This window comes from Bacillus thuringiensis (assembly GCF_022095615.2).
GTDB lineage: Bacteria > Bacillota > Bacilli > Bacillales > Bacillaceae_G > Bacillus_A > Bacillus_A cereus_AG.
Window position 1 is genome coordinate 32501 of sequence record NZ_CP155559.1, and the last position, 50000, is coordinate 82500.

The window sequence follows — 50000 nt, forward strand, 5'->3', positions numbered from 1 at the left end:
GTGAATAGGCCCAAGCGACTGTTTAGCAAAAACACAGGTCTCTGCGAAGCCGTAAGGCGAAGTATAGGGGCTGACACCTGCCCGGTGCTGGAAGGTTAAGGAGAGGGGTTAGCGTAAGCGAAGCTCTGAACTGAAGCCCCAGTAAACGGCGGCCGTAACTATAACGGTCCTAAGGTAGCGAAATTCCTTGTCGGGTAAGTTCCGACCCGCACGAAAGGTGTAACGATTTGGGCACTGTCTCAACCAGAGACTCGGTGAAATTATAGTACCTGTGAAGATGCAGGTTACCCGCGACAGGACGGAAAGACCCCGTGGAGCTTTACTGTAGCCTGATATTGAATTTTGGTACAGTTTGTACAGGATAGGCGGGAGCCATTGAAACCGGAGCGCTAGCTTCGGTGGAGGCGCTGGTGGGATACCGCCCTGACTGTATTGAAATTCTAACCTACGGGTCTTATCGACCCGGGAGACAGTGTCAGGTGGGCAGTTTGACTGGGGCGGTCGCCTCCTAAAGTGTAACGGAGGCGCCCAAAGGTTCCCTCAGAATGGTTGGAAATCATTCGTAGAGTGCAAAGGCATAAGGGAGCTTGACTGCGAGACCTACAAGTCGAGCAGGGACGAAAGTCGGGCTTAGTGATCCGGTGGTTCCGCATGGAAGGGCCATCGCTCAACGGATAAAAGCTACCCCGGGGATAACAGGCTTATCTCCCCCAAGAGTCCACATCGACGGGGAGGTTTGGCACCTCGATGTCGGCTCATCGCATCCTGGGGCTGTAGTCGGTCCCAAGGGTTGGGCTGTTCGCCCATTAAAGCGGTACGCGAGCTGGGTTCAGAACGTCGTGAGACAGTTCGGTCCCTATCCGTCGTGGGCGTAGGAAATTTGAGAGGAGCTGTCCTTAGTACGAGAGGACCGGGATGGACGCACCGCTGGTGTACCAGTTGTTCTGCCAAGGGCATAGCTGGGTAGCTATGTGCGGAAGGGATAAGTGCTGAAAGCATCTAAGCATGAAGCCCCCCTCAAGATGAGATTTCCCATAGCGTAAGCTAGTAAGATCCCTGAAAGATGATCAGGTTGATAGGTTCGAGGTGGAAGCATGGTGACATGTGGAGCTGACGAATACTAATAGATCGAGGACTTAACCATATAATATGTAGCAATGTTATCTAGTTTTGAAGGAATATGCCTTCATAGTTTGGTGATGATGGCAGAGAGGTCACACCCGTTCCCATACCGAACACGGAAGTTAAGCTCTCTAGCGCCGATGGTAGTTGGGACCTTGTCCCTGTGAGAGTAGGACGTCGCCAAGCAATTAAAAACACAAGTCTTTTGACTTGTGTTTTTTTGTGTTTTCAAACAGTACGTAAAAAGAAGTAATGGTAATACAAACACGTTGCCCAAGGGTTAATCATATTATATAAGAGATGGATGTATATTTTTCTGTAAATTGTTAAGGAATAGAAGTATAAAATATGTCCATTTAAATAGGGAGGGAAGGTTATGAAAGCACAAAATGAAGTTTGTATTGTTTGTGAGACAGAAAGAAAAGAAGGGATATATGTTTATAATAATTTGATATGTTATGAATGTGAAAAAGATATGGTGAATACTGAGACAGATGATCCAAAATATATACATTATTTAAAACAGCTCCGAAAGTTAGAAGTATCATATTTATAAATAGGCATTTGCCTATTATTTTTTTTGTCTTAATATCTGTATAATAGATACAGAATGAATAATAAGGAAGAGATATATATGAATCAAAAGCGTATGCCTTTATATGAGGCGTTAATAGAGTTTAAAGAAAGAGAACCACTGTCCTTTCATGTTCCAGGTCATAAGAATGGTGTAAACTTCCCTCAGGAAGCCACTGGGGAGTTTAAAGATATACTATCCATTGATGTAACCGAACTAACAGGATTAGACGATTTACATAGTCCATTTGAGTGTATAGATGAAGCACAAAAATTATTAGCTGATGTATATGGAGTGAAAAAAAGTTATTTTTTAATTAATGGTTCAACAGTGGGGAACTTAGCAATGATTTTGTCTTGTTGCGGGGAACATGATATTGTTCTTGTACAAAGAAATTGTCATAAATCAATTATTAATGGTTTAAAGTTAGCGGGAGCAAATCCAATCTTTTTAGATCCATGGATTGATGAAGCTTATAATGTACCAGTGGGAATTCATGATGAAATTATTAAGGAAGCAATTGAAAAATACCCAAATGCTAAAGCACTCATTTTAACGCATCCTAATTATTATGGTATGGGGATGAATCTAGAGGCGAGCATCGCTTATGCACATGCACATAAAATCCCCGTTTTAGTAGATGAGGCACATGGAGCTCATTTTTGTTTAGGCGGGGTATTTCCAAAGTCAGCATTAGCATATGGTGCAGATATTGTAGTTCATTCTGCACATAAAACATTACCCGCGATGACAATGGGGTCCTATTTACATATAAATAGTTGCTTAGTGAAAGAAGAAAAAGTTTCTACTTATCTAAGTATGCTACAGTCTAGTAGTCCATCGTATCCAATTATGACTTCTCTTGATATTGCACGCTTTACAATAGCGCGTATAAAAGAAAAGGGCCATGATGAAATTGCCGAGTTTTTACGGGAATTTAAAGAAGAATTGTGTTCTATTCCACAAATAGCTATTTTACAATATCCATTACAAGACGAGTTAAAAGTAACCGTACAGACACGTTGTCAGTTATCAGGATACGAATTACAGTCTGTATTTGAAAAGGTCGGAATATATACAGAAATGGCGGATCCATATAATGTCCTATTTATTTTGCCCTTGCAAGTAAATAAGGAGTATATGAAGGCTATAGAGATGATCCGAGTGGCATTGAAATATTATGAGGTGAAAGACAAGAAGGAATCTATTCGTTATACTTATAAAGGGGAAATTTCTCCTTTACCGTATACATATAAACAACTGGAAGGATATGAAACAAAAGTAGTATCTGTAGAGGAAGCAGTTGGGATGATAGCGGCAGAAATGGTGATTCCGTATCCACCTGGAATTCCATTGATTATGTATGGGGAAAGAATTACTTCAGAACATAAAGAGCAAATTATGTATTTAGAGAAAGCAGGCGCTCGTTTTCAAGGCAGTACGAGATATATGAAAGTGTATGATATAGAAAGTGGGTTTTAGGATGAAGGGATTATTTGTAACAATTGAAGGTCCAGAAGGTTCAGGTAAAACAACGTTAATTAAAAGTTTATTGCCGTACTTTGAACAAAAAGAACAAAAGGTAATGGCGACGAGAGAACCAGGTGGTATTGCAATTTCTGAGGATATTAGAACAATTTTACATAAACAAGAATATACGATGATGGAAGCACGTACAGAGGCGCTTCTATATGCTGCTGCACGTAGGCAACATTTGGTAGAAAAGGTTATGCCGGCACTTAATGAGGACTACCTTGTATTATGTGATCGTTTTATAGATAGCTCTTTAGCGTATCAAGGATATGCAAGAGGATTAGGTATGGATAAAGTATTCGAAATCAATCGTTTCGCAACAGAGGACTGTATGCCTAGTTTAACGATTTACTTAGACATTGAACCAGAGGTTGGTTTAGCTCGAATTGAAAAAGATGCAGGGCGTGAAGTGAATCGATTAGATATGGAAGATATCTCTTTCCATAAACGTGTGCGTGAAGGATATTTACAAGTTGTAGAACGTTTCTCAGATCGTATTGTATTAGTAAATGCTGATCAACCAATGGAAAAACTTATAGAAGAAGTTGTTCAGATTATAGAAGATAAATTGTTATAATAGAAGGAAAGAATGAAATAAGTGAGGTATGCATTATGACGAAGACGTGGGAGCAGCTTTCTGCTATACAACCCATCGGTGTAAAAATGTTGATGAATAGCATTGCAAAAGAGCGTATATCCCACGCTTACTTGTTAGAGGGAGGGAAAGGGACAGGAAAGTTTGCGACGGCAATTCAAATGGCAAAGAGTTTCCTCTGTTCTCAGCGGAATGGGGTAGAGCCTTGTCATGTATGTACAAATTGTAAGCGAATTGATTCAGGTAACCACCCGAACTTGCATATTGTAAAACCAGACGGATTATCCATTAAGAAGCAACAAATTCATGATTTACAAGAAGAGTTTTCAAAAACAGGATTAGAAGCAAATAAAAAAGTATATATTATTGAGCACGCAGACCGTATGACAGCGAATGCAGCGAATACACTATTGAAATTTTTAGAAGAACCAAGTAGTGATACAACAGCTATTTTACTTACTGAACAAAGTCATCAAATTTTAAATACGATTTTATCTCGCTGTCAAGTTGTTACATTTAGACCATTACCTACGGAATCTTTAATTAGAAGATTACAGAATGAAGGTATTACAGCGTCTTTATCGACACTTGCTGCGCAGCTCACGAATAGTTTTGATGAAGCTTTAGCTTTATGTAGTGATGAATGGTTTGCACAAGCACGAGCTTTAGTGATAAAATTATGTGAAGCGCTCGAAAAGGATAAAGCCTCTATTTTTTTTGTACAAGAAAAATGGGGAAAACACTTTGGAGAGAAAGAACAATTACAGCAAGGTTTAGATATGTTACTCCTTATTTATAAGGATTTATTATATGTTCAACTTGGAGAAGAAGATCGTCTTGTTTTTCATGAGCAGAAAGAGATGTTTGAATCTTTCTCCCATGCTCAGAAGCGCATTGTATCAGCTCTCTTTAATATATTAGAGGCAAAAAATAGAATCAACGCTAATGTAAATGCGCAGCTTGTGTTCGAACAGTTAGTGTTGCGGTTGCAGGAGGGATGACCGTTTTGTATGATGTAGTAGGTGTTCGCTTTAAGAAGGCCGGAAAGGTGTACTATTTTGATCCGAACCAGTTCGATATCTCTGAAAATGAGTTTGTAATTGTAGAAACGGTAAGAGGTATTGAATACGGAAAAGTAGTTATTACCAAAAAGCAAGTTGATGAGAACGACGTTGTATTACCGCTAAAAAAGGTTATTCGTATTGCAAATGAAAATGATCGTACCATTGTTGAAGAGAACAAGCATGCTGCGAAAGAAGCATACCAAGTTTGTCAGCAAAAGGTGGTAGAGCATAATCTTGATATGAAACTTGTAGATGTAGAGTATACGTTCGATCGCAATAAGATTATTTTTTACTTTACTGCGGATGGTCGGATTGATTTCCGCGAACTGGTGAAGGACTTAGCAGCAATTTTTAGGACAAGAATTGAACTAAGACAAATTGGTGTTCGTGATGAAGCGAAGATGCTTGGCGGTATTGGTCCGTGTGGTCGTATGCTTTGTTGTTCTACTTTTTTAGGTGATTTTGAACCTGTATCTATTAAGATGGCAAAGGATCAAAATTTATCATTAAATCCTGCAAAAATCTCTGGTTTATGTGGTCGTTTAATGTGTTGCTTAAAATATGAGAATGATGAATATGAGGCAGCAAAGGAACAACTTCCTGATTTAGATCAACGTATACAAACCCCGCATGGTACTGGCCGTGTTATCGGATTAAATATTTTAGAAAGATTAATTCAAGTGGAACTAGTAGACAAGGAACGGATAGTAGAATATACGTTAGATGAGTTAGTGAATAAAGGGGTCGTTTCGAGTCAAACCACAGATTAATGAGGTGGGTGCTTGTGGAGAAAAAAGATATTTTTGCATCGGTTTCTAGTATGGAAGAGCAAATTGGACATTTATACAAACAGTTGGGAGAATTAAAACAACACCTTGCAGAGTTGTTGGAAGAAAATCAACATATAAAAATGGAAAATGAAAATTTGCGACACCGTTTTGAAGAAGTGCAGATTAAGGAAAAACAAAAAACTCAAAAACGTAAAGAAGTGAAGCCAAAGACAACTGATATTGGTGAAGGTTACGATAACTTAGCTAGACTATATCAAGAAGGTTTTCATATTTGTAATTTGCATTATGGAAGTGTACGTAAAGAGGGAGATTGTTTATTCTGCCTGTCATTTTTAAATAAAAAGTGAAATTACCTTTCCAATGATAATTGGAAAGGTAATTTTTTATACATGAGAGTAGAATGAAATATGTTTTTTATTGGTAGAAGATGAAATAGGGTAGGTTAAGTGTAAGAAAAGGAGTAGTATATGAATTTATATGAAGATGAACGTTTAGATTACTTATTAGCACAAGATATGAAAATCGTACAAAGCCCATCAGTATTTAATTTTTCTTTAGATGCTGTTTTACTTGCAGACTTTGCTTGGGTGCCAATTCAAAAAGGTAATGTACTTGATCTGTGTACAGGTAACGCAGTTGTCCCCCTTTTATTAAGTACAAGAACGAAAGGGAAGATTACAGGTGTGGAAATTCAAGAACGTTTATATGATATGGGAATAAGAAGCGTTCAATACAATAAGTTAGAAGAAAGAATTCATTTAATACATGGGGATTTGAAAGATATGCCAGAGAAACTTGGGCGTCATCAATATGATGTTGTCACGTGTAATCCGCCTTATTTTCAAACACCTGCAACGTCTGAGAAAAATATGAATGAACATTTAGCGATAGCTCGTCATGAAATTATGTGTACATTAGAGGATGTTGTATCTGCAAGTAGTCAGCTAGTAAAGCAAGGCGGGAAAGTAGCATTTGTACATCGTCCAGGTCGTTTACTAGATATTGTTACATTAATGCGTAAATACAAAATTGAACCAAAACGTGTACGATTTGTTTATCCAAAGGCAGGGAAAGAAGCGAATACGTTGTTAATTGAAGGAATTAAGGACGGAAACGCAGATTTGAAAATATTGCCACCTCTTTTTGTATATGAAGATAATAATGAATATACAAAGGAGATTCGTTCAATTTTATATGGAGAAGAATAAGCATTGTTTTTATGTAGTAGAGTGCTCTGACGGGAGTTATTATGCTGGATATACAAATCATATAGAGAAGCGGATTCAGACACATAATAGTGGAAAAGGAGCTAGGTATACGCGTGCTAGACTTCCTGTTGTTTTAAAATATGTAGAGTTTCATGAAGATAAGCGTACAGCTATGCAAGCAGAGTATCATTTTAAGCAATTAAATAGAAAACAAAAAGAAGAATATATGCAAAAAGGAGAACGCTATGTGGCAACAAAAAAGCTTTCAACAAAATGAAAAGGGAGTTTTATATTTAGTACCAACTCCTATTGGAAATTTAGAAGATATGACATTTCGTGCAATCCGAATTTTAAAAGAAGCTGATTTAATTGCTGCTGAAGATACGAGACAAACGAAAAAACTTTGTAATTATTTCGAAATTGAAACACCTGTTATGAGTTACCATGAGCACAATAAGGGAGTAAGTGGGAAGAAAATATTAGGGAAGTTAGACGAAGGAAAGACGGTAGCACTTGTTAGTGATGCTGGTATGCCTTGTATTTCCGATCCAGGTTACGATATTGTTGTAGAGGCTGTAGCAGAACAGTATCATGTTATTCCGCTTCCTGGGGCAAATGCGGCCCTTACAGCATTAATTGCATCAGGCCTTGAAACAAGACAGTTTTATTTCTATGGATTTTTACAAAGAAATAAAAAAGAAAGAAAAATGGAGTTAGAGAAGCTTCGTTATGTACAAACTACAATGATGTTTTATGAGGCACCTCATCGTTTAGATGATACTTTAATCTCGATGCAAGAAGTGTTGGGAAATAGAGAAATTGTATTATGTCGAGAGTTAACGAAAAAATTTGAGGAATTTATTCGTGGAACAGTCGAGGAAGCAATTGAGTGGACGAAACAAAATGAAGTTCGTGGCGAGTTTTGTATTTTAGTAGCTGGTTCAATGGAAGAACCTGCACCAGAAGAACAATGGTGGGAAGCTATTTCGGTATATGATCATATTGAACATTATATAAACGAAAAAGGTATGAATTCAAAAGAGGCGATAAAAACGGTCGCTAAAGATCGAGATTTGTCGAAACGCGATGTATATCAAATCTATCATGTCGATAAAAAATAAGCTTCTCATAATTGAGAAGCTTATTTTGCTGTTTCGATATAATCTTGAAGTTCGTTTAAGATTTGCTCAGCGCCTTCTTTGCTTAAGATAATTTTACCTTCAGCTAAAGATAGGTTACCATCAGATACTTCACCAGTTACTTGGCAAGTCATGTTTGGCTTATATTTTTTTAAGATGATTTTCTCGTCATCAACGTAGATTTCAAGAGCATCCTTTTCTGCAATACCTAAAGTACGGCGTAATTCGATTGGAATTACTACACGACCTAATTCATCAACTTTACGAACGATACCAGTAGATTTCATAATTCTTTTCCTCCTAAAGAAATAGTTTATAAGTTTCGAGTCTATTTTCTAGATTCGTCATTTTTCGACAAAATACCCTATGGACATATGATACCAATCATTTACATTTCCGTCAATTCTTTAATTCTATATTTTTTAAAAAGATTTATAGATTTCTTACTTCTTATATATAATAGAATGTGAGTAATTTCTACTATTATTTCACTTTATTTTCAGAAAAATTATAGATTGTAAGTAAGGACTGTATATTTTCTTGAAATATGAGTAATAGATGATAAAGATACTAAGTATTAACTCGTTTTTATCCCGCATTAACAAGCGGTAAGATTTTAAATTTAAAATTTGGCTGGAGCAAAGAAGTTAAGGTGGAGTCGGATTGCTCGTAAAAGCCCGATTGGTGCGGGCTAATAATCCGCGGGAGTGAACACCCCCCCACAGATTAAAGTTTCACTTTATATATAAGTTTTTGATATACTATTTATAAATACATATGAGGTTATCCGGGAGGTCCAAAACAATGACAGAGGAAAACAAATCCTTTTATATTACTACCCCAATTTATTATCCAAGTGGAAAATTACACATTGGACACGCTTATACAACAGTAGCAGGAGATGCGATGGCACGATATAAGCGTATGCAAGGATATAATGTTCATTATTTAACAGGAACTGATGAGCATGGACAGAAAATCCAAAAGAAAGCAGAAGAATTAAACGTTACACCACAAGCATATGTGGATAACATTGTTGCAGGAATTAAAGAACTTTGGGAGAAGATGGATATCTCTTATGATGATTTTATTCGTACAACTGAAGATCGTCATAAAGATGTTGTTGAAAAAATCTTCAAGCAACTAGTAGATCAAGGGGATATTTATCTTGATGAATATGAAGGATGGTATTCTGTACAAGATGAGACATTCTATACAGAGCATCAATTAGTAGATCCAATTATGGAAGGTGACAAAGTAGTTGGAGGAAAAAGCCCAGATAGTGGTCATGATGTAGAACTTGTTCGTGAAGAATCGTATTTCTTTAGAATGGGTAAATATGTCGACAGACTATTAAAATTCTATGAAGATAATCCACATTTCATTCAGCCGGAGTCTCGCAAGAATGAAATGATTAATAACTTCATTAAACCAGGCTTAGAAGATTTAGCTGTTTCGCGTACTTCATTTGACTGGGGAGTTCGTGTTCCAGGTAACCCAAAACACGTTATTTACGTATGGGTTGACGCATTATCTAACTACATTACAGCATTAGGTTATGGAACAGAAAATGAAGAGATGTATAAAAAGTTCTGGCCGGCTGATGTGCATTTAGTTGGAAAAGAAATCGTTCGTTTCCACACAATTTATTGGCCAATCATTTTAATGGCATTAGATTTACCTCTTCCGAAAAAAATCTTTGCTCATGGTTGGATTTTAATGAAGGATGGAAAGATGAGTAAGTCAAAAGGAAACGTAGTAGATCCAGTTACATTAATCGATCGTTACGGATTAGATGCATTACGTTATTACTTACTTCGTGAAGTTCCATTCGGATCTGATGGCGTATTCACACCAGAAGGGTTTGTGGAGCGTATCAATTTCGATTTAGCAAATGACTTAGGTAACTTATTAAATCGTACAGTAGCTATGATTGATAAGTACTTTAACGGAGAAATCCCTGCATTTAAAGCAAATGTAACGGAATTTGATGAAACGTTAGTAACGTTTGGAAAAGATACATTGAAAAAAGTAGAAGAGGCAATGGAGAATATGGAATTCTCTGTAGCGCTAAGCTCAATTTGGCAATTGGTTAGCCGTGCAAATAAATATATTGATGAAACACAACCGTGGGTATTAGCGAAAGATGAGAATGATCGTGAAAAGTTAGCTTCTGTAATGGCTCACTTAGCAGAAGTACTTCGTCAAACAGGTATTATGCTTATGCCGTTCTTAACGGTAGCACCAAGTAAGATGTTTGCTCAACTTGGACTTACTGAAGAGGCACATAAATCTTGGGAAAGCCTATCTACAATTGGCTGTATTCCAGCTGGAACAAAAGTAGAAAAAGGAAACCCGATTTTCCCTCGTTTAGAAATGGAAGTAGAAGTAGGGTACATTAAAGAACAAATGAAAAGCTCTGCTCCTAAAGTAGAAGAGAAAAAAGAAGAAGAACCGAAAGCAGAAGAAATTACAATTGATGATTTCTTTAAAGTAGAATTACGCGTAGCTGAAGTACTATCAGCTGAACCTGTGAAAAAAGCAGATAAGTTGTTAAAAATTCAGCTGGATTTAGGTACAGAAAAGCGTCAAGTTGTTTCAGGGATTGCAAAGTTCTATTCGCCGGAAGACCTAAAAGGTAAAAAGGTTATTTGTGTAACAAACTTAAAACCTGTAAAATTACGTGGTGAATTATCACAAGGTATGATTTTAGCGGGTGAAGAGAATGGCGTATTGTCATTAGCATCAATTGACCAAAATCTACCAAATGGTACAAAAATCAAGTAATTAAGACAAGAAAAGAGATGTTTCACGTGTAACATGTGTGAAGCGTCTTTTTTCTTTTTACACTCTCTATTTTTGCATTAAAATTATAGTATTGTTATCGTTAAGTTATTAAAGGGCTTATTTTTAGAATAAACTTGATTTCAATATAAAAGGAGTTATGTATTATGTTGTTTGATACACATTCGCATTTGAATGCAGAGCAATTTGAAGAAGATTTGCAAGAAGTTATTGCACGAATGAAAGAAGCGGGAGTTACCTATACAGTTGTTGTTGGTTTTGATGAAGTAACGATAAAAAAGGCGATTGAATTAGCTGAAACTTATGATTTTATTTACGCTGCGGTTGGATGGCATCCAGTTGATGCAATCGATATGACGGAAGAACATTTAGCTTGGTTAGAAGAACTTGCTTCCCATCCTAAAGTCGTTGCACTTGGAGAGATGGGCTTAGATTATCACTGGGATAAGTCTCCAAAAGAAATACAGAAGGAAGTATTCCGTAAACAAATTACATTAGCCAAAAAGGTGAAATTGCCGATTATTATACATAATCGCGATGCAACTCAAGACATTGTTGATATTCTAGAAGAAGAGAATGCAGCTGAAGTGGGAGGCATTATGCATTGCTTTAGTGGCAGCGTAGAAGTAGCAGAGCGATGTGTTGATATGAACTTTTTAATTTCGTTAGGTGGACCAGTTACATTTAAAAATGCTAAGAAACCTAAAGAAGTTGCCACGGAGATTCCATTAGAGAAATTGTTAATAGAGACGGATTGTCCATATTTAACACCACATCCATTTCGAGGGAAACGAAATGAACCGAGTTATGTAAAACTTGTAGCAGAAGAAATTGCGAATTTAAAAGGAATTTCTTATGAAGAAGTAGCAGAAATAACAACAAAAAATGCAAAAGCTTTATTTGGTGTTGAATAAAAAGGAGTGGGAGAACCCATTCTTTTTTATTTTTGTGGAAAAATAGCAGGAGTGATAGAGAAAATAAGGGCGAATGAGGAAGTGTTATAATAAGGAGAGAGAACAAAGTTTTGGACATTCTATTTTTTAAAATGTAAGAATGGGGAAAATAATAATGGAAAAGTCGTCATTTTTTTGTTTTACTAAGTAGAGACGAAACGAGTGTGGAGGCAAGCATGAAAATTAAAGAGATTATCGTTGTAGAAGGTAAAGATGATACAGTTGCGATTAAGCGTGCTGTTGATGCGGATACAATTGAAACGAATGGTTCAGCAATCGGTGATCATGTTATTGAGCAAGTTAAATTAGCGCTGCAAAAACGAGGCGTTATTATTTTCACAGATCCGGATTATCCCGGAGAGCGTATTAGAAAAATTATTTCTGATAAGGTTCCTGGATGTAAACATGCCTTTTTACCGAAGGAAGAAGCACTTGCTAAAAGGAAAAAGGGTGTCGGAATTGAACATGCTTCTAATGAATCAATTCGCCGTGCTTTAGAGAATATACATGAAGAAATGGAAGCTTACACAAGTGAAATTAGTTGGAGCGATCTAGTCGATGCAGGCTTAGTGGGCGGAGAAATGGCAAAGAGTCGCAGAGAAAGAATGGGTAAGCTATTAAAGATTGGTTATACAAACGCAAAACAGTTACATAAACGTTTACAAATGTTTCAAGTTTCAAAAGAAGCATTTGCAGAAGCTTATAAGCAAGTCATACAGGAGGAAAGAAAATGAAGGATATCGCAACGCCAAATCGTACGAAAGACATTGTTGAAAAGTACGGATTTTCATTCAAAAAAAGTTTAGGACAAAATTTTTTAATTGATACGAATGTATTAAATCGTATTGTCGATCACGCTGAGATTGGTTCGGAAAGTGGTGCAATTGAAATTGGACCAGGTATCGGTGCGTTAACAGAACAATTAGCGAAGCGTGCTAAAAAAGTAGTGGCTTTTGAAATTGATCAGAGATTATTACCGATTTTAGATGAGACGTTAGCTCCATATAGCAACGTTACAGTTATAAATAAAGATGTACTAAAGGCAGATGTACATGAGGTGTTTAGTGAGCAATTTGAGGAAGGGCAAGATGTAATGGTAGTAGCTAATTTACCGTACTATATTACAACGCCAATTTTATTTAAATTGCTGGAAGAGAAATTACCGGTTCGTGGATTTGTTGTTATGATGCAAAAAGAAGTAGGAGATCGTTTAGCTGCTAAACCAGGAACGAAAGAGTATGGTTCTTTATCCATTGCTATTCAGTATTATACAGAGGTAGAAACAGTTATGACTGTACCGCGTACAGTGTTTGTGCCACAACCAAATGTTGATTCTGCGATTATTCGTCTCTTGAAGCGTCCGAAACCAGTTGTAGAAGTAACAGATGAGACATTCTTCTTTGAAGTAGTACGAGCAAGTTTTGCACAGCGTCGTAAAACTTTAATGAATAATTTATCAAATAATTTAAATGGTTTCCCGAAAGATAAAGAGCTATTGGATCGAATTTTAACAGAAGTAGGAATTGATCCGAAACGAAGAGGCGAAACGCTATCTATCGAGGAGTTTGCAACATTAAGTAATGCATTAGTTCTTCATAAATTGTCATAAGAATACAAAAGGGACAGTTCAACTTGAACTGTCCCTTTTGTCACCTTTCCTCTCCTACATTCATACTTTAAAAACAGGTAAGATGGCCTAACGAGTTTGGAGGTAAGAGAATGGCTTTACATGTTGGAGAATTAGTGGAACGATATTCTCATAATAGGGATATTCTTTTTCGTATTATAGAAATAAAAGGCGAGATAGCTATATTATTTGGAGAGGAAATTAGACTGGTGGCGGATGCGCCACTTGAAGATTTAATTAGTATAGATCAACGGGAACATAAAAAAAGAGCGAAGCGTGAGAAAGAAACGATGGAGCGTACGTATCGTTTGTTTCAACAAGATTATGTATTAATGAAACAAAGGCATGAACACACTTCAACGGGTGGATATACAAGTGAGGTGAATTATTTTCAAATGCCGGGACGTGTATTGCATATAGATGGAGACCCGTTATATTTGCGCAAGTGCTTAGACTTATATAATAAAATTGGTGTTCCTGTACAAGGTATTCATTGTAAAGAAACAGAGATGCATGAAAAGGTAGTAGATTTAATAGATCATTTTCGTCCAGACATTTTAGTTATTACAGGGCACGATGCATATACAAAATCAAAAGGGGCAAAGGGAGATTTAGCAGCGTATAGGCATTCAAGGCATTTTGTACAGGCTGTTCGAGAAGTGAGAAAAAAATATCCATCATTGGATCAACTCGTTATTTTTGCTGGGGCATGTCAATCACACTTTGAAGCATTAATTCGAGCAGGCGCTAATTTTGCTAGTTCACCATCTAGAATTAATATTCACGCACTAGATCCTGTATATGTGGTGGGTAAAATTAGTTTTACGTCATTTATGGAAAGAGTAAATGTATGGGATGTTGTACGTAATACGATTACCGGCGAAAAGGGACTTGGCGGGATTGAGACAAGGGGGATTTTACGAACTGGATTACCCTTTCAACATTATGAAGAATAAGCAAGGTACATATGTATCTTGCTTTTTTGTATGGAAAGGATTTAAATCAGCTTGGATAAAAAGAGACAAGAACGCGCAGACTACATAATGATACTTTTACAATATAGTATTTCTTCTATCTATTTGAACGCATGATGCTTTTATAATGATATTGTCTGTGAGTTGCGGTTAATAATTGGGATAGATATATCGTGTTTTAAGTGTTCAATCTAAATTACAGCGAGGTGTAACGAAGTATATGTCAAAACGTTTAGATGAAATTAAAAGCGAATTAGATCACCATCTTGGACAGAGACTGATGTTAAAGGCGAATAGTGGGAGAAGAAAAACAGTGGAACAATCAGGTGTACTTGCAGAAACGTACCGTTCTGTTTTTGTTGTACAATTGGATCAGCAAGAAGATGCGTTGCAACGTGTATCATATAGCTATGCGGATGTTTTAACAGAGACAGTAGAGTTAACGTTTTATGGTGAACCTCATAATGAAGTGATTTTTTAATTCATGTATCGTTACATATATTCCCACAAATGAAAAGCTATATTATTTTGCATACTAATTATACCGTAGCAAAATAAGGAGGGACTCTGCATTGAGTAGACGAAGAGGTGTCATGTCAAATCAATTTAAAGAAGAGCTTGCAAAAGAGCTAGGCTTTTATGATGTTGTTCAGAAAGAAGGCTGGGGCGGAATTCGTGCGAAAGATGCTGGTAACATGGTGAAACGTGCTATAGAAATTGCAGAACAGCAATTAATGAAACAAAACCAGTAGTTGTAAGATACTTTCTATGCTACGGTAGCCGAGGAGTGATTCCTCGGCTTTTTGTACTCGAAAAGGTGCCATCATTTTACATAAGTAGTTTCATTCTGAATGCTTTTCGTTATAATTAGGGAAGTGTCATCGTCTTACTATAAATTTATGGTAAAATAAACGATAAAAGATTGAGTACATAGAGTGGGTGAATAGATTGAAGCTACTAGTGAAAGCACCAGCAAAGATTAATCTGTCGTTAGATGTACTGGGAAAAAGACAAGACGGATATCATGAAGTGAAAATGATTATGACAACAATTGATTTAGCGGATCGTTTAGAACTAATGGAATTAGCAGAAGACCGTATTGAAATTTTATCCCATAATCGGTATGTCCCAGACGACCAAAGAAATTTAGCTTATCAAGCAGCGAAATTATTAAAAGAGAAGTTTAATGTGAAAAAAGGCGTATCTATTACTATTGAAAAAACGATTCCAGTAGCAGCTGGATTAGCAGGTGGAAGTAGTGATGCAGCAGCGACATTACGTGGCCTTAATAAATTATGGAATTTAGGGCTTACAATTGATCAGTTAGCAGAGCTTGGCGCAAAAATAGGATCAGATGTATCGTTTTGTGTATATGGTGGGACAGCAATTGCCACTGGAAGAGGAGAGAAAATTGAGCACATAAAAACTCCGCCTTCTTGTTGGGTTATTTTAGCAAAACCCCATATTGGTGTATCTACTGCTGATGTGTATGGAAATTTAAAGTTAAATCGAGTTACACATCCAAATGTAGATAAAATGGTTAACGTCATAAATGCTGGGGACTACAAAGGGATTTGTGATACTGTAGGTAACGTTTTAGAAGATGTGACGTTTGCGATGCATCCTGAAGTTGCACGTATTAAGGCACAGATGAAGCGATTTGGGGCGGATGCCGTATTAATGAGTGGAAGTGGCCCAACCGTATTTGGTCTTGTGCACCATGATTCGCGAATGCATCGTATATATAATGGATTAAAAGGATTTTGTGAACAAGTATATGCAGTACGTTTATTAGGAGAGCGAGAAACGCTTGAATAAAGACGTATAATACGGTATGATTTGTTTAGAATATTCGTGATTTGAGGTGAGAGTATGAAAATTAGACGAAGTACAAGATTAGTCGATATGACGTATTACTTGTTACAAAACCCTCGTCAGCTAGTTTCTCTCACTTTTTTTGCTGAAAGGTATCAATCAGCTAAGTCTTCCATTAGTGAAGATTTAGTTATTATTAAGCAAACGTTTGAACAACAAGGGGTCGGCACATTGCAAACGGTACCAGGAGCAGCAGGAGGAGTGAAATATATACCATATATAAGTGCGGAAGAGGCAGAGCTAATTATTGGAGAGCTTTGTAGCCTATTTGAAAATCCAGGTCGTATTTTACCTGGTGGTTACTTATATATGACAGATCTTTTAAGTAATCCTCGTCATATTAATGGCGCAGGTCGTTTGTTTGCTTCTGTTTTTGCTAGGCAACCAATTGATGCGGTTATGACGGTGGCAACGAAGGGGATTCCACTTGCTTATGCGGTGGCAAATTACTTAGATGTACCGGTAGTAATTGCAAGGAAAGATAATAAGGTAACAGAAGGCCCAACTGTTAGTATTAACTATGTATCAGGTTCTTCTAAGCGAATTCAAACAATGACGTTAGCAAAGCGTAGCCTTCCAGAGGGATCAAATGTTTTAATCATTGATGACTTCATGAAAGCTGGCGGGACAATTCAAGGTATGATGAGTATGTTAGAAGAATTTAAGGCTAATGTTGTTGGTATTGGTGTATTAGTAGAATCCACGGATATTGAAGAACGACTAATTAATAATTTTGTATCATTAATTCGTCTATCAGAAGTTGATGTGAAAGAAAAAGCGATTCAAGTGGAAAAGGGAAATTATTCACTGGCACCATTTGATGAAGGGCTTGTAGAGGCTGAGTAAAAAGATAAAGCAGATCGCTTTATCTTTTTTTTATTCTATTTATAAATTATAAAATAGATGGACAAACTGCTTTTCGTGCACTATTTTTAAAGAGTAAAAATAAATAATAAAAGGGTGGAAAAATATGAAAGTTGTTCAAACAAACAAAGCGCCACAAGCAATTGGACCATATTCACAAGGGATTATTGTAAATAATATGTTTTACAGTTCAGGACAAATTCCGTTAACTGCAAGTGGAGAGCTTGTAGCAGGAGACGTGACAGTACAAACAGAGCAAGTATTTCAAAATTTACAAGCGGTATTAGAAGAAGCAGGTGCTTCATTTGATACAGTAGTAAAAACAACAGTATTCTTAAAAGATATGGATGATTTTAATGCTGTTAATGAAGTATACGGCTCTTATTTCTCTACTCATAAGCCAGCTCGTTCTTGTGTACAAGTAGCAAAATTACCGAAAGATGTTTCAATTGAAATCGAAGTAATTGCCCTAGTTAAGTAATCTTTTGTAAGCGATAACCTCCACTAATCTCTATATTCAATTACATTAAAAATTTTTATCTTAAAAATTTTTAAAAAATTAAAGGGAAAATAGAAAATTTGTGGAATTTATACAAATATATCGCTTATTTAGAAAAGGGTGGTGAACACAAGATGGAAGTGACTGACGTAAGATTACGCCGCGTAAACACAGAAGGCCGCATGAGAGCAATTGCCTCTATTACTCTAGACCATGAATTTGTTGTTCATGATATTCGTGTAATTGATGGTAATAATGGATTATTTGTAGCAATGCCAAGTAAACGTACTCCAGATGGAGAATTCCGTGACATTGCACATCCAATTAATTCTAATACACGCTCTAAAATTCAAGATGCGGTTTTAACAGAGTATCATCGTTTAGGCGAGTTAGAAGAGGTTGAGTTTGAAGAAGCGGGTGCTTCGTAAAATTCGAATGAAAAGGGCTTTTTAAAGAAAGCTCTATAATTTTGCAACAAACCCCTGTAAGTATTTACAGGGGTTTGTTTTTTTGTGGTTTTATATATTTCTCGTACGGAAAATTCAGAATTCATTAAAGTGAAGAGAAAAACTTCTAATTTTTTCAAAATCATTTTAAATAGTATAGCTTATTTCTTAAAAAAGATACTAAAGAGTAAAACATCGTATGAGAATTATGGTAAAATTTAATAGTTAAAATGTGTTTCTTGAAATATATGATGATTTAGGATAATATCGTTAATGGATAAATAGGTTGCGATGGAGGGTCTATATGTCAAACAGATTTGCAGTGATTCTAGCTGCAGGCAAAGGCACACGTATGAAGTCTAAGCTATACAAAGTGCTTCATCCTGTATGTGGAAAACCTATGGTACAACATGTTGTCGATCAAGTAACGCAATTAGGATTGCAGAAACTTGTAACAGTCGTAGGACATGGTGCTGAAATGGTACAAGAACAGCTAGGAAACGTAAGTGAGTTTGCATTACAAGCAGAACAACTTGGTACAGCACATGCTGTAGATCAAGCTGCAAGTGTACTTGCAAATGAAGAAGGAACAACTTTAGTTATTTGTGGTGATACGCCGCTAATAACTGCTGAAACGATGGAAGCATTGCTTCAGCAACATAAAGAAGCAGGGGCAATGGCAACGGTGCTAACAGCTTACATAGAAGAACCTGCTGGATATGGTCGTATCGTTCGTAATGAGAATGGTCATGTTGAAAAGATTGTTGAGCATAAGGATGCAAATGAGAAAGAATTAGCTATTAAAGAAATCAATACAGGTACGTATTGTTTTGATAATAAAGCTTTATTCGCCTCACTTTCTAAAGTTTCAAATGATAACGTACAAGGTGAATATTACCTGCCAGATGTTATTGAAATTTTAAAAAATGAAGGTCATATCGTATCAGCTTATCAAACAGAGCACTTCGATGAAACGTTAGGTGTTAACGACAGAGTCGCTCTATCGCAAGCGGAAATTATTATGAAAAACCGTATCAACCGCAAGAACATGGTAAATGGTGTTACAATTATTGATCCAGGTAACACGTATATTTCTGCTGATGCAATTATCGGTAGTGATACAGTTCTTCATCCAGGAACAATTATTGAGGGGAATACTGTAATTGGTTCTGATTGTGAAATTGGACCGCATACAGTAATTCGCGATAGTGAAATTGGAGATCGTACGACAATTAGACAATCTACTGTACATGATAGTAAACTTGGTACAGAAGTATCGGTTGGTCCATTTGCACATATTCGCCCAGATTCAGTTATTGGAGATGAAGTACGCGTTGGAAACTTCGTGGAAATCAAAAAAACTGTTTTTGGTAATAGAAGTAAAGCTTCACACTTAAGTTATATCGGGGATGCACAAGTTGGAGAAGACGTGAATCTTGGTTGTGGTTCAATTACGGTGAACTATGACGGTAAGAATAAATTCAAAACTGTGATTGGTAACGGGGTATTTATTGGATGTAATTCAAACCTTGTTGCTCCTGTAACAGTTGAAGATGGTGCTTATGTGGCAGCAGGCTCTACAATTACAGAGAATGTTCCATCAAAAGCATTATCTGTAGCACGTGCACGTCAAGTTAACAAAGAAGACTATGTTGATCAATTGCTGAATAAGAAAAAATCATAATGTGGAGGGTTAATCTAGATGTCGACTCAATATCTAAATTCTAATTTGAAAGTATTCTCTTTAAACTCTAATAAGGAACTTGCTGAGCAAATTGCAAAGCACATTGGAGTAGGACTAGGAAAATGTTCTGTTGATCGTTTTAGTGATGGAGAAGTTCAAATTAACATTGAAGAAAGTATCCGTGGTTGCGATGTATTCATTATTCAATCTACAAGCTTCCCAGTAAACGAACATATCATGGAATTACTTATTATGATCGATGCATTAAAGCGTGCATCTGCAAAAACAATTAATATTGTTATTCCTTACTATGGTTATGCGCGTCAAGACCGTAAAGCGCGTTCTCGTGAACCAATTACATCGAAACTTGTAGCAAACTTGCTTGAAACAGCAGGTGCAACTCGTGTAATCACTCTAGATTTACATGCTCCACAAATTCAAGGGTTCTTTGATATCCCAATCGACCACCTAATGGGTGTACCAATTCTTTCAGATTACTTTGAAACAAAAGGTCTTAAAGATATCGTAATCGTGTCACCTGACCACGGTGGAGTAACTCGTGCTAGAAAAATGGCAGATCGCCTAAAAGCACCAATCGCTATTATTGATAAGCGTCGTCCTCGTCCGAACGTATCAGAGGTAATGAACATTATCGGTAATATTGAAGGTAAAACAGCAATTTTAATTGATGACATCATTGATACAGCTGGTACAATTACATTAGCAGCAAACGCTCTTGTTGAGAACGGTGCTTCTGAAGTATATGCTTGCTGTACACACCCAGTATTATCTGGTCCAGCAATTGAGCGTATCCAAAACTCAAATATTAAAGAGTTAGTTGTAACGAACTCTATCGTATTACCTGAAGAGAAGAAAATCGACAAAGTACATGAACTTTCAGTTGCTCCACTAATCGGAGAAGCAATCATTCGTGTATACGAAGAAGAATCTGTAAGTGTATTATTCAATTAATTGGATAGAATGAGACGTAACCAAGATTGGTTACGTCTTTTCGTATCGAAAGAAGAAAGTAGTGGTACAAGAATGAAATTGATAGTAGGACTTGGGAACCCGGGTAGAGAATATGAATTAACAAGGCATAATATTGGATTTATGGCGATTGATGAACTTGCAAAGCGTTGGAATATTTCTTTAAACGAACAAAAATTTAAAGGAGTATTTGGTGCAGGATTTGTTAATGGAGAAAAAGTAATCTTATTAAAGCCACTTACATATATGAATTTATCTGGGGAAAGTATTCGTCCGCTTATGGATTACTATAAAATTGATGTAGAGGACTTCGTTGTTCTGTATGATGATTTAGATATCCCTGTAGGTAAATTACGCCTTCGTATGAAAGGTAGTGCTGGTGGACATAATGGTGTGAAATCAACAATTTCACATTTAGGAACGCAAGAGTTTCAACGTATCCGTATGGGAATTGATCGCCCGAAAAATGGAATGAAGGTAGTAGATTACGTATTAGGACGTTTTACATCGGAAGAAATTCCTGATGTGAATCATTCTATTGAAAAAGCAGCGGATGCATGTGAAGAATGGTTGAATAAACCTTTTCTTCAAATCATGAATACCTTCAATAGTTAAGGGTATGATTGGGAATATTTTATCTTGTTTTTACCCATACTAGTAGTAATTGGATTTTTAGGAGGCTAGTATGGAAGGGTATTATTATTGCAGACATTGCGGGAGTAATGTAGGCTCCGTTACTGCAGAAAAAGTGTATAGCGACGTTTTATTTCAACTAACAGAGCAAGAAGTAGTAGAGATGATTCATTTTCATGAGAATGGAAATATATATATAAAAACGATTTGTGAATCGTGCCAAGAAACGCTCGCATCTTATCCTGAGTATTATGAATATGAAAAATTTCTGCAATAAAATGTTGTCGCTTTGGCATGTCCAAAGCATTTTTCTGTTTTCTTTTTCCAAAATATTTGCATAAAATATAGTGGCTTGCTCTTTATGTTGAGAGGGGTTTTGAAAATGATAGGTTTATTAGAGCAATTTTATAAAAATGAAGAGATCCAATCGGTTATTAACGGACTAGAAGATGGTTTAAAAGAACAACTTGTATCAGGTATGGCAACCTCTTCACGTTCGTTATTAATGGCGGCCTTATATAAAAAAACAAAAAAAACACAACTTATTGTGACGCATAATTTATATCAAGCACAAAAAGTGCATGAAGATTTAGTGGCGTTACTTGGTGAAAAAGATGTGTGGTTATACCCAGTAAATGAATTGATAGCATCAGAAATTGGTGTTGCAAGCCCAGAATTGAAGGCGCAACGTATTGAAGTATTGAATCGTTTAGCTGCAGGAGAGAATGGGATTATTGTAGCACCAGTTGCAGGACTACGCAGATTTTTACCAATGAAAGAATTGTGGAAGCAAAGGCAAATCGAAATCAGTCTAGGGCAAGAGATTGATTTAGATACATTCTTGCATACTTTACATCATATTGGTTATGAGCGTAAGTCGATGGTAGAAGCTCCTGGGGAATTCAGTTTGCGTGGGGGAATATTAGATATCTATCCATTAACTGAAGAATTACCATTTCGTATTGAATTTTTCGACACAGAAGTTGATTCTATTCGATTATTTGATGTGGATGAACAGCGTTCTCAAGATAAAAAAGAAAGTGTTAGATTTGGCCCAGCAACAGAGTTTTTATTTTCACAGGAAGAATTGAAGTCGGGAATTAAGCATCTTGAGGAAGGCTTGACTAAGACGATGCAAAAACTTTCCGATGATAAATTGAAGACTACAGTGCTTGAGACGGTAAGTCATGAAATTGAGATGTTAAAAAACGGGCAAAGTATAGAACAGATGTTTAAATATTTATCTATTTTCTATAAAGAACCTGCTAGTCTGATAGATTATTTACCAGAAGATGGTATTGTGATTTTAGATGAGATTTCTCGTATTCAAGAAACAGCATCACATCTTGAAACGGAAGAGGCGGAATGGTATATATCACTTCTTGGTGAGGGAACAATTATTCAAGATTTATCTTTCTCACACTCGTTTGAAGAATTTCTTCATCATAAAAAAAGAAGTTTTGTATATTTAACGTTATTCTTACGTCATATAGCACATACACATCCGCAAAACATTGTGAATGTGACATGTAAAACAATGCAAGATTTTCATGGGCAGATGCAGTTGTTGAAAACTGAAATTGATAGATGGAACGAAGGGCATTTTACGACTGTTGTGCTCGGAACTGATGATGAACGTGTAAAAAAACTACAACATATTTTAAGTGATTATGATATTGAGGCTGATATCGTAGAGGGCACAGATATATTATTGCCTGGAAGGTTACAAATTGCTGTAGGTGATTTACATGCAGGATTTGAAATGCCGATGCAAAAACTTGTTGTCATTACTGAAAAAGAGCTTTTTCATAAGAAAGTTAAAAAATCACAACGTAAGCAAAAGTTATCTAATGCGGAACGTATTAAAAGTTATTCGGAATTAAAAGTTGGAGATTATGTAGTTCATGTAAATCATGGTATAGGTAAATTCTTAGGTATCGAGACATTAGAGATTAATGGTGTTCATAAAGATTACTTGAATATTAAATATCAAGGTAATGATAAGTTATACGTTCCAATTGAACAAATTGACCAAGTGCAGAAATATGTAGGGTCTGAAGGTAAGGATCCGAAAGTGTATAAATTGGGCGGAAATGATTGGAAAAAGGTCAAAACGAAAGTTGAAAAATCTGTACAAGACATTGCGGATGACCTAATTAAACTATATGCTGAACGCGAAGCTTCAAAGGGTTATGCATATACACCAGATACGGCAGAACAACAAGAATTTGAATCTTCTTTCCCATATCAAGAGACAGATGATCAATTACGTTCTATTGAAGAGATTAAGAAAGATATGGAACGTGGACGTCCGATGGATAGGCTTCTTTGTGGTGATGTAGGATATGGAAAGACGGAAGTAGCTATCCGTGCGGCATTTAAGGCAATTATGGATGAAAAACAAGTTGCAATTTTAGTGCCGACAACGATCCTTGCACAACAACACTATGAAACAATTCGAGAGCGTTTTCAAGATTATCCAATCAATATAGGATTATTAAGTAGATTCCGTACGAGAAAACAGCAAAATGAAACAATTAAAGGCTTAAAAGATGGCACGGTAGATATTGTAATCGGAACGCATCGTATTTTATCTAAAGATGTTACTTATAAAGATTTAGGTCTTCTTATTATTGATGAAGAACAAAGATTTGGTGTAACGCATAAAGAAAAAATTAAACAATTGAAAGCAAATGTTGACGTATTAACATTAACGGCAACTCCGATTCCGCGTACACTCCATATGTCTATGCTTGGTGTGCGTGACTTATCTGTTATTGAGACACCACCAGAAAATCGTTTCCCAGTCCAAACGTATGTAGTAGAGTATAATCCAGCGTTAATGCGAGAAGCGATAGAACGAGAGCTTGCAAGAGGTGGGCAAATTTACTTCCTATATAATCGTGTGGAGGATATCGAAAGAAAAGCAGATGAAATTTCGATGTTAGTTCCAGACGCGCGTGTAACTTATGCACATGGGAAAATGAACGAAAGTGAATTAGAGTCTGTTATGCTATCGTTTTTAGAGGGGCAGCATGATGTTCTTGTAAGTACAACAATTATTGAGACTGGTGTAGATATTCCGAATGTAAATACGTTAATTGTATTTGATGCAGATCGTATGGGATTATCGCAGCTGTATCAGCTTCGTGGGCGTGTTGGACGTTCTAATCGTGTTGCATATGCATACTTTGCATACAAGCGGGATAAAGTGTTATCAGAAGTTGCAGAGAGGCGTCTGCAAGCCATTAAAGAGTTCACAGAGCTTGGATCAGGTTTCAAAATTGCGATGAGAGACTTATCCATTCGTGGTGCAGGTAACTTGTTAGGAGCCGAACAGCATGGATTTATTGATTCTGTCGGATTTGATCTATATTCTCAAATGTTAAAAGATGCAATTGAACAGCGTAGAGGAACAGATGGGGTTGAAAATACAGTTAATGTTGAAATTGATTTAGAGGTAGATGCATATTTACCAGATGCTTATATTTCAGATAGTAAACAAAAAATTATGATGTATAAACAGTTTAGAGGTGTTTCTGCAATTGAAGATATTGAAGAGTTGCAGGAAGAGATGATAGATAGATTTGGTGATTACCCGCAAGAAGTTGGTTACTTATTGCAAATTGCAAATATTAAAGTATTGGCAATGAAAGAACAAATTGAGTTAATTAAACAAAATAAATTTGAAGTAACAATTCTGTTCTCAGAACAAGCAAGTCAAAATATTGATGGTGGAAAATTATTCATGCTTGGAAACAGTTTTGGACGTATGATCGGTCTAGGTATGGAAGGATCACAATTGAAAATCGTTATGAAAACAAATGGATTAGAGACATCGAAGTGGTTAACAATTGCTGAAAATTTAATAAAAGGCCTACCAGATGTGAAAAAAGAAGTCATAAATGCCTAATATAAGATAAAAAAATACAATTCGGCGTGCATAGAAGAACTAATGTGTAAAATACTATGTCTAACAGTTGGTGATTTTTACATGAACAGGTAAATTCACCACTTTGATCATCAGTAGAAAGTGAGGCAGCATTAGAATGAAAGCAACTGGAATCGTACGTCGAATTGATGATTTAGGTAGGGTAGTAATCCCGAAGGAAATTCGTAGAACTTTACGTATTCGAGAAGGAGACCCACTAGAAATATTTGTTGATCGCGATGGAGAAGTAATTTTGAAGAAATATTCTCCGATTAGTGAACTAGGTGATTTTGCAAAAGAATATACGGAAGCTTTATACGATAGCTTAGGACATAATGTGCTTGTATGCGATCGTGATTCTATTATCGCAGTAGCAGGCATATCTAAAAAAGAATACTTAAACAAAAGCGTTGGCGATTTAATTGAGAAGACAATGGAAGAGCGTAAGTCTGTAATTATGACGGATGAAAGCGAAATTTCAATTATTGATGGAGTAACAGAAAAAGTTAGTTCCTATACAATTGGCCCGATTGTTGCGAATGGGGATCCAATTGGAGCTGTTATTATCTTCTCCAAAGAGGCTATTATAAGTGAAGTAGAGCATAAGTCAGTAAATACAGCTGCAAGCTTTTTAGCGAAACAAATGGAGCAGTAAGGCCATATCGAATTTTAGAAGTAGCAATCTTTCCTAATTATGATATTTCTTCTTGAGAAATCAATTATTTGGAGATATATGTATATTGAATGAAGGTAGCGCTTTGCTACCTTTTTTCGTTGAACATTTCTAGTGTTGCACGAACGTATTATTACGCGTGTAGGCAAGGAAGCTTGTCCTTTTCTTTATGATATAATACGAGGGGTGAGAATAGAAAAAGGAGTTTTCTTGTATGGAATCGAAGAAGTATCAAGCCTTTTGGCGTGGGGCCATTATATTAACAATCGCAAGTTTTGTTACAAAGGTATTAAGCGCTTTTTACCGTATTCCATATCAAAATATAGCGGGTGATATTGGTTTTTATATTTACCAACAAATTTATCCGTTTTATGGATTTTGTTTAATTTTAGCTACTTATGGGTTCCCCATTATAATTTCAAAAATGGTTGCGGAACGATTAGAGCGAGGGAAACAACAAGAAGCCGAAGAAATTATTTGTGTATCTTTTTGGTTTTTATTAGGAATTGGTTTCATAGGATTTTTTACATTGTTCTTTGGTGCCGAAGCAATTGCAACAGCCATGGGCGATATACATTTAGATAAGCTATTACGTGTTATTTCCTTTTCATTCATATTGATGCCGTTTTTATCTGTAGCAAGAGGATATTTTCAGGGGTTCAATAATATGATGCCAACAGCTGTTTCGCAAGTGATAGAACAAACGATTCGTGTTTCTATTATTGTGTTTTTATCTCTATTCCTAATTGCTCACGGATTTGATTTATATACAGTCGGTGCAGGTGCTATGTTAGGTTCGATCGCAGGTGGACTGATTGGGATTATCGTACTTGTACTTTATATGCGTCATGACTTTCGTTCTATATTCTTCAAAAGTATAAAGAGAATTAAGGGGAAAAAGAGGATCATTAAAATTCTGTTTTGGCAAGGATTGGCGATTTGTGTTAGCAACTTAGTACTTATTTTTATACAAATGGCTGATTCTGTTTCCTTCTATTCCTTACTTGTTAGGGCAGGAGAGCAAGCTGAAAGTGCAAAGGTATTAAAAGGTGTGTATGACAGAAGTATCCCGCTTATGCAATTAGGGACTGTCGTGACAACTTCGTTCTCGTTGTCGCTTATTCCAATTATTACAGCGGCGAAGGAAAGAGGAGATCTTTCCTTTATTCGAGAAAAGGTAAAGTTAGCAATGAAAATAACATTTGTTATTGGATTTGCAGCGGCCATTGGATTAACTTGTATTATTCAGCCTACGAATATTATGTTGTTTGAAAATAGTGATGGGTCAGATGTTTTATCTATTTTATCTCTATCTATTTTGTTTAGTTCATTGTCGATTACAACTGCTTCTATTTTGCAAGGGTTAGGACAAACATTAAAACCAGCACTATTCGTTATATTTGGGGGTTGTTTAAAGTTAGCTTTAAATTATATATTAATGCCGTATTTTGGTGTGAAGGGAGCTGCAATTGCAACAACAGTTGCGTTAATTGTAATTTCTGTGTTAAATAGTGCATTACTTATGCAAGCCGTATCTGAATCGCTTATCGATAAACGTAATATGTTAGGTGTAGTTATTAGTGGTATCGGTATGGGATTTGTATTAATAATGTTTATGCGTGTATTACAAATGTCTGGATTAGTAATTGATACAGAACATAGAGGTATCGCGACAATTGAGGCGTTGTTAGGTGTAGCTATCGGCGGATTGGCGTATATGTTTTTAATTTTAAAATTACGTGTATTTACAAAAGAGGAAATAGGAACCGTGATGAAAAAAGAGAAAAAAGAAGGTTCATTGAAGAAGAGTGGATAGAGGTGGCAGGTTGTGAGTGGAATCATTACTATTTTAGGATTAGGTGCTGGTGAGTTAGATCAGTTAACGATGGGTGTATATCGAAAAATAAAAGAAGCAGATCACATGTTTGTTAGAACGAAGGAACATCCAGTTATAGAAGAATTAGAGAAAGAAGGTATACAATATACAGCCTTTGACAGTGTATATGAAGCACATGATACATTTGAAATTGTATATGAAACAATTGCGAATACGTTGCTAAAACAAGCTGAGGGCGCAGAAATCATCTATGCCGTTCCAGGGCACCCGCTTGTAGCGGAAAGAACGGTGCAGCTATTGTTGGAAAAAGGCGAAGTAGCGAATGTTGAAGTGCGCATTGAAGGTGGACAAAGTTTCCTTGATCCGATGTTTGCAAGTCTAAAGATTGATCCGATTGAAGGATTCCAATTAATTGACGCCACATCATTTGAAAGAGGACAATTAGAATTACGTCAACATTTAATCTTTTGCCAAGTATATGACGCATTCATTGCTTCTGATGTGAAATTAACATTAATGGAGATACTACCAGATGATTATGAAGTGTATATCGTAACAGCTGCAGGGACTTCATTTGAACAAGTTAAAAAGGTACCGTTGTACATGTTAGATCATGAAACGGAGTTAAATAATTTAACGAGTGTATATGTACCGCCAGTTCAGGAACGTGCGTCCCTGTATCAACAGTTTGATGTGCTTAGAGAAATTATTGCAGACCTTCGTGGACCGAATGGTTGTCCGTGGGATAAAAAGCAAACACATCAATCTTTAAAGAAGTATTTAATTGAGGAAGCTTATGAAGTGTTGGAAGCGATTGATGAAGAGGATGATGATCACTTAGTAGAAGAACTGGGTGATATATTATTACAAGTTATGCTGCATGCTCAAATCGGTGAGGACGAAGGTTGGTTCTCTATAGATGATATTATTCGAACTTTATCTGAGAAAATGGTTCGTCGCCATCCGCATGTATTTGGGAATACGGATGTAAATAATGCGGATGAGGTAGTTGCCAATTGGGAAGAAATTAAAAAACAAGAAAAAGGATTCGTGAAAGAATCTGTGTTAAGCGGAGTTCCCAAAAGTTTGCCACAGTTACTACGTGCTTATGAAATCCAGAAAAAAGCTGGCAAGGTTGGTTTTGATTGGGCTGATGTACAACCGATGATAGAGAAAGCCTTAGAAGAATGGCAAGAGTTCCAACAAGAAGTTACAAACATGGATGAGGCGAAGATGTTAGGTGAATTTGGCGATTTACTATTTGCGTTTGTTAATATAGCTCGTCATTATAAAATAGATCCAGAAGAGGCGTTACATTCAACGAATGAAAAGTTCGTCGGTCGTTTCTTATACATGGAGGCAAAGGTAGCTGAAATGAATAAAGAGATGCAAGATTTATCATTAGAGCAGTTAGATGTTTTATGGGAAGAGGCAAAACAAACAGAGCGTTAGTAGGGGGATTTGATATGCGTCTAGATAAGTTTTTAAAAGTATCACGTTTAATTAAGAGAAGAACATTAGCGAAAGAAGTAGCTGATCAAGGAAGAATATCAATTAATGGTCAAGTGGCAAAAGCGAGTTCAGATGTGAAAGTAGCTGATGAATTAACAATTCGTTTCGGTCAAAAAATAGTAACTGTAAAAATAAACGAATTGAAAGAAACGACTAAAAAAGAAGATGCAGCAAATATGTATAGTTTAGTTCGCGAAGAAAAAGTAAAGGCTGAAGAAGGCTTGTTCTAAAATCAATTATCCCTTCATACATTACTATTAGCTAGTATAAATGTATGGGGGGATTTACGTGAATAATGGTTACTCACCTATGTCTTCTAATCAACAAAATGTTTCTGTAGAGCATGATATTATTATGCGTGGCAGGCGTGTAATTGATATTACCGGTGTAAAGCAGGTAGAGAGTTTTGATAGCGAGGAGTTTTTACTTGAGACCGTAATGGGTTTTTTAACAATTCGTGGTCAAAATTTGCAAATGAAAAATTTAGATGTAGAAAAAGGTGTTGTATCGATTAAAGGGAAAGTTCATGAGATGCTGTATATTGATGAGAACCAAGGGGAGAAAACTAAAGGATTCTTTAGTAAGTTGTTTAAATGAGCCTAACAATTCAGTTGTATACGATGCTCTCAATGATCGGAATGGGTGCTTGGATTGGAGCGTCTTTAGATACATACCAACGATTTTTAAAGCGGCAAGAACGTAAACGTTGGCTTGTATTTATACATGATATACTATTTTGGATTGTCCAAGCATTATTCGTTTTTTATGTATTGCTTCTTGTAAACGAAGCTGAACTACGTATATATGTATTTTTGGCATTATTATGTGGTTTTGCGGCATATCAAAGCTTATTGAAAGCAATATACATGAGACTGTTAAATTTTCTCATCTATATTTTTATGCAAACAACACACTTTTTTGTTCAAATTATAAAGCTACTCATGATAAAACCTGTTATTATTATAGCGCAGCTATTTATTGCATTTATATTATTCTTATTTCGTATACTGCTTTCAATTGGACATGTGTTATGGAAAATGGTGATTTGGATATTACTTTTCATATGGAAAGTTTTTTTCTGGCCTGTTCGATTTATTGCTTCGCTCATATGGAAACTTCTCCCTAATCGTGTTAAACTTTTTATAATGAAACATGTAGGGTTCCTGCAATATATAGCAAAATTGAAGGGACACATCTTCCAATTATGGGAGCGTATAAAAAAGAAGTTAGGGGGACCTCGGAAATGAGGGAACTGAGACAAAGAACAATCGAAAAACAGAGTCCAAATCCTGTTAAAGAGCATATAATACAAACGGATGAGAACAGGAAGCGACTTTATCGCCGTTTAGCGGTTTTTCTTGTCTTTGCTTTTACAATTATTGCGAGTATTAGTGTAACGTTTTATCAACAAAACAGTTCCATTAGAGCAAAAGAAGCAAAAGTTAAGGACATGAAAAAAGAACTGGATTCATTAACGAATAAGGAAAAGAGTCTAAAAGACGAAGTTCAAAAGTTAAATGATGAAGAGTACGTATTAAAGATTGCTAGAAGGGATTATTTCTTCTCTGGAAAAGGGGAGATAATTTTTCCTGTTTCTAAGTAGAGTATGTCTTATTGACACTATATTTTAGGATTATATATAATAAAGTAAAATTTGACTTTTTAACCACTAAGGAGGAGCATTTTTTTTATGTCAATCGAGGTAGGCAGCAAGTTACAGGGTAAAGTAACAGGTATTACAAATTTTGGGGCTTTTGTGGAGCTGCCAGAAGGCTTAACGGGTCTTGTTCATATTAGTGAAGTTGCTGATAATTATGTGAAAGATATTAACGATCACTTAAAAGTGGGCGACCAAGTAGAAGTAAAAGTTATTAACGTTGAAAAAGATGGTAAGATCGGTCTATCTATTAAAAAAGCGAAAGAGCGTGAAAAAACAGAAGGAGATCGTCCACGTGGTGAATACCAACGCGGTGGCGGTGGCGATCAACAACGTTCTGGACGTCCACAACGTAATCGTTCTTTTAACAGAGATAACCGTGGCGGCGGTAACGAACGAGCTCCAAAAGAAACATTCGAGCAAAAGATGGCACGTTTCTTAAAGGATAGTGAAGATCGTTTAACTTCTTTAAAGCGTAACACAGAATCTAAACGTGGTGGCCGTGGCGCACGTCGCGGATAATAAGAACGTTTAATTCTTAGCATATAGAGAGGTACTCAGGGCGATTGCTCGGGGTGCCTTTTTATATGTGAAAATATATTTTAAAAAAGTTTTCAAGATGTGTTGACTTTAAATTATATCTGAGGTAAGATACTAATTGTCCGTTAAATAAGACGACATGGCGGTGTAGCTCAGCTGGCTAGAGCGTACGGTTCATACCCGTGAGGTCGGGGGTTCGATCCCCTCCGCCGCTATATTTAATTTAACGGCCCGTTGGTCAAGTGGTTAAGACACCGCCCTTTCACGGCGGTAACACGGGTTCGAATCCCGTACGGGTCATCCTAAAAAGATCATGCAAATTTGCATGATCTTTTTTTTGTTAAATAAACTAAGACATACAACACTTCTACAAAATCACCTTGCATTTTCTGAATTTTCTATTAAAATATTGAAAATAAATTACATACCGTGTATATATGTAGAGTTATTTCGAATAAAAAGTCGAACGATTATAAAAGTGAAAACTGTTGTTTTGACAAAAATCCCAATAATAATCTTTTATAATGACAGTAATTAAACTATGCAGGTGGTGTTAAAAATATGCCTAAAGCAGGAAGGAATACTATGAATACAAGTGCATTGGCAATGAATGAGAGTCAGCTTGGAGCAGTAAAGTGGACGAGTAAGTTGCGAATGAAGTTTGAACAGGTTTTCTTTAGATGGGGATTTATTATTGTTGTTATTGGTTTTCTTTTGGGACGAGCATATATATTAACAAACATTTTACCGTTTGCACTGCCGTTTTTTGCTGCTGTTTATGTTATGAAGCGGGATAAAATGCCGCTCGCGTTCTTGGCTCTAATGGGGGGCGCACTTTCAGTTTCGATAGATAATTTATTCTTTACCTTTGCATCTATTTTTACTTTCTTCATTTATAATATCTTCTTTAGTCGGTTTACACGTAAAACTGTTGGACTTGTTCCATTCCAAGTATTTATCTCCGCATTAACCGCACATTTAGTTGTCGTATATTTTGCACAACAAACTGTCACCATGTACGATCTACTCGTTAGTACGATTGAGGCAGGGCTTAGCTTCGTATTAACTATGATATTTTTACAAAGTGTTCCGCTTTTATTAGAAAGAAAAGGTAAACAGCAAGCGTTAGAGACAGAAGAAATTGTTTGTTTAATTATATTACTAGCATCTGTTTTAACAGGTACAACAGATTGGTTTGTATATGATGCTTCTATTCAACATATCTTTACTAGGTATTTAGTGCTCGTGTTTGCATTTATCGCGGGGGCCGCTACAGGATCTACAGTGGGGGTTGTAACTGGATTAATATTAAGTTTAGCCAATGTCTCCAGCTTATCTCAACTTAGTCTGTTAGCCTTTTCTGGGTTGCTAGGTGGTTTGTTGAAAGAAGGGAAGCGTTTAGGTGTTAGTTTAGGTTTATTAATTGGGACGAGCTTGATTACGCTATATGTAGACAAGCAAACAAACATTGTGACAACTTTAATTGAATCTGGTGTGGCAATTGCTTTCTTCTTATTAACGCCGAAACTTGTTATGGATCGTATTGCTAAATTTATGCCAGGCACACAGGAACATTCGCAAGATCAACAACAGTATTTAAGAAGGATGCGCGATGTTACAGCGAGTAAGATTAATCAATTTGCCAATGTATTTGCTGCTTTATCTAATAGTTTTTCTGTATATGGATATGTAGAGGAGGAAGATAAGGAGACAGAAGCAGATTTGTTCTTAAGTACAATTACTGCAAAAACATGTCAAACATGCTTTAAAAAGGACCAATGTTGGGTAGTTAACTTCGACAAAACGTATGATTATATGAAACAAATAATGAGCGAAACGGAAGAGGGGACGTTGCAGCATAATCGGAAGTTAGTTCGTGAGTGGGACAAGCATTGTGTGAGAGGGAAGAAAGTGACGGATTTAGTAGCAGGCGAATTAGATCACTTCTATGAGGGACAAAAATTACGAAAACAAATGAAAGAAAATCGTAGAATAGTAGCGGAGCAACTATTAGGTGTATCAAAAGTTATGGAAGATTTCGCTAAGGAGATACAAAGAGAACGAGAAAATCATCAAGTACAGGAAGAACAGATTCTGCAAGCGTTTCGTGATTTTGGTGTAGAAATAGAGCATGTTGATATTTATTGTTTAGATAGAGGGGGTATTGATATTGAAATGTTGATTCCAGTTGCATCTAATGAACATGGGGAATGTGAAAAGTTAGTTGCGCCTATGCTTTCTGATATTCTAAAGGAAAACATTGTTGTTAAACATGAAGAAAAATCTTCTTATCCGAACGGCCATAGCTTAATATCATTTGGTTCGGCAAAAACGTATTCTCTTGATACGGGGTTGGCCACAGCCGCAAAAGGCGGTGGGTTTGTTTCGGGTGATTCTTATGCGATGGTGGATTTGAGTGTTGGTAAATATGCGCTTGCAATTAGTGATGGTATGGGAAATGGGCAAAGAGCGCATATGGAGAGTAAAGAAACGGTAAAATTATTGCAAAAAATACTTCAATCAGGCATTGATGAGGAAATAGCGATTAAGTCTATCAATTCTATTCTTTCTTTAAGAACAACAGAAGAGATGTTTACGACGTTAGATTTAGCTATGGTAGATTTGCGGGATGCGAGTGCGAAATTTTTAAAGATTGGATCAACGCCGAGTTTTGTTAAACGCGCAAATAATATTTTGAAAATTGAGGCAAGTAATTTACCGATGGGGATTATCGAGGATGTTGAAGTTGATGTAGTAGGTGAACAATTAAAAACAGGTGATATCCTTATTATGATGAGCGATGGGATTTTCGAGGGAGCGCAACATGTGGAGAATCATGAACTATGGATGAAACGGAAAATTAAAGAATTACAAACCGAAGATCCGCAAGAAATTGCTGATATCATTATGGAAGAAGTGATTCGTTCGGGTGATGGTTATATAAATGACGATATGACTATTGTTGTGGCGAAAGTGAAGAAAAATATGCCGAAGTGGGCTACGATTCCAATTGTAGGAATGCAGGCACAATAAATTTTAAGTGTGAGGTTTCTCTATCGTTATTTCTTTCTAAAAACCTAGGTGGATACCTAGGTTTTTTTACTTTAAAAGATAATGTTATTATTTTTGTGAATATGTACGGATGATGTAAGATAAAAATGTAATTTTTGTATATCTTTTTTTTGCACAATGTTTGTAAAAGTTGTACCATTATAAACAAGGTAACTAACGTTGCTGTTCTTGTTTAATGAAAGGTGATTACGAAGTTGAAAGATACATTTGTTGAGAAGGTAGATGACTTTGTAAAGCAGCATGATGTATTAAAGGAACGTTCAACGATTGTCGTAGGGGTTTCTGGTGGTCCTGACTCTTTGGCTCTTCTATATTATTTGTTAGAAAAAAGAGCAGCAAAACAATTTGAAATTGTAGTGGCACATGTGGATCATATGTTTAGAGGTGATGAATCTCATGAGGACCTACAGTTTGTGCAGAACCTTTGTAAAGGGTTGGGAGTTATTTGCGAAACGATAAGGATTAATGTGTCGCAATATCAACAGCAATACGGAATGAATGCACAGGTTGCTGCTAGAGAATGCAGATATGCATTTTTGGAAAGAATAATGAAGAAATATGATGCGAGATATGTAGCTCTTGGACATCATGGTGATGATCAAGTAGAGACGATTTTAATGCGCCTTGTACGAGGGAGTACTCCGGAAGGATATGCAGGAATTGCAGTGAAGCGTCCTTTTCATAATGGGTATTTAATTAGGCCGTTACTTGGAGTAACGAAGGAAGAAATTGTTGATTACTGTGATAAGCTAAAAATAATTCCCCGTATAGATCCAAGCAATAAAAAGGAAGTATATACAAGGAATCGATTACGTAAATATGTCATTCCTCATTTGAAAGAAGAAAATCCACAAGTGCATGAGAAATTTCAAAAATTTAGCGTGCAGATGCAAGAGGATGAGGCTTATTTGCAGGAATTAGCTTTTGAGAAAATGAATAAAGTAATTACAAAAAAAAGTGATAAACAAATTAGCTTATCAATTCCTGCCTTTGAATCCATGTCTATGCCTTTACAAAGAAGAGGGATTCAACTAATATTAAACTATCTTTATGAATATAAGGTTCCATCTTCTCTTTCCTCTATACATATTGACAAAGTGATTGAGTTTTTTAAGCGGACACAACCTTCGGGTTCACTTGATTTCCCAGGTGATTTAAAAATTGTTCGCACATACGAGGAGTGTAGCTTTGGATTTAAACAAGGAATTGTTTCTCCTTTTTCACAAGATTTATCAGTACCCGGGACAATTACGCTATCGAACGGGGATAAACTTGTAATAGAGGTGAGCGAAGATATACCAAGTAACATGAATGAAACAGTATTTGTTGCTAAGTATAATGATATATCATATCCACTTCGTATTCGTTCTAGGGAAAATGGAGATCGTATGTCAATACAAGGTATGAATGGCACAAAAAAGATAAAAACTATTTTTATCGAAGCAAAAGTACCAAGAGAAAAAAGAGAAGAATGGCCGATCGTTTGTGATGCAAGTGGTAATATTATTTGGGTACCCTTGTTGAAGCGATCTGCATTTGCTATTTCGAAAGAGATGGCAAAGAAGGATAAATATATGATTATTCACTACAAAAGCAAGGAGTCTTCCGGGAGGATAATGAAATGATGAATCAAGATATCGAAAAAGTATTAATTTCTGAAGAACAAATACAAGAAAAGGTGCGCGAATTAGGTGCAATTATTGCAGAGGATTATAAAAACACAGTACCTCTTGCGATTGGTGTATTAAAAGGCGCAATGCCATTCATGGCAGATTTATTAAAGAGAACAGATACATATCTTGAAATGGATTTTATGGCTGTATCTAGTTACGGTCACTCTACTGTTTCAACAGGCGAAGTGAAAATTTTAAAAGATCTTGATACTTCTGTAGAAGGTCGCGATATTTTAATCGTTGAAGATATTATTGATAGCGGTCTTACGCTAAGTTACTTAGTAGACCTATTTAAATATCGTAAAGCGAAGTCTGTAAAAATTGTTACGTTATTAGATAAACCGACAGGCCGCAAGGTTGACTTGAAAGCGGATTATGTTGGATTTACTGTTCCGCATGAATTTGTTGTAGGATATGGATTAGATTATAAAGAGCAGTACCGTAATCTTCCTTATGTAGGAGTATTAAAACCAAGTGTTTACTCAAATTAATTAAATACAGGCGTTACAATTGTATAGGAAAGTTTTTCTATGTTACGATTTACAATAGTGTTTATGCCGTGAGAGGAGGTTAGGAATGAATCGTATCTTCCGTAATACCATCTTTTATTTACTGATATTCCTAGTAGTAATTGGAATCGTGAGCTATTTTAATGGTTCGACACAAAAAACGACATCAGTTAGCTACGATAAATTCATTACTAAACTAGAAAAAGGTGAAGTGCGTAATGTGCAACTTCAACCGAAAAATGGTGTATTTGAGGTAAAAGGACAATTTAACAACTCTAGCCAAGGAGAACAATTTGTTACTTATGCACCAAATACTGAGGAATTACAAAAGAAAATTAATGACAAAGCGCAAGGTGCTGAAGTTAAGTATCAACCAGCAGAAGAAACAAGTGCTTGGGTAACGTTCTTTACTTCTATCATTCCGTTCGTCATTATCTTCATTTTATTCTTCTTCTTATTAAACCAGGCTCAGGGCGGCGGTAGCCGTGTTATGAACTTCGGGAAAAGTAAGGCGAAGTTATATAATGACGAAAAGAAAAAAGTTCGTTTCAGAGATGTTGCTGGAGCGGATGAAGAGAAACAAGAGCTTGTTGAGGTAGTTGAATTCTTGAAAGATCCTCGTAAGTTCGCTGAAGTTGGTGCCCGTATTCCGAAGGGTGTTCTATTAGTAGGACCTCCAGGTACAGGTAAAACTTTACTAGCACGTGCCGTTGCAGGTGAGGCAGGCGTTCCATTCTTCTCTATCAGTGGTTCTGATTTCGTAGAGATGTTCGTCGGTGTCGGTGCATCCCGTGTACGTGATTTATTCGAAAATGCAAAGAAAAATGCTCCTTGTATCATTTTCATTGATGAAATTGATGCGGTAGGACGTCAACGTGGCGCAGGTCTTGGCGGTGGCCATGATGAGCGTGAGCAAACGCTGAACCAATTACTTGTTGAAATGGATGGATTCGGTGCAAACGAAGGTATTATTATCATCGCTGCAACAAACCGACCTGATATTCTTGACCCAGCATTATTACGTCCAGGTCGTTTTGACCGTCAAATTACAGTAGATCGTCCAGATGTAAATGGTCGTGAAGCTGTACTTAAAGTACATGCTCGTAATAAACCGCTTGCTGATAATATCAACTTAAGAGCAATTGCAACTCGTACACCAGGGTTCTCTGGTGCCGATCTTGAAAACTTATTAAACGAAGCTGCTTTAGTAGCTGCGCGTCAAGATAAGAAGAAAATTGATATGAGTGACATTGATGAAGCGACGGATCGTGTTATTGCAGGTCCAGCTAAGAAAAGCCGTGTTATCTCTGAAAAAGAACGTAATATCGTTGCATTCCATGAAGCTGGCCATACTGTAATTGGTGTTGTCCTTGATGAAGCAGATATCGTTCATAAAGTAACAATTGTCCCTCGTGGTCAAGCAGGTGGATATGCAGTAATGCTTCCGAAAGAAGATCGTTACTTCATGACAAAACCAGAGTTACTTGATAAAATCACTGGTTTACTTGGTGGTCGAGTAGCTGAAGAGATTGTGTTTGGTGAAGCAAGCACAGGTGCTCACAACGACTTCCAACGTGCGACTGGTATTGCAAGACGTATGGTTACGGAATTCGGTATGAGTGATAAGCTGGGACCGATGCAATTCGGTAGCTCACAAGGTGGTCAAGTGTTCTTAGGAAGAGATTTCCATTCGGAACAAAACTACAGTGATGCAATTGCACATGAAATTGATGTGGAAATGCAAACGATTATAAAAGAATGTTATGCTCGCGCGAACCAAATTCTTACTGAAAAACGTGATAAGCTAGATCTTATTGCGAAAACGTTACTTGAAGTAGAAACGTTAGATGCAGAGCAAATCAATCATTTATATGATTACGGCAGATTACCAGAGCGTCCAACATCTTCGGATGATGTGAAAGTAAACATCAATATGAAGAAGGACGATGAAGACGTAGAAGATAAGTAAGAGATAAAGGAGTGACAATTGTCACTCCTTTTTTATTTGTAGAAAAATACTAAGTCGGAAAAAATTAAAATAAAATTAGTATTAAAAATTGAAATAGAGAGTAATCTTTTTGTAAAATGATGAGGATAGAAAAGCTGATTATATAAGTATGTGTGATATGATGTTTTTATAAGTTTTATACATACTACATAAATATAGATTAAATAAGATAAGTGGTGAGAATATGATTTTTGTATTGGATGTAGGGAACACAAATGCTGTACTAGGCGTGTTTGAAGAGGGGGAACTTCGTCAACATTGGCGCATGGAAACAGATCGTCATAAGACAGAAGATGAATATGGAATGCTTGTAAAGCAGTTGCTTGAGCATGAGGGTCTTTCGTTTGAAGATGTGAAAGGTATTATCGTGTCTTCAGTCGTACCACCAATTATGTTTGCTTTAGAGCGCATGTGTGAAAAGTATTTTAAAATTAAACCGCTTGTAGTAGGTCCTGGAATAAAAACGGGGCTAAATATTAAATATGAAAATCCACGTGAAGTAGGCGCGGACCGAATTGTAAATGCAGTAGCAGGAATCCACTTATATGGAAGTCCGCTTATTATTGTCGATTTTGGTACGGCTACTACATATTGTTATATTAACGAAGAAAAGCATTATATGGGTGGAGTTATTACGCCGGGAATTATGATTTCAGCAGAGGCTTTATATAGTAGAGCGGCAAAACTTCCTCGTATTGAAATTACAAAGCCAAGCAGTGTTGTTGGAAAGAATACGGTAAGTGCGATGCAATCTGGTATTCTTTATGGTTATGTTGGACAAGTGGAAGGTATTGTTAAGCGTATGAAAGAGGAAGCTAAACAAGAACCGAAAGTTATTGCAACAGGTGGATTGGCGAAATTAATTTCAGAAGAATCGAATGTAATTGATGTTGTAGATCCATTCTTAACATTAAAAGGTTTGTATATGTTATACGAGCGTAATGCAAATTTACAGCATGAGAAAGGTGAATAAATAAGTATGAAAGATTATTTAGTAAAAGCGTTAGCATTTGATGGAGAAGTACGTGCGTATAGTGTACGTACAACAAACACGGTAAGTGAGGCCCAAAAACGTCATGATACGTGGAGAACAGCTTCAGCAGCACTTGGTCGCTCTTTAACTGCCGGAACAATAATGGGAGCGATGTTAAAAGGTGACCAAAAGTTAACAATTAAGGTAGAAGGTAACGGTCCGATTGGCCCGATCTTAGTAGATGCTCATGCAAATGGAGATGTACGTGGCTATGTAACGAATCCGCATGTTGATTTTGAAGGAACAGAACAAGGGAAATTACGTGTATATCAAGCGGTTGGTACAGAAGGATTTGTAACAGTAATTAAAGATATTGGTATGCGTGAGCCGTTTGTCGGCCAATCTCCAATCGTTTCGGGAGAATTAGGAGAAGACTTCACGTATTATTTCGCAGTTTCTGAGCAGACACCTTCTTCTGTAGGTGTTGGTGTTCTTGTAAATGGAGATGACAGCATATTAGCAGCAGGTGGATTTATTCTTCAAATTATGCCAGGCGCACAGGAGGAAACAATCTCATTCATTGAAGATCGTTTGCAAAAAATTCCTCCTGTATCAACATTGATCGAACAGGGGCTGTCTCCAGAAGAGGTACTATATGCAGTCCTTGGGGAAGATAAAGTAAAAGTATTAGAAACGATGGATGTTCAATTTAATTGTACGTGCTCACGCGAACGTATTGAGAGTGTGTTAATTAGTTTAGGTAAAACAGAGTTAGAGCAAATTCGTGAAGAAGACGAAGAGACAGAAGTTCATTGCCATTTCTGTAATGAACGACATAAGTTCTCTAAAGAAGATATTACAAATTTAATTGAGAATTTGTAATAAGGAAATCAAGGGGATTCACCCTCTAAATAGATTGACAAACAGGGAATTTTCTGACAAAATCTAAATATAGATAAAACCAATAAAAATACTCGGTGTTAGGAGTGACAGGAATGCGAGTGGCACAATCAGTTTCAGAATTAATCGGGAAAACGCCGATCGTTAAGTTGAACCGCATCGTAGAATCAGACAGCGCAGATATATACTTAAAATTAGAATTTATGAATCCGGGGAGCAGTGTTAAAGATCGTATTGCATTAGCTATGATTGAAGATGCTGAAAAAAAAGGATTATTAAAAGAAGGCGATACAATCATTGAACCGACAAGTGGTAACACAGGAATTGGTTTAGCGATGGTAGCGGCCGCTAAAGGATATAAGGCAATTTTAGTAATGCCAGAAACAATGAGTATTGAGCGTCGTAATTTATTACGTGCTTACGGTGCAGAATTAGTATTGACTCCAGGGCCTGAAGGAATGGGTGGAGCGATTCGTCAAGCGACTGAATTAGCAAAAGAGCATGGCTACTTTATACCGCAACAGTTCAAAAACCAATCGAATCCAGAAATTCATCGTTTAACAACAGGGCCAGAAATTGTTGAACAAATGGGCGACCAATTAGATGCGTTTATTGCAGGCATTGGTACAGGTGGAACGATTACTGGTGCTGGTGAAGTACTGAAGGAAGCGTATAAAGATATTAAAATTTATGCAGTAGAACCTGCGGATTCACCAGTATTATCTGGTGGGAAACCGGGTCCACATAAAATCCAAGGAATCGGGGCGGGATTCATCCCGGAGACATTGGATGTAGAAGTATATGATGAAATTGTTCAAGTGAAAACAGAGCAAGCATTTGAATATGCAAGAAGAGTGGCTAAAGAAGAAGGTATTTTAGTGGGTATCTCTTCTGGAGCAGTTATTTATGCAGCAACAGAAATTGCGAAAAAGTTAGGTAAAGGGAAAAAGGTACTTGTTATTATCCCGAGTAACGGTGAACGTTATTTAAGTACACCACTTTATCAATTTGAGTCTTAATTATATGCGATTGAAAAAGCATCCTTGAAAAAGGATGCTTTTTCTTTTTGGATTGGAAATAGGAAAAGAGTGAATGACTAGAAAACTTCATGTAAAATAAGAGGTAGTATAATTAATTTATTTTCACTAGCCTTCGAGTATAACCCTTCTATATACATAACGAATGTAGTTTGAAGTGGTTAATATAAGAGGGTGGGATAAAAGAAGACGGGGTGTTGATATGCAACGAAGAAAATCTTTAGCGCTTTCTATTCCATATCAGTTAGATTTCTTTAAGCAGTATAAATTTCTTTCTAAGGATAAACCGCAACATATTTTGTTAGAGAGTGGACGTGGCGGTCGTTATAACATTGTGGGGTTGAACCCAGTAGCGGTAATTCAAGGGAAGGGTGAAACGTTACATATAAGTGAAAGTGGTAAGGAAACAATAAAGCAAGGAAATCCATTAGATTTAATGCAGGAATATATGGAGCGATGGGAAACAGATTATAATCCGGAGTACCCGCCATTTCAAGGTGGTGCAATTGGTTACTTTAGTTATGATTGCATCCGTTATATTGAAAAACTCCCTTCTCTTGCGAAGGATGATATTAATATACCTGATATATTCTTTTTATTATTTGATGATGTGTTTGTGTATGATCAAGAAGAAAAAGTATTATGGATTATTACACATTATGTCGATAAGTATGAAGAGGCAAAAGAGCGATTAAATGAATGGAAGATTCTTTGGACGACAGAAGCGCCGGAAGTGACTATGCCGTTTGTGTGCCCTGAAAAGAAAAGCGAAGCAGTTGCTTTTACTGAAGAAGGCTTTATGAAGGCAGTTGAATGTATTCAAGAATATATTGGGGCTGGTGATGTATTCCAAGTAAACTTGTCGACGAGACAAGAAAGAACGTTACAAACACACCCGCTAGAAATTTATACAAGTCTTCGTGAAATTAATCCATCTCCATATATGGGTTACTTGGAGCTTGGAGATTTTCAAATTGTTAGTGGATCGCCAGAGTTGTTAATTAAGAAACAAGGAACAGAAGTAAGTACAAGACCAATTGCTGGAACGAGATCTAGAGGTGCGAATGAGCAAGAGGATGAAGAATTAGCAAGAGAATTAATTGAGAATGAAAAAGAAAGAGCGGAGCACGTCATGCTTGTAGATTTAGAACGAAATGATTTAGGGCGTGTTTGTAAATATGGCACTGTAGAAGTAGATGAATTTATGGTAATTGAGAAATACTCACATGTTATGCATATTGTTTCTAACGTACGTGGTGAGGTGGAAGAAGATAAAGATGCTTTTGATTTAGTGAAGGCTGTATTCCCTGGGGGAACAATTACTGGTGCCCCGAAAATACGTACGATGGAAATTATTGAAGAATTAGAACCTGTTCGCCGAGGGATTTATACAGGTTCGATCGGATGGATCGGTTATTCTGGAGATACAGAATTGAATATTGTAATTAGAACACTTCTTGCTAAAGATGGAAAAGCGCATGTACAAGCAGGAGCGGGAATTGTAATTGATTCAAATCCGGAAAATGAATATAAAGAGTCGTTAAAAAAGGCGATTGCTTTATGGCGTGCAAAAGAACGTAGCGAAGAAACGGTTAGGTGAGAGAAATGATATTAATGATTGATAATTATGATTCCTTTACATTTAATTTAGTGCAGTTTCTTGGAGAACTTGGACAAGAGCTCGTTGTTAAACGAAACGATGAAGTGACTATTTCGGATATTGAGAATATGAAACCGGACTTTTTAATGATTTCGCCAGGTCCATGTAGTCCGAATGAAGCAGGTATTAGTATGGAGGTTATTCAATACTTTGCCGGAAAGGTTCCGATTTTTGGGGTTTGTCTTGGGCATCAATCTATTGCACAAGTGTTTGGTGGAGAGGTTGTTCGTGCGGAACGATTAATGCACGGAAAAACGTCGCTTATGCATCATGACGGAAAGACGATTTTTTCGGATATTCCTAATCCGTTTACTGCGACGCGCTACCATTCCCTTATCGTTAAGAAAGAGACGTTACCAGATTGCTTAGATGTAACAGCTTGGACAGAAGAAGGGGAAATTATGGCGCTCCGTCATACAACATTACCGATTGAAGGTGTACAGTTCCATCCGGAATCGATTATGACTTCCCATGGGAAAGAGTTGTTGCAGAATTTCATTCGTAAATACAGTCCAAGTGTGACGGTATGTTAATTTACGTAAATGGTGAGTATGTAGAGGCAAGTGAAGCGAGAATTTCTCCGTATGACCATGGTTATTTATATGGTCTTGGAGTTTTTGAGACGTTTCGTATTTATAATGGTCATCCTTTCTTATTGGATGATCATTATGATCGTTTAATAGATGCACTGAATACATTGCAAATTAAATTTACAATGACAAAAGATGAAGTGCTGCTTATTTTGAAGGGTTTACTCGTTAAGAATGAATTAGAGCATGCGTATGTACGTTTTAATGTATCGGCTGGTATAGATGAAATTGGATTGCAAACGGAAATGTATGAAGAACCGTCTGTTATTGTTTTTATAAAACCTTTAGCAGCCCCGGGAGATGTAGTGGAAAAAGAAGGGGTTATTTTAAAGCAAGTGCGAAATACACCAGAGGGTGCGTCTCGCTTAAAGTCTCATCATTATTTAAATAACATTTTAGGAAAACGTGAAATTGGAAGTGTTGTGAATAGGGAAGGTATTTTCCTTACTGAAGCAGGTTATGTTGCAGAGGGTGTTGTTTCGAATCTCTTTTTTGTGAAAGGTGATATTTTGTATACACCTTCGTTAAAAACAGGGATTTTAAATGGTATCACTCGTGCGTTTATTATAAAGGTTGCTGAAGAGCTGGGTATAGAGGTAAAGGAAGGTTTCTTTACAAAAGATGAATTACTTTCAGCTGATGAAGTTTTCGTAACAAATTCAATTCAAGAAATTGTTCCACTTTATTATATAGAGGGACGAGATTTCCCGGGTAAAGTAGGTATGGTTACAAAAAGGTTTATGAATCTTTATGAAATGCAGAGAGAGAAATTGTGGAGTAGAAATGAATTGTGAAGAGGAGATGTGTAGTTTGAAGTGGGAATATGATTTGCGCTGCGGCGAATATACATTGAACTTAAATGAAAAAACTTTAATTATGGGGATTTTAAATGTAACGCCAGATTCATTTTCTGATGGTGGGAGTTACAACGAGGTAGAGGCTGCGGTGCGCCATGCGAAAGAAATGCGAGATGAAGGTGCTCATATTATTGATATTGGCGGTGAATCTACTCGCCCGGGTTTTGCTAAAGTATCAGTGGAAGAAGAAATCAAACGAGTTGTTCCAATGATTCAGGCGGTTTCAAAAGAAGTGAAATTGCCTATTTCTATTGATACGTATAAAGCTGAAGTTGCAAAACAAGCAATCGAAGCTGGCGCTCATATTATTAATGACGTTTGGGGAGCGAAGGCGGAACCAAAAATCGCTGAAGTTGCAGCTCATTACGATGTACCTATTATCTTGATGCATAATCGCGATAACATGAATTACCGCAATTTAATGGCTGATATGATTGCCGATTTATATGACAGTATTAAAATTGCTAAAGATGCTGGTGTGCGAGATGAGAATATCATTTTAGACCCAGGCATCGGTTTTGCTAAAACACCCGAACAAAATTTAGAAGCGATGCGTAATTTAGAACAGTTAAACGTACTAGGTTATCCAGTTCTCTTAGGTACTTCTAGAAAGTCCTTTATTGGACATGTGTTAGATTTACCGGTAGAGGAACGTCTTGAGGGAACGGGAGCTACCGTTTGTCTTGGCATTGAAAAGGGTTGTGAGTTTGTTCGTGTTCATGATGTGAAGGAAATGGCACGTATGGCTAAGATGATGGATGCGATGATTGGTAAGGGGGTAAAGTAATTGGATAAAATTTATGTTCATGATATGGAGTTTTACGGTTATCATGGTGTATTCCCAGAGGAAAATAAATTGGGTCAGAGATTTAAAGTGGACTTAACGGTGGAGTTGGATTTGAAACAGGCAGGAGAAAGTGATGACTTAGAGCATTCTGTCAATTATGGAGAGCTTTTCGAGTTATGTAGAAAAGTTGTTGAAGATAGAACGTATAAGCTTGTAGAGAGTATCGCTGAAAATATCGCTGCAGATATATTGAAACAATATGAGAGTATTTCAAGATGTACGATAAAGGTAATTAAACCAGATCCGCCGATACCTGGGCATTATCGTGCTGTAGCAGTGGAAATTACGAGAGAACGACCATGAATAATATAGCTTACATTGCATTAGGTTCAAATATCGGAGAACGTTATACGTATTTAACAGAAGCGATTCAGTTTTTAAACAAAAACCCGTATATCCAAGTTAACGATATGTCATCTGTATATGAAACAGAACCAGTTGGCTATACTGACCAAAGTTGCTTTTTAAATTTAGTTATAAAAATTTCTACCAATTTATCACCGCAAGAGTTATTGAAAATTACACAAAGAGTAGAGAATGATTTAGGAAGAAAAAGGGAAATTAGATGGGGTCCGAGGACCATCGACCTTGACATTTTACTATATAATCAAGAAAATATTGAAGCAGAGAATCTTATTGTTCCGCATCCGCGGATGTTCGAAAGAGCTTTTGTTATCGTTCCGTTGTTAGAGATTAATCAAGATATTAAACAAAACATTTCACGTTCACAAGTAGAAGAAATGAAAAGGCGAGAGGGAGTAACGGTATGGAAGCAGAAAAATGGGGAAGACGCATTCGTGCTTTTCGAAAGCTAAAAGGCTATACGCAAGAAGGTTTTGCTAAAGAATTAGGGGTATCTGTATCTGTTTTAGGTGAAGTTGAGAGAGGGAATCGATCGCCTTCCCAAGATTTTGTAGTAGAAGTTGCTAAGGCATTGAAGGTTTCGGTGGAGGAATTAATGCCAAAGTGACTATGAAGGAAGGAGTAAGTCGAGTGTTAAAGATCGCAAATATTGAGATGAAAAACCCGGTTGTATTAGCACCGATGGCGGGAGTGTGTAATTCTGCATTCCGTTTGACAGTGAAAGAATTTGGTGCAGGCCTAGTTTGTGCTGAAATGGTAAGTGATAAAGCGATATTGCTTAATAACAAAAGAACATTAGATATGTTATATATTGATGAAAGAGAAAAGCCATTAAGTTTACAAATTTTCGGCGGAGAGAAAGAAACTCTTGTAGATGCTGCGAAATATGTAGATAAATATACGACAGCAGACATTATTGATATTAATATGGGGTGCCCAGTACCGAAAATCATTAAGTGTGATGCGGGAGCAAAGTGGCTTTTAGACCCGAATAAAATATATGAAATGGTAGCGGCAGTTGTAGATGCTGTTGAAAAGCCAGTTACAGTTAAGATGCGTATTGGTTGGGATGCAGATCATATTTTCGCAATTGAGAATGCGAAAGCTGTTGAGCGTGCTGGCGGACAAGCGGTAGCGGTTCATGGGCGTACACGAGTACAAATGTATGAAGGGAAAGCGGATTGGGATATTATTAAACAAGTAAAGCAAGCTGTAAATATCCCGGTTATCGGAAATGGTGATGTCGAAACGCCACAAGATGCAAAGCGAATGCTTGATGAAATTGGTGTGGATGGTGTTATGATTGGTCGCGCTGCCCTTGGGGACCCGTGGATGATTTATCGTACGGTAAAGTATTTAGAGACAGGTGAATTAATGCCGGAACCGACAGTGCGTGAGAAAATTGACGTGTGTATGTTGCATCTAGATCGTCTTATCGATTTAAAGAACGAAAATGTCGCTGTAAGAGAGATGAGAAAGCATGCAGCTTGGTACTTAAAGGGTGTTCGAGGTAATGCAACTGTACGCAATGGTATCAATGCTTGTAATACGCGTGAAGACCTTGCGAATGTATTAGGTGCATTTGTAGACGAAGTAGAAGCGAAACAACAAACGATTCACGTTGGTTAATAATAGATAGGGAAGATTGACATTCTTCTATACACTTCCTATAATTACGTGAAAGAAAGAAGAACTGCCAGCTGGTTGCTGGCAGTTTTTCTAGTTGAGTAGAAAATGCTATACTGTATATATTGTAAAAATTAATAGAGCTGGAGTGATATCAATACCATGGATAACATGAACCACGAAGAATTAAACGACCAATTGCTTGTTCGTCGTGAAAAGTTACATAACTTACGTGAGCAAGGAATCGATCCGTTCGGTAAACGATTTGAACGTACAAATGCAACAAATGACTTATTAAGCTTATATGGAGAGTTCTCTAAAGAAGAATTAGAAGAGAAAGAAATCTCTGTTTCTATCGCTGGTCGTATTATGACAAAACGCGGTAAAGGAAAAGCTGGATTTGCACATATTCAAGATTTACATGGACAAGTTCAAATTTATGTTCGTAAAGATGCTGTTGGAGATGAAGAGTACGAATTATTTAAAACAGCAGATTTAGGTGACTTAGTAGGTATTGAAGGTAAAGTATTCAAAACAAACGTTGGAGAACTTTCAGTGAAAGCAACGGGCTTTACACTATTAACGAAATCTCTTCGTCCATTACCGGATAAATATCATGGGTTAAAAGATGTTGAACAACGCTACCGTCAACGTTACTTAGATTTAATTACAAGTATGGAAAGCCGTGAAACATTCGTTACTCGTAGTAAGATCATTCGTGAAATGAGAAGATACTTAGATGACAATGGTTACCTTGAAGTGGAAACGCCTATGATGCATGCAATTGCAGGTGGAGCTTCTGCACGTCCTTTCATTACGCACCATAATGCGTTAGATATGGAATTATACATGCGTATCGCAATTGAACTTCATTTAAAACGCCTTATTGTGGGTGGATTAGAAAAAGTTTATGAAATCGGTCGTGTATTCCGTAATGAGGGTGTATCAACTCGCCATAACCCAGAGTTTACAATGATTGAATTATATGAGGCGTATGCTGATTATAAAGATATTATGAAACTAACAGAAAATATGGTTGCTCATATTGCGAAGCAAGTACTAGGTACAACAACAATCCAATATGGTGATTATGAAATTAATCTAGAGCCAGAATGGACACGTCTTCATATGGTAGATGCAATTAAAGAACACTCTGGAGCAGATTTCTGGAATCCAATGAGTGTAGAAGAAGCGCGTGAACTTGCAAAGGAACATAATGTAGGTATTAAGGATACGATGGAAGTTGGTCATATTATAAACGAATTCTTCGAACAAAAAGTAGAAGATAAATTAATCCAACCAACATTTATTTACGGTCATCCGGTAGAAATTTCGCCACTTGCGAAAAAGAATGATGAAGATCCGCGATTCACAGATCGTTTCGAATTATTTATCGTTGCACGTGAACATGCAAATGCATTCACTGAGCTAAATGATCCGATTGATCAAAAAGAACGTTTTGAAGCGCAATTAAAAGAACGCGAACAAGGTAATGATGAAGCTCACATGATGGATGATGATTATATTGAAGCTCTTGAGTACGGCATGCCTCCTACAGGTGGACTAGGAATTGGTATTGATCGTCTTGTTATGTTATTAACGAATGCACCATCTATTCGTGATGTATTATTATTCCCTGCTATGCGTCATAAGCAAGACTAAGCTTTGGAGATTTCTCCAAAGCTTTTTTTATTTGAGTAAGAGCTACGTGGGGATAGTAGCTCTTGAGGGGCGAGAAATTATATTTATATAGAAGAAATGTGCTGTTTTTATACTTTTTTACTAAGTTAAAAATTTTATTAGAAAAACTATTGCATTTTAATAATCAAACTGGTATATTTATATTCGTTGCCACGAAAGGTAACAAGCAAAACAAACGAAAAACAACTTATTGAAAAAAGTTGTTGACGAAAATATAACGAAATGTTATATTAATAAAGTCGCTTCTGAGCGACAGACAAGTTCTTTGAAAACTGAACGAAACAAACAACGTGAAACGTCAATTTTTATTTTTAGATGCTAGACAAACTAACTTTATTGGAGAGTTTGATCCTGGCTCAGGATGAACGCTGGCGGCGTGCCTAATACATGCAAGTCGAGCGAATGGATTAAGAGCTTGCTCTTATGAAGTTAGCGGCGGACGGGTGAGTAACACGTGGGTAACCTGCCCATAAGACTGGGATAACTCCGGGAAACCGGGGCTAATACCGGATAACATTTTGAACTGCATGGTTCGAAATTGAAAGGCGGCTTCGGCTGTCACTTATGGATGGACCCGCGTCGCATTAGCTAGTTGGTGAGGTAACGGCTCACCAAGGCAACGATGCGTAGCCGACCTGAGAGGGTGATCGGCCACACT

At 36.8% G+C, this 50000-nt stretch carries 50 protein-coding genes, 2 tRNA genes and 3 rRNA genes (2 of these 55 running past the window's edge); 54 read left to right on the forward strand and 1 reads right to left on the reverse strand.

The features are described from left to right. The 11 genes from KZZ19_RS00165 to rsmI all read left to right on the forward strand — a co-directional run. Nucleotides 1-1144 (forward strand): 23S ribosomal RNA (locus tag KZZ19_RS00165); it begins 1778 nt to the left of the window's first position. Nucleotides 1145-1192: 48 nt separating this feature from the next. Further along, a 5S ribosomal RNA gene (gene rrf / locus KZZ19_RS00170) occupies nt 1193-1308 on the forward strand. Nucleotides 1309-1498: 190 nt separating this feature from the next. Beyond that, nucleotides 1499-1678: a sigma factor G inhibitor Gin gene (locus tag KZZ19_RS00175; RefSeq protein WP_088094774.1), complete on the forward strand. Its 180-nt coding sequence runs from the start codon at nt 1499-1501 to the stop codon at nt 1676-1678. A 78-nt stretch (nt 1679-1756) separates the two neighbouring features. Then, nucleotides 1757-3178 carry an aminotransferase class I/II-fold pyridoxal phosphate-dependent enzyme gene (locus KZZ19_RS00180; protein ID WP_237982472.1) on the forward strand — a complete coding sequence of 474 codons (1422 nt, stop codon included), beginning with the start codon at nt 1757-1759 and terminating at the stop codon, nt 3176-3178. 1 nt (nt 3179) lies between these two features. Further along, complete coding sequence (tmk, locus tag KZZ19_RS00185) at nt 3180-3806, forward strand: dTMP kinase (protein ID WP_098344100.1); 627 nt, start codon at nt 3180-3182, stop codon at nt 3804-3806. 35 nt (nt 3807-3841) lie between these two features. Beyond that, nucleotides 3842-4825 (forward strand): DNA polymerase III subunit delta', encoded by a 984-nt coding sequence (gene holB / locus KZZ19_RS00190; protein ID WP_237982471.1) that lies wholly within the window; start codon nt 3842-3844, stop codon nt 4823-4825. A gap of 5 nt (nt 4826-4830) precedes the next feature. Then, the gene (locus KZZ19_RS00195) at nt 4831-5658 is read left to right on the forward strand and encodes a PSP1 domain-containing protein (protein WP_000272429.1); all 828 of its coding nucleotides are present in this window, start codon (nt 4831-4833) and stop codon (nt 5656-5658) included. Nucleotides 5659-5672: 14 nt separating this feature from the next. Continuing rightward, nucleotides 5673-6026, forward strand: a complete 354-nt coding sequence (yabA, locus tag KZZ19_RS00200) for a DNA replication initiation control protein YabA (RefSeq protein WP_000412057.1) — start codon at nt 5673-5675, stop codon at nt 6024-6026. Nucleotides 6027-6146: 120 nt separating this feature from the next. Then, nucleotides 6147-6887 carry a tRNA1(Val) (adenine(37)-N6)-methyltransferase gene (locus KZZ19_RS00205; RefSeq protein ID WP_088094778.1) on the forward strand — a complete coding sequence of 247 codons (741 nt, stop codon included), beginning with the start codon at nt 6147-6149 and terminating at the stop codon, nt 6885-6887. Then, a complete protein-coding gene (locus KZZ19_RS00210; protein ID WP_029439096.1) occupies nt 6874-7164 on the forward strand; it encodes a GIY-YIG nuclease family protein in 291 nt (96 codons plus the stop codon). The genes KZZ19_RS00205 and KZZ19_RS00210 overlap by 14 nt, the downstream gene beginning before the upstream one ends. Then, nucleotides 7133-8008 carry a 16S rRNA (cytidine(1402)-2'-O)-methyltransferase gene (gene rsmI / locus KZZ19_RS00215; protein ID WP_237982470.1) on the forward strand — a complete coding sequence of 292 codons (876 nt, stop codon included), beginning with the start codon at nt 7133-7135 and terminating at the stop codon, nt 8006-8008. Before KZZ19_RS00210 ends, rsmI begins: the two co-directional genes overlap by 32 nt. Nucleotides 8009-8028: 20 nt before the next feature. Here rsmI and KZZ19_RS00220 read toward each other — a convergent pair whose 3' ends face one another. Next, nucleotides 8029-8313: an AbrB/MazE/SpoVT family DNA-binding domain-containing protein gene (locus KZZ19_RS00220; RefSeq protein WP_000843036.1), complete on the reverse strand. Its 285-nt coding sequence runs from the start codon at nt 8311-8313 to the stop codon at nt 8029-8031. A gap of 517 nt (nt 8314-8830) precedes the next feature. Between KZZ19_RS00220 and metG the strand changes: the two genes are divergently transcribed. The 43 genes from metG to KZZ19_RS00435 all read left to right on the forward strand — a co-directional run. Further along, entirely contained in the window at nt 8831-10813 is a 1983-nt protein-coding gene (metG, locus tag KZZ19_RS00225; protein ID WP_237982469.1) for a methionine--tRNA ligase, read from the forward strand. A 164-nt stretch (nt 10814-10977) separates the two neighbouring features. Further along, complete coding sequence (locus KZZ19_RS00230; protein WP_088094781.1) at nt 10978-11745, forward strand: TatD family hydrolase; 768 nt, start codon at nt 10978-10980, stop codon at nt 11743-11745. Between the two features lie 215 nt (nt 11746-11960). Next, nucleotides 11961-12518, forward strand: coding sequence for a ribonuclease M5 (rnmV, locus tag KZZ19_RS00235; RefSeq protein WP_048562636.1), 558 nt, complete (start codon nt 11961-11963; stop codon nt 12516-12518). Beyond that, nucleotides 12515-13393: a 16S rRNA (adenine(1518)-N(6)/adenine(1519)-N(6))-dimethyltransferase RsmA gene (rsmA, locus tag KZZ19_RS00240; protein WP_000651555.1), complete on the forward strand. Its 879-nt coding sequence runs from the start codon at nt 12515-12517 to the stop codon at nt 13391-13393. Before rnmV ends, rsmA begins: the two co-directional genes overlap by 4 nt. Nucleotides 13394-13503: 110 nt before the next feature. Then, a complete protein-coding gene (gene yabG / locus KZZ19_RS00245; RefSeq protein ID WP_237982468.1) occupies nt 13504-14367 on the forward strand; it encodes a sporulation peptidase YabG in 864 nt (287 codons plus the stop codon). Nucleotides 14368-14605: 238 nt separating this feature from the next. Next, nucleotides 14606-14866, forward strand: a complete 261-nt coding sequence (gene veg / locus KZZ19_RS00250) for a biofilm formation stimulator Veg (protein ID WP_088094782.1) — start codon at nt 14606-14608, stop codon at nt 14864-14866. A gap of 91 nt (nt 14867-14957) precedes the next feature. Then, nucleotides 14958-15137 carry an acid-soluble spore protein SspF gene (gene sspF / locus KZZ19_RS00255; protein WP_001985066.1) on the forward strand — a complete coding sequence of 60 codons (180 nt, stop codon included), beginning with the start codon at nt 14958-14960 and terminating at the stop codon, nt 15135-15137. Between the two features lie 196 nt (nt 15138-15333). Then, a complete protein-coding gene (ispE, locus tag KZZ19_RS00260; RefSeq protein WP_237982467.1) occupies nt 15334-16203 on the forward strand; it encodes a 4-(cytidine 5'-diphospho)-2-C-methyl-D-erythritol kinase in 870 nt (289 codons plus the stop codon). A gap of 54 nt (nt 16204-16257) precedes the next feature. Next, nucleotides 16258-17106 carry a pur operon repressor gene (gene purR / locus KZZ19_RS00265; RefSeq protein ID WP_237982466.1) on the forward strand — a complete coding sequence of 283 codons (849 nt, stop codon included), beginning with the start codon at nt 16258-16260 and terminating at the stop codon, nt 17104-17106. Between the two features lie 124 nt (nt 17107-17230). After that, nucleotides 17231-17605, forward strand: a complete 375-nt coding sequence (locus KZZ19_RS00270) for a RidA family protein (RefSeq protein ID WP_237982465.1) — start codon at nt 17231-17233, stop codon at nt 17603-17605. A 152-nt stretch (nt 17606-17757) separates the two neighbouring features. After that, complete coding sequence (gene spoVG / locus KZZ19_RS00275; protein ID WP_000454042.1) at nt 17758-18051, forward strand: septation regulator SpoVG; 294 nt, start codon at nt 17758-17760, stop codon at nt 18049-18051. A gap of 322 nt (nt 18052-18373) precedes the next feature. Next, nucleotides 18374-19753: a bifunctional UDP-N-acetylglucosamine diphosphorylase/glucosamine-1-phosphate N-acetyltransferase GlmU gene (gene glmU, locus KZZ19_RS00280; RefSeq protein WP_237982464.1), complete on the forward strand. Its 1380-nt coding sequence runs from the start codon at nt 18374-18376 to the stop codon at nt 19751-19753. An 18-nt stretch (nt 19754-19771) separates the two neighbouring features. Next, nucleotides 19772-20725 carry a ribose-phosphate diphosphokinase gene (locus tag KZZ19_RS00285; RefSeq protein WP_000107420.1) on the forward strand — a complete coding sequence of 318 codons (954 nt, stop codon included), beginning with the start codon at nt 19772-19774 and terminating at the stop codon, nt 20723-20725. Nucleotides 20726-20797: 72 nt separating this feature from the next. Continuing rightward, on the forward strand, nt 20798-21358 hold the full coding sequence (gene pth / locus KZZ19_RS00290; RefSeq protein ID WP_001979768.1) for an aminoacyl-tRNA hydrolase: 561 nt from the start codon (nt 20798-20800) through the stop codon (nt 21356-21358). A gap of 70 nt (nt 21359-21428) precedes the next feature. Next, nucleotides 21429-21653 carry an anti-sigma-F factor Fin family protein gene (locus tag KZZ19_RS00295; protein WP_000399441.1) on the forward strand — a complete coding sequence of 75 codons (225 nt, stop codon included), beginning with the start codon at nt 21429-21431 and terminating at the stop codon, nt 21651-21653. 105 nt (nt 21654-21758) lie between these two features. Beyond that, a complete protein-coding gene (gene mfd, locus KZZ19_RS00300; protein WP_088094785.1) occupies nt 21759-25289 on the forward strand; it encodes a transcription-repair coupling factor in 3531 nt (1176 codons plus the stop codon). A 136-nt stretch (nt 25290-25425) separates the two neighbouring features. After that, nucleotides 25426-25962 (forward strand): stage V sporulation protein T, encoded by a 537-nt coding sequence (gene spoVT / locus KZZ19_RS00305; RefSeq protein WP_000648310.1) that lies wholly within the window; start codon nt 25426-25428, stop codon nt 25960-25962. A 232-nt stretch (nt 25963-26194) separates the two neighbouring features. After that, complete coding sequence (locus KZZ19_RS00310; RefSeq protein ID WP_237982463.1) at nt 26195-27796, forward strand: putative polysaccharide biosynthesis protein; 1602 nt, start codon at nt 26195-26197, stop codon at nt 27794-27796. Nucleotides 27797-27808: 12 nt separating this feature from the next. Beyond that, nucleotides 27809-29269, forward strand: a complete 1461-nt coding sequence (mazG, locus tag KZZ19_RS00315) for a nucleoside triphosphate pyrophosphohydrolase (protein ID WP_237982462.1) — start codon at nt 27809-27811, stop codon at nt 29267-29269. A 14-nt stretch (nt 29270-29283) separates the two neighbouring features. After that, nucleotides 29284-29559: an RNA-binding S4 domain-containing protein gene (locus KZZ19_RS00320; protein ID WP_001234876.1), complete on the forward strand. Its 276-nt coding sequence runs from the start codon at nt 29284-29286 to the stop codon at nt 29557-29559. Between the two features lie 58 nt (nt 29560-29617). After that, on the forward strand, nt 29618-29926 hold the full coding sequence (gene yabP / locus KZZ19_RS00325; protein ID WP_001059101.1) for a sporulation protein YabP: 309 nt from the start codon (nt 29618-29620) through the stop codon (nt 29924-29926). Continuing rightward, complete coding sequence (yabQ, locus tag KZZ19_RS00330; protein WP_048562631.1) at nt 29923-30576, forward strand: spore cortex biosynthesis protein YabQ; 654 nt, start codon at nt 29923-29925, stop codon at nt 30574-30576. Before yabP ends, yabQ begins: the two co-directional genes overlap by 4 nt. Continuing rightward, complete coding sequence (gene divIC / locus KZZ19_RS00335) at nt 30573-30932, forward strand: cell division protein DivIC (protein WP_001208737.1); 360 nt, start codon at nt 30573-30575, stop codon at nt 30930-30932. Before yabQ ends, divIC begins: the two co-directional genes overlap by 4 nt. An 87-nt stretch (nt 30933-31019) precedes the next feature. Next, the gene (locus KZZ19_RS00340; RefSeq protein WP_000021454.1) at nt 31020-31508 is read left to right on the forward strand and encodes a S1 domain-containing RNA-binding protein; all 489 of its coding nucleotides are present in this window, start codon (nt 31020-31022) and stop codon (nt 31506-31508) included. A gap of 159 nt (nt 31509-31667) precedes the next feature. Further along, nucleotides 31668-31741: transfer RNA gene (locus KZZ19_RS00345), tRNA-Met, on the forward strand. 13 nt (nt 31742-31754) lie between these two features. Continuing rightward, a tRNA-Glu gene (locus KZZ19_RS00350) sits at nt 31755-31826 on the forward strand. Nucleotides 31827-32087: 261 nt separating this feature from the next. Then, nucleotides 32088-34559, forward strand: a complete 2472-nt coding sequence (gene spoIIE / locus KZZ19_RS00355; protein ID WP_140392303.1) for a stage II sporulation protein E — start codon at nt 32088-32090, stop codon at nt 34557-34559. Nucleotides 34560-34792: 233 nt separating this feature from the next. Next, nucleotides 34793-36223: a tRNA lysidine(34) synthetase TilS gene (tilS, locus tag KZZ19_RS00360; RefSeq protein WP_237982461.1), complete on the forward strand. Its 1431-nt coding sequence runs from the start codon at nt 34793-34795 to the stop codon at nt 36221-36223. Then, a complete protein-coding gene (gene hpt / locus KZZ19_RS00365; RefSeq protein ID WP_000981842.1) occupies nt 36220-36762 on the forward strand; it encodes a hypoxanthine phosphoribosyltransferase in 543 nt (180 codons plus the stop codon). Before tilS ends, hpt begins: the two co-directional genes overlap by 4 nt. An 85-nt stretch (nt 36763-36847) precedes the next feature. Further along, nucleotides 36848-38749, forward strand: a complete 1902-nt coding sequence (gene ftsH / locus KZZ19_RS00370) for an ATP-dependent zinc metalloprotease FtsH (RefSeq protein ID WP_237982460.1) — start codon at nt 36848-36850, stop codon at nt 38747-38749. A 223-nt stretch (nt 38750-38972) separates the two neighbouring features. After that, nucleotides 38973-39761, forward strand: coding sequence for a type III pantothenate kinase (locus KZZ19_RS00375; protein WP_000578367.1), 789 nt, complete (start codon nt 38973-38975; stop codon nt 39759-39761). A 6-nt stretch (nt 39762-39767) separates the two neighbouring features. Beyond that, nucleotides 39768-40643 (forward strand): redox-regulated molecular chaperone HslO, encoded by an 876-nt coding sequence (hslO, locus tag KZZ19_RS00380; RefSeq protein ID WP_088094791.1) that lies wholly within the window; start codon nt 39768-39770, stop codon nt 40641-40643. Between the two features lie 113 nt (nt 40644-40756). Next, a complete protein-coding gene (gene cysK, locus KZZ19_RS00385) occupies nt 40757-41680 on the forward strand; it encodes a cysteine synthase A (RefSeq protein ID WP_001261702.1) in 924 nt (307 codons plus the stop codon). 220 nt (nt 41681-41900) lie between these two features. Further along, nucleotides 41901-43298, forward strand: coding sequence for an aminodeoxychorismate synthase component I (gene pabB, locus KZZ19_RS00390; protein WP_237982459.1), 1398 nt, complete (start codon nt 41901-41903; stop codon nt 43296-43298). A 5-nt stretch (nt 43299-43303) separates the two neighbouring features. Continuing rightward, nucleotides 43304-43891 (forward strand): aminodeoxychorismate/anthranilate synthase component II, encoded by a 588-nt coding sequence (gene pabA, locus KZZ19_RS00395; protein ID WP_237982458.1) that lies wholly within the window; start codon nt 43304-43306, stop codon nt 43889-43891. Beyond that, nucleotides 43885-44742 carry an aminodeoxychorismate lyase gene (gene pabC / locus KZZ19_RS00400; protein WP_237982457.1) on the forward strand — a complete coding sequence of 286 codons (858 nt, stop codon included), beginning with the start codon at nt 43885-43887 and terminating at the stop codon, nt 44740-44742. The genes pabA and pabC overlap by 7 nt, the downstream gene beginning before the upstream one ends. Continuing rightward, complete coding sequence (folP, locus tag KZZ19_RS00405; RefSeq protein ID WP_237982456.1) at nt 44732-45592, forward strand: dihydropteroate synthase; 861 nt, start codon at nt 44732-44734, stop codon at nt 45590-45592. Before pabC ends, folP begins: the two co-directional genes overlap by 11 nt. Next, nucleotides 45593-45955, forward strand: a complete 363-nt coding sequence (gene folB / locus KZZ19_RS00410; RefSeq protein ID WP_088094795.1) for a dihydroneopterin aldolase — start codon at nt 45593-45595, stop codon at nt 45953-45955. It abuts the gene before it with no gap. Further along, complete coding sequence (gene folK / locus KZZ19_RS00415; protein ID WP_237982455.1) at nt 45952-46467, forward strand: 2-amino-4-hydroxy-6-hydroxymethyldihydropteridine diphosphokinase; 516 nt, start codon at nt 45952-45954, stop codon at nt 46465-46467. The genes folB and folK overlap by 4 nt, the downstream gene beginning before the upstream one ends. Then, entirely contained in the window at nt 46419-46622 is a 204-nt protein-coding gene (locus KZZ19_RS00420) for a helix-turn-helix domain-containing protein (RefSeq protein ID WP_000387029.1), read from the forward strand. The genes folK and KZZ19_RS00420 overlap by 49 nt, the downstream gene beginning before the upstream one ends. Nucleotides 46623-46645: 23 nt before the next feature. Beyond that, on the forward strand, nt 46646-47644 hold the full coding sequence (gene dusB, locus KZZ19_RS00425; RefSeq protein ID WP_140392305.1) for a tRNA dihydrouridine synthase DusB: 999 nt from the start codon (nt 46646-46648) through the stop codon (nt 47642-47644). A 159-nt stretch (nt 47645-47803) separates the two neighbouring features. Then, complete coding sequence (gene lysS / locus KZZ19_RS00430; protein ID WP_000369672.1) at nt 47804-49303, forward strand: lysine--tRNA ligase; 1500 nt, start codon at nt 47804-47806, stop codon at nt 49301-49303. A gap of 372 nt (nt 49304-49675) precedes the next feature. Beyond that, nucleotides 49676-50000 (forward strand): 16S ribosomal RNA (locus tag KZZ19_RS00435) (it continues 1227 nt past the right edge of the window).

Bases quoted from the DNA above. Each gene is read 5' to 3' on its own strand.
- KZZ19_RS00175 (WP_088094774.1), top strand. From the start codon at position 1,499: ATGAAAGCACAAAATGAAGTTTGTATTGTTTGTGAGACAGAAAGAAAA.
- KZZ19_RS00180 (WP_237982472.1), top strand. From the start codon at position 1,757: ATGAATCAAAAGCGTATGCCTTTATATGAGGCGTTAATAGAGTTTAAA.
- tmk (WP_098344100.1), top strand. From the start codon at position 3,180: ATGAAGGGATTATTTGTAACAATTGAAGGTCCAGAAGGTTCAGGTAAA.
- holB (WP_237982471.1), top strand. From the start codon at position 3,842: ATGACGAAGACGTGGGAGCAGCTTTCTGCTATACAACCCATCGGTGTA.
- KZZ19_RS00205 (WP_088094778.1), top strand. From the start codon at position 6,147: ATGAATTTATATGAAGATGAACGTTTAGATTACTTATTAGCACAAGAT.
- KZZ19_RS00210 (WP_029439096.1), top strand. From the start codon at position 6,874: ATGGAGAAGAATAAGCATTGTTTTTATGTAGTAGAGTGCTCTGACGGG.
- rsmI (WP_237982470.1), top strand. From the start codon at position 7,133: ATGTGGCAACAAAAAAGCTTTCAACAAAATGAAAAGGGAGTTTTATAT.
- KZZ19_RS00220 (WP_000843036.1), bottom strand. From the start codon at position 8,313: ATGAAATCTACTGGTATCGTTCGTAAAGTTGATGAATTAGGTCGTGTA.
- metG (WP_237982469.1), top strand. From the start codon at position 8,831: ATGACAGAGGAAAACAAATCCTTTTATATTACTACCCCAATTTATTAT.
- KZZ19_RS00230 (WP_088094781.1), top strand. From the start codon at position 10,978: ATGTTGTTTGATACACATTCGCATTTGAATGCAGAGCAATTTGAAGAA.
- rnmV (WP_048562636.1), top strand. From the start codon at position 11,961: ATGAAAATTAAAGAGATTATCGTTGTAGAAGGTAAAGATGATACAGTT.
- rsmA (WP_000651555.1), top strand. From the start codon at position 12,515: ATGAAGGATATCGCAACGCCAAATCGTACGAAAGACATTGTTGAAAAG.
- yabG (WP_237982468.1), top strand. From the start codon at position 13,504: ATGGCTTTACATGTTGGAGAATTAGTGGAACGATATTCTCATAATAGG.
- veg (WP_088094782.1), top strand. From the start codon at position 14,606: ATGTCAAAACGTTTAGATGAAATTAAAAGCGAATTAGATCACCATCTT.
- purR (WP_237982466.1), top strand. From the start codon at position 16,258: ATGAAAATTAGACGAAGTACAAGATTAGTCGATATGACGTATTACTTG.
- KZZ19_RS00270 (WP_237982465.1), top strand. From the start codon at position 17,231: ATGAAAGTTGTTCAAACAAACAAAGCGCCACAAGCAATTGGACCATAT.
- spoVG (WP_000454042.1), top strand. From the start codon at position 17,758: ATGGAAGTGACTGACGTAAGATTACGCCGCGTAAACACAGAAGGCCGC.
- glmU (WP_237982464.1), top strand. From the start codon at position 18,374: ATGTCAAACAGATTTGCAGTGATTCTAGCTGCAGGCAAAGGCACACGT.
- KZZ19_RS00285 (WP_000107420.1), top strand. From the start codon at position 19,772: ATGTCGACTCAATATCTAAATTCTAATTTGAAAGTATTCTCTTTAAAC.
- pth (WP_001979768.1), top strand. From the start codon at position 20,798: ATGAAATTGATAGTAGGACTTGGGAACCCGGGTAGAGAATATGAATTA.
- KZZ19_RS00295 (WP_000399441.1), top strand. From the start codon at position 21,429: ATGGAAGGGTATTATTATTGCAGACATTGCGGGAGTAATGTAGGCTCC.
- mfd (WP_088094785.1), top strand. From the start codon at position 21,759: ATGATAGGTTTATTAGAGCAATTTTATAAAAATGAAGAGATCCAATCG.
- spoVT (WP_000648310.1), top strand. From the start codon at position 25,426: ATGAAAGCAACTGGAATCGTACGTCGAATTGATGATTTAGGTAGGGTA.
- KZZ19_RS00310 (WP_237982463.1), top strand. From the start codon at position 26,195: ATGGAATCGAAGAAGTATCAAGCCTTTTGGCGTGGGGCCATTATATTA.
- KZZ19_RS00320 (WP_001234876.1), top strand. From the start codon at position 29,284: ATGCGTCTAGATAAGTTTTTAAAAGTATCACGTTTAATTAAGAGAAGA.
- yabQ (WP_048562631.1), top strand. From the start codon at position 29,923: ATGAGCCTAACAATTCAGTTGTATACGATGCTCTCAATGATCGGAATG.
- divIC (WP_001208737.1), top strand. From the start codon at position 30,573: ATGAGGGAACTGAGACAAAGAACAATCGAAAAACAGAGTCCAAATCCT.
- KZZ19_RS00340 (WP_000021454.1), top strand. From the start codon at position 31,020: ATGTCAATCGAGGTAGGCAGCAAGTTACAGGGTAAAGTAACAGGTATT.
- spoIIE (WP_140392303.1), top strand. From the start codon at position 32,088: ATGCCTAAAGCAGGAAGGAATACTATGAATACAAGTGCATTGGCAATG.
- hpt (WP_000981842.1), top strand. From the start codon at position 36,220: ATGATGAATCAAGATATCGAAAAAGTATTAATTTCTGAAGAACAAATA.
- ftsH (WP_237982460.1), top strand. From the start codon at position 36,848: ATGAATCGTATCTTCCGTAATACCATCTTTTATTTACTGATATTCCTA.
- KZZ19_RS00375 (WP_000578367.1), top strand. From the start codon at position 38,973: ATGATTTTTGTATTGGATGTAGGGAACACAAATGCTGTACTAGGCGTG.
- hslO (WP_088094791.1), top strand. From the start codon at position 39,768: ATGAAAGATTATTTAGTAAAAGCGTTAGCATTTGATGGAGAAGTACGT.
- cysK (WP_001261702.1), top strand. From the start codon at position 40,757: ATGCGAGTGGCACAATCAGTTTCAGAATTAATCGGGAAAACGCCGATC.
- pabB (WP_237982459.1), top strand. From the start codon at position 41,901: ATGCAACGAAGAAAATCTTTAGCGCTTTCTATTCCATATCAGTTAGAT.
- pabA (WP_237982458.1), top strand. From the start codon at position 43,304: ATGATATTAATGATTGATAATTATGATTCCTTTACATTTAATTTAGTG.
- pabC (WP_237982457.1), top strand. From the start codon at position 43,885: ATGTTAATTTACGTAAATGGTGAGTATGTAGAGGCAAGTGAAGCGAGA.
- folP (WP_237982456.1), top strand. From the start codon at position 44,732: ATGAATTGTGAAGAGGAGATGTGTAGTTTGAAGTGGGAATATGATTTG.
- folK (WP_237982455.1), top strand. From the start codon at position 45,952: ATGAATAATATAGCTTACATTGCATTAGGTTCAAATATCGGAGAACGT.
- KZZ19_RS00420 (WP_000387029.1), top strand. From the start codon at position 46,419: ATGGAAGCAGAAAAATGGGGAAGACGCATTCGTGCTTTTCGAAAGCTA.
- lysS (WP_000369672.1), top strand. From the start codon at position 47,804: ATGGATAACATGAACCACGAAGAATTAAACGACCAATTGCTTGTTCGT.